Origin of the sequence: Paenibacillus dakarensis (assembly GCF_001373415.1) — a bacterium.
GTDB lineage: Bacteria > Bacillota > Bacilli > Paenibacillales > Paenibacillaceae > Paenibacillus_AQ > Paenibacillus_AQ dakarensis.
Genome location: NZ_CDSE01000044.1, coordinates 57,672 through 115,342, shown reverse-complemented (window position 1 = coordinate 115,342; position 57,671 = coordinate 57,672). Strand labels below are relative to the sequence as shown.

At 45.6% G+C, this 57,671-nt stretch carries 56 protein-coding genes (2 of these 56 cut by a window edge); 12 read left to right on the top strand and 44 right to left on the bottom strand.

The genetic code is table 11. The features are described 5' to 3' along the window. A protein-coding gene (locus BN1234_RS12890) for a GNAT family N-acetyltransferase (protein WP_054957073.1) crosses the window boundary here: on the bottom strand, positions 1-293 show its start. It extends 616 nt beyond the left edge of the window; 293 of the gene's 909 nt are visible here — the first part of the coding sequence; its start codon is at positions 291-293; its stop codon lies off the left edge, out of view. A gap of 141 nt (positions 294-434) precedes the next feature. Beyond that, a complete protein-coding gene (nrdR, locus tag BN1234_RS12885) occupies positions 435-911 on the bottom strand; it encodes a transcriptional regulator NrdR (RefSeq protein WP_054957072.1) in 477 nt (158 codons plus the stop codon). A gap of 138 nt (positions 912-1,049) precedes the next feature. Between nrdR and BN1234_RS12880 the strand changes: the two genes are divergently transcribed. Next, entirely contained in the window at positions 1,050-1,274 is a 225-nt protein-coding gene (locus tag BN1234_RS12880) for an alpha/beta-type small acid-soluble spore protein (protein WP_054957071.1), read from the top strand. A gap of 183 nt (positions 1,275-1,457) precedes the next feature. Here BN1234_RS12880 and BN1234_RS12875 read toward each other — a convergent pair whose 3' ends face one another. The 25 genes from BN1234_RS12875 to BN1234_RS12750 all read right to left on the bottom strand — a co-directional run bounded on the left by BN1234_RS12875 (position 1,458) and on the right by BN1234_RS12750 (position 30,736). Next, entirely contained in the window at positions 1,458-2,021 is a 564-nt protein-coding gene (locus BN1234_RS12875; protein ID WP_054957080.1) for a lytic transglycosylase domain-containing protein, read from the bottom strand. Between the two features lie 5 nt (positions 2,022-2,026). Continuing rightward, complete coding sequence (coaE, locus tag BN1234_RS12870; RefSeq protein ID WP_054957070.1) at positions 2,027-2,620, bottom strand: dephospho-CoA kinase; 594 nt, start codon at positions 2,618-2,620, stop codon at positions 2,027-2,029. Positions 2,621-2,632: 12 nt separating this feature from the next. After that, positions 2,633-3,337 carry a sporulation membrane protein YtaF gene (ytaF, locus tag BN1234_RS12865; protein WP_054957069.1) on the bottom strand — a complete coding sequence of 235 codons (705 nt, stop codon included), beginning with the start codon at positions 3,335-3,337 and terminating at the stop codon, positions 2,633-2,635. Positions 3,338-3,434: 97 nt separating this feature from the next. After that, positions 3,435-4,271 (bottom strand): DNA-formamidopyrimidine glycosylase, encoded by an 837-nt coding sequence (gene mutM / locus BN1234_RS12860; RefSeq protein ID WP_054957068.1) that lies wholly within the window; start codon positions 4,269-4,271, stop codon positions 3,435-3,437. 82 nt (positions 4,272-4,353) lie between these two features. Beyond that, complete coding sequence (gene polA / locus BN1234_RS12855) at positions 4,354-7,011, bottom strand: DNA polymerase I (RefSeq protein WP_054957067.1); 2,658 nt, start codon at positions 7,009-7,011, stop codon at positions 4,354-4,356. Between the two features lie 186 nt (positions 7,012-7,197). Then, positions 7,198-7,857 carry a phosphate signaling complex protein PhoU gene (phoU, locus tag BN1234_RS12850; protein WP_054957066.1) on the bottom strand — a complete coding sequence of 220 codons (660 nt, stop codon included), beginning with the start codon at positions 7,855-7,857 and terminating at the stop codon, positions 7,198-7,200. A gap of 34 nt (positions 7,858-7,891) precedes the next feature. Further along, positions 7,892-8,647 (bottom strand): phosphate ABC transporter ATP-binding protein PstB, encoded by a 756-nt coding sequence (gene pstB / locus BN1234_RS12845; RefSeq protein ID WP_054957065.1) that lies wholly within the window; start codon positions 8,645-8,647, stop codon positions 7,892-7,894. A 62-nt stretch (positions 8,648-8,709) separates the two neighbouring features. Further along, entirely contained in the window at positions 8,710-9,585 is an 876-nt protein-coding gene (pstA, locus tag BN1234_RS12840) for a phosphate ABC transporter permease PstA (RefSeq protein WP_054957064.1), read from the bottom strand. Next, on the bottom strand, positions 9,586-10,518 hold the full coding sequence (gene pstC, locus BN1234_RS12835) for a phosphate ABC transporter permease subunit PstC (RefSeq protein ID WP_054957063.1): 933 nt from the start codon (positions 10,516-10,518) through the stop codon (positions 9,586-9,588). 44 nt (positions 10,519-10,562) lie between these two features. Next, the gene (locus BN1234_RS12830) at positions 10,563-11,465 is read right to left on the bottom strand and encodes a PstS family phosphate ABC transporter substrate-binding protein (protein WP_370733961.1); all 903 of its coding nucleotides are present in this window, start codon (positions 11,463-11,465) and stop codon (positions 10,563-10,565) included. Positions 11,466-11,683: 218 nt separating this feature from the next. After that, entirely contained in the window at positions 11,684-12,415 is a 732-nt protein-coding gene (locus tag BN1234_RS12825) for a response regulator transcription factor (RefSeq protein ID WP_054957061.1), read from the bottom strand. A gap of 105 nt (positions 12,416-12,520) precedes the next feature. After that, on the bottom strand, positions 12,521-14,308 hold the full coding sequence (pnpS, locus tag BN1234_RS12820; RefSeq protein ID WP_054957060.1) for a two-component system histidine kinase PnpS: 1,788 nt from the start codon (positions 14,306-14,308) through the stop codon (positions 12,521-12,523). 771 nt (positions 14,309-15,079) lie between these two features. Continuing rightward, complete coding sequence (locus BN1234_RS12810) at positions 15,080-16,645, bottom strand: fumarate hydratase (RefSeq protein ID WP_054957058.1); 1,566 nt, start codon at positions 16,643-16,645, stop codon at positions 15,080-15,082. A gap of 249 nt (positions 16,646-16,894) precedes the next feature. Next, entirely contained in the window at positions 16,895-17,761 is an 867-nt protein-coding gene (locus BN1234_RS12805) for an SDR family oxidoreductase (protein ID WP_054957057.1), read from the bottom strand. Positions 17,762-18,028: 267 nt separating this feature from the next. Further along, on the bottom strand, positions 18,029-18,448 hold the full coding sequence (locus tag BN1234_RS12800; protein WP_054957056.1) for a hypothetical protein: 420 nt from the start codon (positions 18,446-18,448) through the stop codon (positions 18,029-18,031). 182 nt (positions 18,449-18,630) lie between these two features. Continuing rightward, positions 18,631-19,923, bottom strand: coding sequence for an NADP-dependent isocitrate dehydrogenase (gene icd, locus BN1234_RS12795; RefSeq protein WP_054957055.1), 1,293 nt, complete (start codon positions 19,921-19,923; stop codon positions 18,631-18,633). Between the two features lie 144 nt (positions 19,924-20,067). Beyond that, the gene (citZ, locus tag BN1234_RS12790) at positions 20,068-21,180 is read right to left on the bottom strand and encodes a citrate synthase (RefSeq protein WP_054957054.1); all 1,113 of its coding nucleotides are present in this window, start codon (positions 21,178-21,180) and stop codon (positions 20,068-20,070) included. A 360-nt stretch (positions 21,181-21,540) separates the two neighbouring features. Beyond that, positions 21,541-21,933 (bottom strand): FxsA family protein, encoded by a 393-nt coding sequence (locus tag BN1234_RS12785; protein ID WP_054957053.1) that lies wholly within the window; start codon positions 21,931-21,933, stop codon positions 21,541-21,543. 4 nt (positions 21,934-21,937) lie between these two features. After that, on the bottom strand, positions 21,938-22,441 hold the full coding sequence (locus BN1234_RS12780; protein ID WP_054957052.1) for an acyl-CoA thioesterase: 504 nt from the start codon (positions 22,439-22,441) through the stop codon (positions 21,938-21,940). Between the two features lie 83 nt (positions 22,442-22,524). Then, entirely contained in the window at positions 22,525-23,952 is a 1,428-nt protein-coding gene (pyk, locus tag BN1234_RS12775; RefSeq protein WP_054957051.1) for a pyruvate kinase, read from the bottom strand. 129 nt (positions 23,953-24,081) lie between these two features. Next, the gene (locus BN1234_RS12770) at positions 24,082-25,065 is read right to left on the bottom strand and encodes an acetyl-CoA carboxylase carboxyltransferase subunit alpha (RefSeq protein WP_054957050.1); all 984 of its coding nucleotides are present in this window, start codon (positions 25,063-25,065) and stop codon (positions 24,082-24,084) included. Next, positions 25,065-25,958, bottom strand: coding sequence for an acetyl-CoA carboxylase, carboxyltransferase subunit beta (accD, locus tag BN1234_RS12765; protein ID WP_054957049.1), 894 nt, complete (start codon positions 25,956-25,958; stop codon positions 25,065-25,067). The genes BN1234_RS12770 and accD overlap by 1 nt, the downstream gene beginning before the upstream one ends. An 88-nt stretch (positions 25,959-26,046) precedes the next feature. After that, positions 26,047-26,235 carry a hypothetical protein gene (locus BN1234_RS12760; RefSeq protein WP_054957048.1) on the bottom strand — a complete coding sequence of 63 codons (189 nt, stop codon included), beginning with the start codon at positions 26,233-26,235 and terminating at the stop codon, positions 26,047-26,049. A 154-nt stretch (positions 26,236-26,389) separates the two neighbouring features. Continuing rightward, complete coding sequence (locus BN1234_RS12755; protein WP_054957047.1) at positions 26,390-26,884, bottom strand: phosphatidylglycerophosphatase A family protein; 495 nt, start codon at positions 26,882-26,884, stop codon at positions 26,390-26,392. Between the two features lie 162 nt (positions 26,885-27,046). After that, positions 27,047-30,736: a DNA polymerase III subunit alpha gene (locus BN1234_RS12750; RefSeq protein WP_054957046.1), complete on the bottom strand. Its 3,690-nt coding sequence runs from the start codon at positions 30,734-30,736 to the stop codon at positions 27,047-27,049. Positions 30,737-30,872: 136 nt separating this feature from the next. Between BN1234_RS12750 and BN1234_RS12745 the strand changes: the two genes are divergently transcribed. From BN1234_RS12745 to BN1234_RS12735, 3 genes are all read left to right on the top strand, one after another. Continuing rightward, positions 30,873-31,199, top strand: a complete 327-nt coding sequence (locus tag BN1234_RS12745; RefSeq protein ID WP_054957045.1) for a YtrH family sporulation protein — start codon at positions 30,873-30,875, stop codon at positions 31,197-31,199. A 3-nt stretch (positions 31,200-31,202) separates the two neighbouring features. Continuing rightward, positions 31,203-31,679, top strand: coding sequence for a sporulation membrane protein YtrI (locus BN1234_RS12740; RefSeq protein WP_054957044.1), 477 nt, complete (start codon positions 31,203-31,205; stop codon positions 31,677-31,679). 79 nt (positions 31,680-31,758) lie between these two features. After that, positions 31,759-32,067, top strand: coding sequence for a YtpI family protein (locus BN1234_RS12735; protein WP_054957043.1), 309 nt, complete (start codon positions 31,759-31,761; stop codon positions 32,065-32,067). A gap of 90 nt (positions 32,068-32,157) precedes the next feature. Here BN1234_RS12735 and BN1234_RS12730 read toward each other — a convergent pair whose 3' ends face one another. The 4 genes from BN1234_RS12730 to BN1234_RS12705 all read right to left on the bottom strand — a co-directional run bounded on the left by BN1234_RS12730 (position 32,158) and on the right by BN1234_RS12705 (position 36,179). After that, a complete protein-coding gene (locus BN1234_RS12730) occupies positions 32,158-33,492 on the bottom strand; it encodes a DRTGG domain-containing protein (RefSeq protein WP_054957042.1) in 1,335 nt (444 codons plus the stop codon). Between the two features lie 709 nt (positions 33,493-34,201). Beyond that, the gene (locus BN1234_RS12715) at positions 34,202-34,486 is read right to left on the bottom strand and encodes a hypothetical protein (RefSeq protein WP_054957039.1); all 285 of its coding nucleotides are present in this window, start codon (positions 34,484-34,486) and stop codon (positions 34,202-34,204) included. 132 nt (positions 34,487-34,618) lie between these two features. Further along, positions 34,619-34,966: a YlbF/YmcA family competence regulator gene (locus tag BN1234_RS12710; RefSeq protein ID WP_054957038.1), complete on the bottom strand. Its 348-nt coding sequence runs from the start codon at positions 34,964-34,966 to the stop codon at positions 34,619-34,621. Positions 34,967-35,012: 46 nt separating this feature from the next. Beyond that, entirely contained in the window at positions 35,013-36,179 is a 1,167-nt protein-coding gene (locus BN1234_RS12705) for a DUF445 domain-containing protein (RefSeq protein ID WP_054957037.1), read from the bottom strand. A 136-nt stretch (positions 36,180-36,315) separates the two neighbouring features. Here BN1234_RS12705 and BN1234_RS12700 point away from each other — a divergent pair, with 136 nt between their 5' ends. From BN1234_RS12700 to BN1234_RS12675, 6 genes are read left to right on the top strand one after another with little or no spacing between them, the layout of a single operon-like run. Next, complete coding sequence (locus BN1234_RS12700) at positions 36,316-37,683, top strand: YheC/YheD family endospore coat-associated protein (RefSeq protein ID WP_054957036.1); 1,368 nt, start codon at positions 36,316-36,318, stop codon at positions 37,681-37,683. A 13-nt stretch (positions 37,684-37,696) separates the two neighbouring features. Continuing rightward, positions 37,697-38,821, top strand: a complete 1,125-nt coding sequence (locus BN1234_RS12695) for a YheC/YheD family endospore coat-associated protein (RefSeq protein WP_054957035.1) — start codon at positions 37,697-37,699, stop codon at positions 38,819-38,821. Beyond that, positions 38,818-40,191, top strand: a complete 1,374-nt coding sequence (locus tag BN1234_RS12690; protein ID WP_054957034.1) for a YheC/YheD family endospore coat-associated protein — start codon at positions 38,818-38,820, stop codon at positions 40,189-40,191. The genes BN1234_RS12695 and BN1234_RS12690 overlap by 4 nt, the downstream gene beginning before the upstream one ends. Continuing rightward, positions 40,188-41,294 (top strand): YheC/YheD family endospore coat-associated protein, encoded by a 1,107-nt coding sequence (locus tag BN1234_RS12685; RefSeq protein WP_054957033.1) that lies wholly within the window; start codon positions 40,188-40,190, stop codon positions 41,292-41,294. The genes BN1234_RS12690 and BN1234_RS12685 overlap by 4 nt, the downstream gene beginning before the upstream one ends. Positions 41,295-41,325: 31 nt before the next feature. Continuing rightward, the gene (locus BN1234_RS12680; RefSeq protein ID WP_054957032.1) at positions 41,326-41,859 is read left to right on the top strand and encodes a hypothetical protein; all 534 of its coding nucleotides are present in this window, start codon (positions 41,326-41,328) and stop codon (positions 41,857-41,859) included. Continuing rightward, positions 41,841-42,953, top strand: a complete 1,113-nt coding sequence (locus tag BN1234_RS12675; protein WP_054957031.1) for a YheC/YheD family endospore coat-associated protein — start codon at positions 41,841-41,843, stop codon at positions 42,951-42,953. Before BN1234_RS12680 ends, BN1234_RS12675 begins: the two co-directional genes overlap by 19 nt. A gap of 165 nt (positions 42,954-43,118) precedes the next feature. Here BN1234_RS12675 and BN1234_RS12670 read toward each other — a convergent pair whose 3' ends face one another. After that, on the bottom strand, positions 43,119-43,808 hold the full coding sequence (locus BN1234_RS12670) for an HAD family hydrolase (RefSeq protein WP_054957030.1): 690 nt from the start codon (positions 43,806-43,808) through the stop codon (positions 43,119-43,121). Between the two features lie 199 nt (positions 43,809-44,007). Between BN1234_RS12670 and BN1234_RS12665 the strand changes: the two genes are divergently transcribed. Then, entirely contained in the window at positions 44,008-44,286 is a 279-nt protein-coding gene (locus tag BN1234_RS12665) for a hypothetical protein (protein WP_156337208.1), read from the top strand. Positions 44,287-44,436: 150 nt separating this feature from the next. Here BN1234_RS12665 and BN1234_RS12660 read toward each other — a convergent pair whose 3' ends face one another. The 10 genes from BN1234_RS12660 to BN1234_RS22510 all read right to left on the bottom strand — a co-directional run bounded on the left by BN1234_RS12660 (position 44,437) and on the right by BN1234_RS22510 (position 54,645). Further along, a complete protein-coding gene (locus BN1234_RS12660) occupies positions 44,437-45,006 on the bottom strand; it encodes a manganese catalase family protein (protein WP_054957028.1) in 570 nt (189 codons plus the stop codon). Between the two features lie 81 nt (positions 45,007-45,087). Further along, the gene (locus BN1234_RS12655; RefSeq protein WP_054957027.1) at positions 45,088-45,363 is read right to left on the bottom strand and encodes a spore coat protein CotJB; all 276 of its coding nucleotides are present in this window, start codon (positions 45,361-45,363) and stop codon (positions 45,088-45,090) included. A 3-nt stretch (positions 45,364-45,366) separates the two neighbouring features. Next, positions 45,367-45,588 (bottom strand): spore coat associated protein CotJA, encoded by a 222-nt coding sequence (locus BN1234_RS12650; RefSeq protein WP_054957026.1) that lies wholly within the window; start codon positions 45,586-45,588, stop codon positions 45,367-45,369. A 224-nt stretch (positions 45,589-45,812) separates the two neighbouring features. Further along, positions 45,813-47,153 carry a hemolysin family protein gene (locus BN1234_RS12645; RefSeq protein WP_054957025.1) on the bottom strand — a complete coding sequence of 447 codons (1,341 nt, stop codon included), beginning with the start codon at positions 47,151-47,153 and terminating at the stop codon, positions 45,813-45,815. A 24-nt stretch (positions 47,154-47,177) separates the two neighbouring features. Next, the gene (yfkAB, locus tag BN1234_RS12640; protein WP_054957024.1) at positions 47,178-48,314 is read right to left on the bottom strand and encodes a radical SAM/CxCxxxxC motif protein YfkAB; all 1,137 of its coding nucleotides are present in this window, start codon (positions 48,312-48,314) and stop codon (positions 47,178-47,180) included. A 174-nt stretch (positions 48,315-48,488) separates the two neighbouring features. Next, on the bottom strand, positions 48,489-50,717 hold the full coding sequence (locus BN1234_RS12635) for an MMPL family transporter (RefSeq protein WP_054957023.1): 2,229 nt from the start codon (positions 50,715-50,717) through the stop codon (positions 48,489-48,491). 28 nt (positions 50,718-50,745) lie between these two features. Continuing rightward, positions 50,746-51,837, bottom strand: coding sequence for an HD-GYP domain-containing protein (locus BN1234_RS12630; protein ID WP_054957022.1), 1,092 nt, complete (start codon positions 51,835-51,837; stop codon positions 50,746-50,748). Positions 51,838-51,945: 108 nt separating this feature from the next. After that, positions 51,946-52,773, bottom strand: a complete 828-nt coding sequence (locus BN1234_RS12625; protein WP_054957021.1) for an undecaprenyl-diphosphate phosphatase — start codon at positions 52,771-52,773, stop codon at positions 51,946-51,948. Between the two features lie 77 nt (positions 52,774-52,850). Beyond that, complete coding sequence (locus BN1234_RS12620; protein WP_054957020.1) at positions 52,851-54,290, bottom strand: bifunctional metallophosphatase/5'-nucleotidase; 1,440 nt, start codon at positions 54,288-54,290, stop codon at positions 52,851-52,853. A 190-nt stretch (positions 54,291-54,480) separates the two neighbouring features. Further along, positions 54,481-54,645, bottom strand: a complete 165-nt coding sequence (locus BN1234_RS22510) for a hypothetical protein (RefSeq protein WP_170308034.1) — start codon at positions 54,643-54,645, stop codon at positions 54,481-54,483. Between the two features lie 348 nt (positions 54,646-54,993). Here BN1234_RS22510 and BN1234_RS12615 point away from each other — a divergent pair, with 348 nt between their 5' ends. Beyond that, the gene (locus tag BN1234_RS12615; protein WP_054957019.1) at positions 54,994-56,040 is read left to right on the top strand and encodes an HD-GYP domain-containing protein; all 1,047 of its coding nucleotides are present in this window, start codon (positions 54,994-54,996) and stop codon (positions 56,038-56,040) included. 98 nt (positions 56,041-56,138) lie between these two features. On the opposite strand, the gene BN1234_RS12610 is transcribed toward BN1234_RS12615, so the two are convergent. Both BN1234_RS12610 and BN1234_RS12605 read right to left on the bottom strand, forming a co-directional pair. Then, on the bottom strand, positions 56,139-56,972 hold the full coding sequence (locus BN1234_RS12610) for a UbiA-like polyprenyltransferase (RefSeq protein WP_370733960.1): 834 nt from the start codon (positions 56,970-56,972) through the stop codon (positions 56,139-56,141). A gap of 43 nt (positions 56,973-57,015) precedes the next feature. Continuing rightward, positions 57,016-57,671 carry the end of an aspartate aminotransferase family protein gene (locus BN1234_RS12605; protein ID WP_245640166.1) on the bottom strand. Its footprint extends 664 nt past the window's final position, so 656 of the gene's 1,320 nt are visible here — the last part of the coding sequence; its start codon lies off the right edge, out of view; the stop codon is at positions 57,016-57,018.

The window sequence follows — 57,671 nt, the reverse complement described above, 5'->3', positions numbered from 1 at the left end:
ATGAGAGCCTTGCCCACACCTGATCGCCGATACTCCGCAATAACCCCCGTACCGCCATTACGGGCAATTTTTTTGCCGTCAATCATTTGAATCCCGTTTAACACGAACCCCACTGGCTGCCCGTCCATGAAAGCCAAGACTGAGAGCTCAGATGACAGCCTTCCATTCACAAGATGCTGTATAAACTGATCCACGTTCACCTTCAACGGGACATAGTAACCTTCAAATCCCTTATTAAATACCTCGGCAGCCTCCCTAAAAGTACATTCCGACAGACGCTTAATCGTTATCATCAGAGCATCCCTCCTATCTATAAACTAAGGCCAACTCATACTTCCCTCTAACTTATCTCACTTCACTTCCTCTAACAAGCATAAAAAAACAACGCAAAAAAAGCCCTCAAACCCATGAGGACTTCCTAATCTGGATAAGCCTTATTGATCCGTGTCAGACATATCGTCTTTAGACAACAGACCTTTCAGCTCTTTCATAAACATATTGATATCTTTAAAATGTCTGTAAACCGATGCGAAGCGAACATAAGCTACTTCATCGATCGTATACAATTGCTCCATTAACAGCTCGCCAATCTGACGGCTCTCAACCTCAGCAGCAGCTGTCTTGCGAAGAGCGCTCTCAACCTCTGAAACGATCATATCCAGCTGTTCTACAGAGACAGGCCGCTTCTCACAGGCACGCATTAAGCCTCGAAGTACTTTCTCACGGCTGAATTCCTCACGGCTGCCGTCCTTCTTAATAACCATCAGCGGAGTCTCCTCCACCATTTCAAAGGTCGTAAACCGGCGGCTGCACTGCTCGCATTCTCTACGGCGGCGAATAGACTTGTTCTCATTAGCAGGACGTGAATCGAGCACTTTCGTTCCAGCGTAACCGCAGTATGGGCATTTCATAAAACGTAATCACTTCCTTTATTATGGACTTTCTCTTCAGTTCCAAATTAATTTCCAAAAAATGTGGTAACGTTGGTTGTTATGAAGTTTGTTATTCCGAGACATAATATCTTTACCAACTCAAGGAGGTGAACAGATATGGGACAAAGCAACAACTCTAACAACCTGGTAGTGCCTCGTGCAAACGGTGCCTTGGAGCAAATGAAATACGAAGTTGCTCAAGAACTGGGCATCAGCATCCCTCAAGACGGTTACCAAGGTAACATGACAGCTTACGAGAACGGTTCGATCGGGGGATATATTACCAAACGTCTGGTAACCCTGGCCGAGCAGCAATTGGCTGGTCAATTCTCCGGTCAATAATTAATTCTTCATTCGAGACAGCGCTGGTCGGCTTGATTATTCAAGCCGGCCAGTGTTTTTTTACATACGCACTTACCTTTTAAAGATTTCAGTCAAGCAATCCTCTGGCCAAAATAATCTGATATCTATATATTGTACCATGGATCAACTGAGTTCGTATTTCCGGAAAACGGCTGGATTTTCTCAGAACTCATCGTATAAATCGGTATATTGATTATAATAATAAATGACCCTTTGTACATAATGACGGGTTTCTCCAACGGGAATATTCCTAACATTCTCGTAAGACCCATCCCAAAGCCCTTTTTTAATCCAGCTTCGGACATTTCCTGGTCCGGCATTATAAGCAGCAATCGCAGCGATTGGATTTCCATCCATTTGTTCATACAGCTTTTTGATATACCAGGTGCCGAGCTGGATATTGGCATCCGCTTCATGCTTGATACTATCCATCGTTACCGAAGGAAGCTTGGCCATTTCCATGGCCCAGCTTGCAGTCTCCGGCATAAGCTGCATGATGCCAAGCGCCCCCACCTTTGACTCTTTACCCGGTTTATAGTTTGTTTCAACCCGGATAATGGAAGCAACAAGAAAAGGATCTACCTCATAATAATTCGAATGCTTGCGGATCTGGTCTTTATAATAAATCGGATAAAGCCATGTCATCCAAATGTTGCTCAAGAACAGGACAGCTATAAATGAGATCAGCAGAGGAAGCAGTACACGTTTTTTTCGAAGCCATTTCAGGTTTATCATGGGACTAACCTGCTCCAGAGCTTGTCCACTTGTTCACTTGTCTCTTCCATGGTTCCACTATTATCAATGACCTCATCAGCCATGCTCTTCTTCTGCTCGATATCCATCTGGCTGTTCAACCGTGCCAATGCCTGCTCTTCTGTAATCTTATCGCGTTCCATTAAACGCTCAATCTGTTTCTCTCGTGGCACATACACGGCCACAACCTTCTCAAATAACGTCTGCAATTCTGACTCATACAGCAATGGAATATCCACAACAACCAGCCGATCCGGATATGCTGCTTCATACTCCGCCATCTGTCTTCGGATTTCCTGACGTATCGCAGGATGTGTGATCCCATTTAATGCAAGCCTTTCCTCAGGATCATTAAAAATAACTTCTCCAAGCTTCTTTCGATCCAATTGCCCATCGGCTTGAATGATATCTTGTCCAAAATGTGCGGCCACCGCCGCCAATACCGGATGACCCGGGAGCATCACCTCCCGGGCGATGATATCCGCATCAACGAGAAGCGCTCCCTTCCGGATTAGCATGGAGGACACGGTACTCTTGCCAGTTGCTATTCCTCCAGTTAAACCGATATTCATGATTTCACCTCATTACAGCTTCATTATGCCCATGAAAATTAATAGTATCGCCGGAAGGTATGAAATATACTTCATCCCTCCCCTTGATGCGAATCTGAACCCGACTTTCATCCCAAGTACAAGGAACACTCCGCTAAAAAGTGCAGCAAATAAGGAAGTCAGCCATGGTGATAAGCCCAGCATAGCAGCGCCTAGCCCTGCACCAAAAGCATCGAGTGATAACGCAATTCCAAGCCACATCGCTTCCCATGATGATATACTGCCGGAATCATCCATGTCTGCCCGCGACGGGCTTCGTAATATCTGTATTACAAGGCCAAGCTTACGTATTTCTAATGAAAACACAGCCATCTGCTGTCCAAAAACCGATCCTTGACCAGAGACTGTATGCTCGGCATTACTTATCTTTGTAAGGATTTGCTTTTCCTCACATAGAGGGTTACTTTTTGACCTGATCTGCTGAATAAATGACCAGCACCCCATCATAATAAGAATGATTGCCCCCATATAAGAAGCAATTGAAGGGGAAATAACCCGCTGCAGCAAGACCCCGGCCTGCATCGATATTCCGAGAACAAAACCCGAACATAACGAAATAATATATACCGACAAAAGCGGAATTTTGGTTTTCCGCAGCCCGTATGTAATGCCAGCCCCAAATCCATCCAGGCTAAGTGCCATAGCCAGCAGTGCAGGTGCATAAAAGAGACTAAGCACCCTTATCCCTCCTCCGGCCACAAGTCGTGCTTTTCACACGCCTTTGGCTAATTCTCCATGTAGTATATGGATTGAGGATGAGATGGGTGCATGCCTATTACTTACGCTTCATGGGCTGACAACGGGGACAGAAGTGAGTTCCGCGGCCGCCAACAACAGTCTTCATCACAGGTTGTCCGCAATTATAGCAAGGCTCGTCCTTCCTGCCATATATACGCAGACTATGCTGAAACATGCCCATTTCGCCTTGCCCGTTCACATAAGATTTTATGGATGACCCGCCTGCTTCCACCGCTTCTGTCAGTGTATCGATAATAGCCTGATACAGGGATTCTAGCTCCGTATCACTTAATGAGTTTGCGTTCCTTTCAGGATGAATTCCAGCCCGAAAGAGTGCCTCATCTACATATATATTACCGATTCCCACAACATATGCCTGATTTAGCAGGACAACTTTTATCTTCGTTTTCTTACTGCCTATAACCTGTTTAAACTCACCAAGCGTAAATGTCTCATCCAGCGGCTCGAAACCAAGCTTCGAAAGCGGAGGATGACTGAATTCTTCACCCGGAGCAAATAAATGCATCGTTCCGAATTGACGGACATCTTTATAACGGAGTTCTGTTCCATCATCAAAATGAAAAATGACATGCGTATGCTTCTCCACTGGTTCTTCAGAGGAATATAGTCCGTATCGCCCCTCCATTCGGAGGTGGGATACAAGCACCAGGCCGTCCATTTTGATCCTCAGAAACTTTCCCCGTCTTTCAACACCTTCTATAGTGTGGCCCTTCAGCATAAAAGCAAATGCTTCAATATCATCCGGACGCTGAATAATTCGCGGAAGATTTACTGTGACGTGATCTATATGTTTACCCTTTATCAGCTGATTCAATGTTCGTTTAACGGTTTCTACTTCCGGCAATTCCGGCATGATGTCTTCACCTCTATCCCATTATAACGGATGTGAAGCGTCAGCGGCATCCCGGTTTCTTGGAAAAACCGTTCCAGCCGCTTTATTTCGCTTCGTACCAGTTCTCTCCATAGCTTACTTCCGCTTTCAGTGGGACAGAAAGCTGGAGCGCCTTACTCATCACTTCAGGTACAAGAGTCTTCATTGTTTCCATTTCGTCTTCCGGCACCTCAAATACCAATTCGTCATGCACCTGAAGCAGCATACGGCTCTTCAGTTTACGCTCCTGCAGCGCCGCATCCATATGGACCATAGCCAATTTAATAACATCAGCTGCGGTACCCTGAATTGGTGTATTCATTGCCGTCCGTTCTGCAAATGACCGGAGATTAAAATTACTTGCATTAATCTCAGGCAAATAGCGTCTGCGTTCAAGAAGTGTTTTAACATATCCATCCCGCTTCGCCTGCTTCACGATCTCATCCATATAGCGGCGGACGCCTTGATACACTTCAAAATATTGATTGATAAATTTGGCTGCTTCTTTACGTGTAATATTCAAGTTTTGAGATAATCCATAGTCGCTGATTCCGTAAACAATACCGAAGTTAACAGCTTTAGCAGAACGGCGCATGTTCGAATCTACTTCGTCCTTGCTTACGCCGAATACGTCCATTGCCGTCTTCGTGTGAATATCCATATCGTGCAGGAAGGCTTCCTTCAAGCGATCATCATCGGATATATGCGCCAAGACCCGGAGTTCAATCTGTGAATAGTCAGCTGCGAGTATGGACCAGCCCGGCTCGGAAGGAACAAATACTTTCCGAAGCTTCCGCCCTTCTTCCAGTCTAATCGGAATATTTTGCAGATTCGGAAACTGACTGCTAAGCCGCCCTGTCGCCGCAATCGTCTGACGGAAATACGTATGTACTTTCCCCGTCACGGGCGAGATCTCCTTGAGCAATCCTTCTACATAGGTAGACTGCAGCTTGGCAATGGTTCGATAATTGAGAATATGCTGTACAATCTCATGATACGGCGCTAATTTCTCAAGCACTTCCGCATCTGTGGAATAACCTGTCTTGGTCTTCTTCACAACTGGAAGCTCAAGCTTTACAAATAAGATTTCCCCAAGCTGCTTTGGTGAATTCAAATTAAACTCGGTACCTGCAATATCGTATATTTTCTCCACAAGCGTCTTGATTTGCTCTTCGAACTCGCGCCCAAGCTGTTTCAAGTCCTCCACATTGACTGCCACACCCTGCTTCTCCATATCAGCGAGAATACGGGATAACGGCATTTCAAGATCATGAAACAGAGGAAGCATTTCATTGTCCTTCAGTTCTTGCTCCTGTAACGGTATGATTTGAGCGATCGCCTCGCATTTCCGGGCTAAATGCCGGCTTAATGTTTCTTCATCCGGAACTTTATATTTCGCTCCTTTTCCAAACACCTCATCATCCGATGTAAGGAAAGCCAGGCCATATTTTGCCGCTAATCCGCTGAGGGTCTGATTGGAATCGGTCGGGTCCAGCAAATATGCCGCAAGGTGAACGTCAAAGGACGCGCCGGCAAAAGCGATTCCCTGCCAGTGCAGTGCCAAATCGATCCGGTGAAGATCATATCCCCGTTTAGGCACACTGCTGTCTGCAAGCCAGCTCCGAATTGGTTCTGCAGCCTCTTCCTTAAGTAACTCAAACGGAATAAAATAGTGGACACCCTCCGCAGCAAGCACGATTCCAATTACGCTTGCATGATGCGGATTATCCCCATGCGTCTCCACATGCATAAATTGCACTTGTTCCAGAACCGAAGCTACCTTAGACAATAAGCTAGCATTTACAGTAACAACCTCAACCTCGACCTCGGACCGTTCCTGCTCTGAAGAGCCACTGCCTCCTGCATCAAGCTTCAGACGTTCCAGTAACGATTTGAACTCCAGCTTTGCGAGTGCAGGGCCGGCAGTTTCCTGATTCAATCCGTCAAACTGCATATCAGACCATGACTGTGTAAGCGGCACCTCACGGAAGATCGTTGCGAGCTTTTTACTTAGAATCGCCGATTCCGCATTATTCTCAATTTTCTCTTTCATCTTCCCTTTAAGCTCACCGGAACGCTCCAATACCTGCTCGACAGAACCGAATTCATGAAGCAGCTTGAGCGCTGTCTTCTCACCAACACCCGGCACGCCAGGAATGTTATCGGATGGATCACCCATCAAGCCTTTTAAATCGATAATTTGATCTGGTGTCAGGCCGTAGCGCTCCTGAATTTGCGGCGGGCCGTATGTCTCGATATCGGTTACCCCTTTGCGGACCATCGCAATTTCTACATGTTCAGAGGCCAATTGAAGCATATCCTTATCCCCTGAGACCACCATGACCCTGCGTCCTTCTTCCTCAGCAAGCCGGGTAATGGTACCGATGATATCATCCGCTTCATATCCGCTGATCTCAAACTGAGCTACCCCGAGTCCTTGCAGCAGCTCCTTCAAAAGCGGGAATTGTCCGGAAAGCTCCGGCGGTGTTTTCTCCCGCTTGCCTTTATAGTCTTGAAAATCCGCATGACGGAATGTTTCTTTCCCTGCATCAAACGCAACCATCATATGTGTAGGCTTATGCTCTTCAATTAATCGGAGCAGCATTGTTGTAAATCCATAGACTGCGTTAGTCTGCTGTCCACTGGCATTCGTTAGTGGCGGCATCGCAAAAAACGCACGATAAATAATGTTGTTTCCATCAATTACGATCAACTTGTCCATTAAGACACCTACCCCTTTATAACTTCCTTCCCACATGATAACATAGGTTCCACTGAAAACCGAAGTCGCGGGAGCAATCATTGTATATATATAGGATAAACCATATGACTTATCCCAAACGCTCTTATGAGCTCAACAAAAAACGCCGGCTTTTCGCCCGGCGCTATTTGTTATTCGATATTTTGTCTACTGATTAAGATCCGGTCTATGACCTGTTACCAGGTAAACCGTACTCTCCCCGATATTGGTTGCGTGATCCGCAATCCGTTCGATGTATCTCCCAACCATTACGAGCAGCATAGCTTGATTGGCAGCTTCCGGCTCACCTGTAAGGTACGAAAGCAGATCATGAAAAATAACACTGTACAGATGATCGACCTGGTCGTCATCACGTGCCATTTTGTAAGCTAAATCCGTGTTTTCCTCCAGATACGACTCAATAGCTTCTGTTATCATGCAATTAACAATTCCAGCCATCCGGGGAATATCTACAATCGGCTTGACCAGCTTCTGACCTTCCAACCGAAGAGTAACCTTTGCAACATCACGAGCCAAATCCCCCATCCGCTCAAGATCACTCGCAATTCGAAATGCTACCAAAATTCGGCGTAAATCCTTTGCCACAGGCTGCTGGGTTAGAATCAGACGGGAGCCGATATCCATGATCTGCTCTTCCATGGCATTCAGATCCGCATCAAGATGGACCACCTTCCGTGCCTTTTCCGCATCTAATGATTGAAGTGATTCCACCGCTGCTGTAAGGGCCTCCTCTGTATGCGTGCTCATATCCCGCAGCAGTGTCTTCAGCTCTTCAAGCTGTTGATCAAATTCAACTCTCCGTATCATGCATAACGCCTCCCACTCTGTAATTAAACTTACATCAACCAAATCGACCAGAAATGTAATCTTCTGTGCGCTTATCAGATGGTGTTGAGAATAACACATTTGTATCTGCTGATTCGATCACTTCACCATTCAGAAAGAATACGGTACGTCCTGATATACGCGCAGCCTGATGCATGTTGTGCGTAACCATGACAATCGTATATTTACTCTTTAATTCCTGAACTAATTCTTCAATTTTTGATGTTGAGATCGGATCTAACGCCGATGTAGCCTCATCCATCAAAAGAATGTCAGGCTGTACAGCAAGTGCGCGGGCAATACATAGGCGCTGCTGCTGACCACCGGATAAACTGAATGCTGACCGCTTCAAATAGTCTTTTACTTCCTCCCATAATGCCGCCTGCTTCAGGCTCTGCTCAACGATTCCATCCAGCTCTGATTTATTGCGAATACCATGCAGACGAGGCCCGTAAGCGATATTATCATAAATCGATTTAGGGAATGGATTCGGCTGCTGGAACACCATGCCTACTTGTTTGCGCAGTGCCTCGACATGGACTTCCTCACTGTAAATCTCCGTTCCTCCAATCTTTACACTACCCTCGATTCGGGTACCCGGAATCATGTCATTCATTCGGTTGAGTGTACGAAGCAGTGTGGACTTCCCGCAGCCTGATGGGCCGATAAATGCTGTAACTGTCTTCTCTGGGATATCAAGATCTACATTTTTAAGTGCATGATAGATTCCGTAATATAAGTTCAATTTCTCAATTTGAATAATGGCTTCCATAGAGTAATCATGTCTCCTTCTTGTGAACATTCACGATATGAATATAGCTGATTCGTCAAGTCCTAGGTGTTCTTCTGGTATTTGTTTCGCAGCCAGATGGCAATCAGATTCATCATGAACAGCATGATTAACAGCAGGATAATCCCTGAGGCAGCCAGATCATGGAAGTCCTGACTTGGTCTAGATACCCAGTTGAATATTTGAATCGGCATGACCGTAAATGAATCCAGCAGATTTTCCGGCAAAAAGGCAACATACGTCAGTGCCCCAATCATGATCAGTGGTGCCGTTTCCCCGATCGCACGGGACAAGGCCAGAATAACCCCGGTCATAATTCCAGGCATCGCGGATGGCAGAACAGACCTTGAAACCGTCTGCCATTTCGTAGCCCCAAGCGCATAGGAAGCATTTCTCCGGTTTTTAGGTACGGCGCGGAGTGCCTCCTGCGCTGAGACGATAATAATCGGAAGAACAAGAAGAGTCATGGTCAATACACCTGACAGCAGGCTTCGTCCCAGGCCCATCCCCCGTACAAAAATCGCGAGTCCAAGAATACCGTATATAATAGAAGGAACTCCTGCGAGTGTACTGATATTCAACTGAATCAGCCGCACCCAGCGGTTCTTCCCGGCATACTCTTCCAAAAATATCGCTGCCCCGACACCAAGAATAAATGACAATGGGGCCATGAGCAGGAGCAGGTAAATCGTACCTACAATTGGAGACTTCATCCCTGACCGGTCAGCAATGCGAGATGGATAATTCGTAAAAATCTCTGGCGATAATCGGTGAAGGCCATCCACCAGGATCGACACGATTAAAGCCATTAATGCTACTATACCGATGCTTGTGCATACAAGAAAAACCAGATGCAGGGTGCGGTCGCTGCGGCGTCTCCGTGTAATTCCCTTGGTTTCGCCCAGATTCATCGATTCCATTTAATATTCCTCCCTGAAGCGGCGAGAAACCCATTGCGCCAAGATGTTAAGTAAGAAGGTGATGACAAACAGCGTCAGACCTACGGCAAAAATTGTCCCGTATTCCACGGTTCCCCGCGGAACATCTCCACTGCTGACCTGAACGATGTATGACGTCATGGTCTGAATGCTATTCAGGGGATTAGCCGTTAAATGCGGTGTCGCTCCAGCAGCTACCGTCACAATCATTGTCTCCCCGATCGCGCGGGAGAAAGCGAGTACGAATGACGAAACGACACCCGACATTGCCGCCGGCAATACGATTTTTAGCGCTACCTCGAACCGGGTGGCACCCAGGGCGTAGGCTCCGTGCCGCAGACTTTTCGGAACGGCTCGCATGGCATCTTCACTCAGGGAAGAAATCATAGGAAGCACCATGATACCTACAACAATTCCCGCACTTAATGCATTAAAGATACCCATTTCGGGAAAAATCTTTTGGAGAAACGGTGTGACCGTCTCCAGCGCAAAATAACCGTACACAATGGTTGGTACACCGGCGAGAATCTCCAGAACTGGTTTCACAACTCCCCGAACCCGGGCAGGCGCGTACTCATTCAAATAAATAGCAGACGCCAAGCCGATAGGCACTGCGAATAAAATCGCAATGCCTGTAATCAGCAATGTGCCGCCCAGCAGGGGCAGCACGCCGAATTCTTTCGGGGAGAGAATAGGACTCCATACAGTTCCCGTCAAGAAGGACCAGACTGGCACCTCTTTGAAGAAAATGACGGATTCCTGCAGAAGTGTGTAAACTATACCGATCGTGGTGAAGACCGAAAGCAGAGCGCAAAATCCCAGGAAAATCGGTATGATTTTTTCGGATATCCGCGTTTTGCTTTTGCGAAACGTCATCTTCCCGGCACTTTCCGCTACGGATGATGTGTTATTCATTCTCCTCTTCCCTTTCTATATCATCTACTAGGAAGGCCCTTTGATTATTGAGCCAATTTATCTTTTTCCTTCTGATACTCTTCCTCTGGAAGGGCAACGAATCCAACCTCACTTGCAAGCGAACCGGCATTGCTCAGGTAGAAGTCTACGAAAGCTTTTACTTCAGGACTCTCCAGCTTTTTATTGTTTACATAGATGAACAAAGGACGGGACAATGGAGAATAGCTGTTGTCTTTAATCGTATCTGGACTTGGCGTTACTGTAGCTGTTCCGTTATCGATCGGAACCAGCTTGAGCTTGTCTTGATTCTCTTCATAGAACGAAAAGCCGAAGTAACCGATCGATTGTTTATCTCCAGCTACACCCTGCACAATTGCATTCGTATCTGCACTGAATGTAATTTGACTATCATTACGGCTCACTTGCGCTTCACCGTTAATGACCTCTGTAAAATAGTCAAATGTGCCGTGGTCAGTTCCTGGAGAATAAATTTTAATCTCTTTAGCAGGCCAACCGGCACGTACATCAGCCCATGTCTTGACTGTACTGTCCGGCCCATATATTTTTTTCAGCTCTTCAATCGTCAGTTTGTCAATAAAATCATTATCAGGATTTACAACAACAGCAAGTCCGTCATAGGCTACCTTCACTTCATGGTACTCTACGCCCTTTGCCTTCGCTTCTTCTGCTTCCTTGTCTTTAATTGGACGGGATGCGTTGACAATAGCAATCTCACCAGCCAAGAAACGTTTAAAGCCTCCTCCGGTTCCACCTGTTCCGATTGGAACGCGGACCTCTTTATTCTCGGCTCCGAACTCTTCAGCCATCGCTTCCGTCATCGGATGGACTGTACTTGAACCGTCAATTTCGATTGTTCCCGAAAGGACCGAACTGTCGTTGTTCTTCTTATCTCCGCCGCCGCAAGCTGCAAGCACAGTGCTTAGCATCATGATGAACACGAGAATGACTGCTGTTTTACGACCCCTTTTACTAAACAAACCTATCCACTCCTTAAGATCTTGGTCTCTTAATCTTTTCACCTTACAAAATTGATCTTAACCCTGAAATGTAATAGCAGTTTTAGGGAATTGTAAACTCTGTGTAAAATCTCTACAGAACACAAGGGTTCATAGTTTCTTAGTTTCAATAAAAAAAGCACTCATCATTAAATCAAATGATGAGTGCCCTTTTTAGGATTCACGACCAGTTTATAGCCTACACCCCGGATCGAATCAATACATACGGATTCCGGGTCCAGCTCAAGCTTCTTGCGGAGCGAACTAACATGAACATCGACCGTACGCTGTCCGCCAATGTAGTCGAATCCCCATACTACATTCATAAGATCATCCCGGGTGAACACGACACCTGGCTTCCTTGCCAAGTAAAGCAGCACTTCAAATTCCTTCGGCCGGAGATTAATATTCTGCCCGCTGAGCCGAACTTCATATTTATCAGGATATATTTCTAGTTGGCCTAGGATAATGACATTACCAGGCTTCTCGTTTTCTTTTACATCCTCTACATGACCAGAAGCTCTACGCATGACAGCCGCAACTCTGGCTAATAATTCTGATACACCGAAAGGCTTCGTGATATAATCATCGGCACCCATTTTAAGTCCCTGCACAACTTCCTCTTCTGCATTTTTTGCTGTTAATATAATAATCGGTGTCGTTATTCCTTGCTGCCTTAGTTTCTCCAAGATCGTAAATCCGTTCATACCCGGAAGCATAACATCCAGTAAGATCAGGTCAAAAGATTCTTCGCATGCACGGTCATACCCAGCCGTCCCGTGCTCCTCGACCGTGACATCATAGCCTTCCTGTACCAAATTGTATGACAGAAGCCGTGACAATGTAGGTTCATCCTCAATAACAAGCAAACGCCCAGACATGTTTAATCCCGCCCCTAAATCTATATATTTGTATAGATACTTGTACATTATATCAACAGAATGTTATCTCTATGTTAAATGTGTAATCGTCCCCTTATCGTCCCCTTAATCATTTTCCTGTAAGAGTGGAATCTCGATGATGAAAGAGCTTCCCATTCCAAGCTCACTCTCCACTCGGATTGAGCCATGATGAAGATCAACAAGATGCTTTACAATGGAGAGGCCAAGGCCCGTCCCGCCTGAGCTTCGGGATCTTGATTTATTCACCCGGTAGAACCGTTCAAAGATTCGGGGAAGGTCCTTTTTCGGGATGCCAATCCCTGAATCTTTCACAATAAACTCAACGGCTTCGCCATGATCAATCATATGAATTTCTCTGACGGTCAGTTGAACCCGTCCGCCTTCCTGGGTGTAGTTAATAGCGTTAGAGAGCAGGTTCGTAAATATTTGTCTTAGCTTATCCTCATCGCCTTCCATGAACAACTCTTCAGGTACCTGTATTTGCAATCCAATCTTCTTATGATCAGCTGCAGGCTGCATTAGCTCCATTAAAGATTCGAAGAAAGTCGACAGGTGAATGGGGGAATACTCCATTGCAATCCGCTTTGATTCGATTTTGGACAGCTCCAATATATCCCGGATTAACCGGTTTAACCTTTCCGACTCATCATAAATAATCTGGAGGAATGATCTTGATGTCTTCTCATCCTGCACCCCACCCAGCAGAGTCTCCGCAAAACCCTTCACAGCAGCGAGAGGTGTCTTCAATTCATGGGACACATTCGCAACAAATTCGCTGCGCATGCGCTCCAATCTCCGAATATCGGTTACATCCTGAAGCAGAAACAACATTCCACGGTATGCCCCGTCATCCTGAACCATTGCCACCCCGTCTAATCTCACGATAGATTCTACCGGAAAATACAAGCTGCGTTCTTCATGAATTTGATTTCGATGCTCCAATCCTTGCTCGATCAGCTTGGTCAACTCATAATGCTGACGCAGTTCCCGGTAGGATTTCCCTATAACATGATCTGCCTTGATTCCCAGCATCTCTTCAGCTGCCCGGTTAATCAACACAATGTTACCGTCATAACTAAGCAATAGAATACCGCCGGTCATATTGTTAAGTACGCTCTGCAGCAGATCTTCGTTATCCCGTATGGTCTTTAGCTGAGTTTGCAGGCTGTCTGCCATAGCATTAATTGCAAGCGACAGCTGACCTATCTCATCCTTACGGTTAAGCTGGACACGAGCGTCATAATCCCGTTTCGTAATTCTGCGGGCTACGCTTGTTATCTTTTCTAAAGGTGAAGTCATGCTTGCAGCCACTCTGTAGCTGACAAATGCAGCAATCACAAACAGGATGATTAATCCGCCTCCCATTACGGTCCACCCCTGCCGGACACCCTGATCTACTGTTTTTAAACTCATAGAAAGACGAATAAACCCGTCAAAACCATCTTCCTTTACCGGAAGTGCCACATAGATCATATCTTCACCAATTGTGCTGCTGTACCGGATAATGCTGCCCATTCCTTCAGCCTTTGCTTGAATGATCTCTTCCCGGGATAAATGATTATCCATCCGTGAAGGATCACTTTCTGAATCACCTATCACGACTCCATCTTTTGATATAAATGTGAGTCTTGCATCTGCCAATGTACGAAGCTGTTTGGATTTATCTGTATAGTACGAAACCGCTTCTTCTCCGGTGAGTTCCGGGAAATCCATCATTGCCTGAATCAGATTGATTTCACGCCTCATATTTTCTTCCTGCAAATCGATGTGGGAATCCTTGAACACATTTGCCATGGCCATTCCTGCCCCAAGCATCGATAGTCCAATAAGTATCATCATCATGAGTGTAAGTCGATACCGAATCGGTCTCATCTATCTCTTCCTTTGCGGATGTAATATTTATTTCGTAGTAAAACTTGAGGATGGTTATATTTTTGCTGTTGTGTTCCAATTTCCTGAAATGGTCTTTTCAGAGGTTGAAATTGGAACACAAAGCATACGCTTCCGATGCAGCTTTCCTTTGGAAAGCTTTTAGGCGAACGCTCCCGCTTCTGCGGAATCGCTTCGTCCCCTCCGCTGCTTCGTGCATGTCCATTTAAAACAACAAAACACCTAAAGAAAGCATCCATTAAAAATGGAAGCTCCGCCCTTCATGTATGAAAAGAACAGCTTCTTTTCACAATCACTATACCACGGCTCAACTTTTCTTGCCGATGGAATTAGGGAACGACATTCCATACATGCGTTCAATCCGCCTGGATGACGTATGAATCAAAATGGATTTCGGATGTTATGGATTATCGTGTAATCGATGATACACGAAGAATGGAGGGATTCATAAGATTTTTATAATGAAGGTAGCATCCAGCTAAAATTAAACAAGCTGATTCCTGTAAATTACAGGAACCAGCTTGTAAGCTAAGGGATTTATTGAACTATTGCTACAACGAAGAAGGCGGAATCATGCTCGAGAAGCGAAGCGCTCGCCTAAAAGCTTTCCACAGGATAGCTACTTCGAAAGCATAAGCTGTCACCAGATTTCAACAACGTTTATACAATTCAAAAGAAATCTGGGGACAACGGCGATCGGAAGAATGATCCGCATACGGAGTGATGCTCGAACTCGTGTGTGATTATGAAGTACTAAATAAATACCGGCTCCTTAAACATTTCAAGCTTCGCAGCTGAATCCTTGCTGACATCTGCATGCAGACTGTTGCCATGTGAATCCATGGTTACAATGGCAGCAAAACCATCTACCTCAAGATGCCACATCGCCTCAGGAATTCCGAATTCCATAAAATCAACACCGTTCACTTGTTTAATACATTCTGCATAATACTGTGCAGCACCGCCAATCGCATTCAGATATACTCCGCCATGCTCTTGAAGTGCCTGAAGAGTCTTTGGCCCCATACCGCCTTTACCAATAACCGCGCGGATGCCGAACTTCTTCAATATATCGCCTTGATAAGGCTCCTCGCGAATACTTGTTGTCGGGCCAGCTGCCTTTACATGCCAGCCTGCCTCATCCTTCAGCATCACGGGTCCGCAGTGGTAAATAACCGCGCCATTCAGATCCAGTGGTGCATCGTGATCCATTAAATATTTATGCAGCGCGTCTCTGCCTGTGTGCATTTCACCGCGTATGACAACCACATCCCCAACACGAAGACTGCGAATTTGTTCTTCACTAATCGGTGTTTGGAGAACAATCTCCTTATTTTCGCGCTGTGCTTCGATGCCCTGGGTCGACTCCGAAGTGGCAGCCGTGATTGCTTCTGTTCCTGCATCAGTCATTGAGATGCCGCTTCCGCTTTCATATAGCCATTCTTGAATTTCACCATTGGTAGCCTCGATCAGGACACCCTGACGGCGGAACGCCCAGCAGTTATAGGCTACTGAAACAAAAAAGCTAGCCGGAAGCCGATTCATCGCACCTACCTTACAGCCTAGAAGCGTCACTTCGCCTCCAAAACCCATCGTACCGATTCCCAGCTTATTCGCATTTTCGAGGATATAATCCTCCAGCTTCTGCAGATCCGGATTCGGATTCAAATCCTCAATATGCCGGAACAGCTGCTGTTTAGCGAGTTCATAGCCCGTTGTACGGTCTCCTCCAATTCCGACACCGATAAAGCCTGCGCTGCAGCCTTGACCTTGAGCCTGATAAACCGCATGCAAAATACATTTACGGATACCATCCAAATCCCTGCCCGCTTTGCCGAGTCCTTCGAGCTCCGCTGGTAAACTATACTGAATATTTTTATTCTCACAGCCGCCGCCTTTCAGAATAAGACGGACATCAATCATATCCTGCTCCCACTGCTCAAAGTGAATGACTGGCGTTCCAGGCCCCAGATTATCTCCGCTGTTCTTGCCTGTTAACGAATCCACCGAGTTAGGGCGGAGCTTGCCTTCTTCAGTCGCCCGAATGACCGCTTTGTAAATGTCTTTTTTCATTTCAATCTGATTGGCAAAGACAGGAGTATGTACAACAAAAGTAGGCATGCCCGTATCCTGGCATATCGGTGAAACCTGCGTTTCCGCCATTTCAATATTTTGTGCAATCGTGGCTAGCGCAAGTCCCGCACGAGTTGACGCATCCTCTGCTTCACGCCCGCGTCTAACCGCTCTGCGAACATCCCCCGGAAGATTCGTTGAGGTTTCTACGATAAGACGGTATACACTTTCTTCAAACTGCTTCATATTTGCTTCCTTACCCCTTTCTTTTGAGACCAGCCTGCTGGTTATGGTTATGCTGAAAATATATTTTTTTAGTCCTACCATATATCATACCAAAAAGTTTATGAAAGGGTTTACTTAAATTTTGAATTTACTCACGCAAAGACCCTGTCTTTCGCTCATTGCGGAAGGCAGGGTCTTCTGATGGGTAGGTCTCTCTCCAGTTCCTACTGTTTTTATTTTTATTTTATTTTTCTTCTATAATCTTAACCTTTAGCCGTTAATAACCTCTCCACCATTCACATGAATGATCTGTCCACTCACATAAGAGGAATCTGACGAAGCCAGATATACATAAGCTGGTGCCAATTCTTCCGGTTGGCCCGGGCGTTTCATCGGCTGGCTCGCACCAAATTTACTTACTTCTTCTGCCGGGAAAGTGGATGGAATTAATGGGGTCCAGATTGGTCCTGGTGCCACCCCATTCACTCTGATTCCTTTTTCCGCCAGATTCATGGAGAGTGAACGCGTAAAGGAAACAATTGCTCCCTTGGTTGACGAATAATCAATTAATTTTGGACTGCCTCTATATGCTGTAATGGAGGCGGTATTAATAATCGAACTTCCTTGACCCAGATGCGGCATAGCAGCTTGAGTCATAAAGAACATCCCCAGAATATTAGTCCGGAAGGTACGTTCCAGTTGTTCTTTAGTAATATCCTCAATCGAATTTTGTGGGTGCTGTTCTGCAGCATTGTTAACAAGAATGTCCAGCTTGCCCAGCTGATCTACTGTCTGTTTCACAGATTCTTTACAAAATGCATCATCCCCGATATCACCAGGAATAAGAATACATTTGCGGCCTTCTTGTTCTACCTGCTGCTTGGTCTCCTCCGCATCTTTATGCTCATTTAAATAAACGATAGCTACATCAGCGCCTTCTTTAGCGTAGTACACGGCAACTGCTCTGCCAATTCCGCTATCTCCACCTGTAATCAGCGCAACCTTACCTTCCAGTTTGCCTGCTGCTTGGTATTGACTGGATTCGAACTCCGGCCGCGGATTCATTTCCGTCTCTTTTCCTGGACGTTGATTTTGATGCTGTGGAGGTAGTGTCTGTTGTTGTTCATTTTGCGGCATACTGCATTTCTCCTTTCAGGTCCGTTATGTTCTGCATACTGCTTTTTCATGACTGTACTTCCCGTTTAGGATGCATTAGGCTCGTTTATAATACTCATAATCTCTTACGTTATGTTAATTACCACATTTCATCCCCGGTTAAACGAAGTTTCATCTTTTCCGTAAAGGGTCACCGGGAACCCAGCTAGCCTGATTATCTTATTCATAAAAATGCGCAAAAAAAAAGACCGCTCTATCACAGAGCAGTCTTGATTAATAAATAATTTCTTAGAACGCATAAACCATAAGATAGATCATTACCAGCAAAAGAATCGCGAGAATAATGCTGAACGTGCGAAGCTTAGCTGTCTCAGCAGCCACCTCACGTTTCTCACGAATACCGGCAAGTGCCCCTTTCAGCGGCTTGCCCATAATTCCCCCAATAGCAAACATAGCAAGCAGCAGTACCGTGATTATAATCATCCATGCCACCGAATATTCACCCTTGGACATCATATATCCACCTGTAATCAATTGAACCACCAAGCCATACTGAGCGAACCGGTTAGCTACACGAATAGCGTTAATACCGCCTTCTTGTGCACCTAATGACAGCTTTTGAATACCACCTACAATAAATGGCAATATTAAATAAAAACCAAGAGCTGCTGTACCAATCATATGTAGTAGTAAGAAAATGCCATACATCGTTTCATTCCTCCATCCTCTAGTATGATAATTGTTATATTCTTTTGCACTGTCCATATTATACTGGACAAACCAAATAAAGAAAAGCAATCCCGTCCCTCTTAGAGGGAACGGAATTGCTTTGTCATTCAATCGTCAAATCTTATGGTAAAGCATGGAGGCTATAAAGCTCTCCTGCTCTCCTACATGTTCTTGATAACTTCATCCGCAAACTCGGAGCATTTCACTTCAGTTGCGCCTTCCATCAAGCGGGCAAAGTCATAAGTAACCGTTTTGTTGTTGATTGCAGCTGCCATACCTTTGTAAATCCGGTCAGCCGCTTCATTCCAGCCAAGATGTTCAAGCAGCATTACGCCAGACAAGATTACAGAGCCTGGATTTACAACGTCTTTGTCAGCATATTTCGGTGCAGTTCCGTGAGTTGCTTCAAAGATCGCATGACCTGTTACATAGTTAATGTTAGCACCAGGAGCGATACCGATACCACCAACTTGTGCTGCGAGTGCATCAGACAGGTAGTCACCGTTCAGGTTCAGGGTAGCAATAACATCAAAATCCGTAGGGCGAGTCAATACTTGCTGCAGAGCGATATCAGCAATCGCATCCTTAACGATGATTTTGCCTGCTTCTTCAGCTGCTTTTTGAGCTGCATTAGCTGCATCAACGCCGTCTTTCTCCTTGATTACATCGTACTGTGCCCAAGTGAACACCTTATCGCCGAACTCTTGCTCAGCAACTTCATATCCCCAGTTTTTGAAGGCACCTTCTGTAAACTTCATGATGTTGCCTTTATGAACGAGCGTTACGCTCTTGCGGCCATGCTTGATGGCATATTCCACCGCAGCACGCACAAGACGCTTCGAGCCTTCCGAAGACACAGGCTTAATACCGATACCTGAAGTTTCAGGGAAGCGGATTTTATTGGCACCCATCTCATCCTGAAGGAATTTGATCACTTTCTTAACTTCCTCGGAACCTTCTTTGTACTCAATACCAGCATAAATGTCTTCTGTGTTCTCACGGAAGATGACCATGTCTACCAGCTCAGGACGTTTCACCGGAGAAGGAACGCCATTGAAGTAGCGAACAGGACGCAGGCAAGTATACAGATCAAGCTCCTGGCGCAATGCTACGTTCAAGGAGCGGATACCGCCACCGATCGGCGTAGTAAGAGGTCCTTTAATCGCTACAATATATTCGCGAATTGCTTCGAGTGTATCATTAGGAAGCCATTCTCCATATGTATTAAAAGCTTTCTCTCCTGCAAACACTTCATACCAAGCAATATGTTTGGAGCCATTGTAAGCTTTCTCTACAGCTGCATCAAGAACACGCTTGGATGCTCTCCAGATATCACGGCCTGTTCCGTCACCTTCAATAAATGGGATGATAGGGTTGTTAGGCACCTGCAGCTTTCCGTTATCAATTGTAATTTTCTCGCCTTCTGTAGGTAATGCAAATTTTTCGAGTTTCATAAGTATAAGTTCCTCCTTAAAAATATTTAATTTCTCTAATTTTCCCATATGAAAGACATAGGGAAAGGGCATTTAGAAAGCCACCGAGCCGGCATATGCCTCTCAAGCGTCTTCCCTGCCCTATTTTACATGATTGATAACCAATTAGCGAAGGTCGATCGGTATATACTTCTGATCTGTTAAACCAGTGTACTCTGCACGCGGACGAATAATTCGGTTGCCGTCGTACTGTTCAAGAATATGCGCTGTCCATCCGGATACCCGGCTCATGGCAAAAATAGGAGTAAACAGCTCATGTTCAATACCAAGCTGAGTATATACAGACGCTGAGTAGAAATCTACATTAGGCTTCAGGCCTTTCTGACCCGTAACAATGTTTTCAATCAGAACAGAAATGTCATATAGGGAAGTGTCACCCTTCATTTCTCCCAGCTCACGAGACATTTTCTGTAAATGCTTGGCACGAGGATCACCGTTTTTGTACACTCGATGCCCGAATCCCATGATTTTCTCACGATTGTTCAGCTTTTCCTGAATATAGGATTCTGCATTATCAATGGTGCCAATCTCGCTTAGCATCTTCATTACCGCTTCGTTCGCCCCTCCATGAAGCGGCCCTTTCAGAGCGCCAATAGCTGATGTAACCCCGGAGTAAATATCGGACAAGGTGGCAACGGTTACACGGGATGCAAACGTTGAAGCGTTCAGCTCATGATCTGCGTGAAGCACAAGGGCTTGGTCAAGAGCTTTAATGGAGGTCTCATCCGGCTGCTCGCCTCTAAGCATATAGAGGAAATTTTCAGCAATAGATACTCCGGCTTTTGGAGCGATCGGCTCTTTGCCTTGACGAATACGGGCATTCGCCGCAATGATTGTAGGCAGTTGAGCTTGCAGCTTAATCGCTTTCTTCTCATTTGCTTCAGGAGACATGTCGTCTGCAGCTTCATCATACAATCCGAGAGCAGATACAGCAGAACGAAGAGCAGCCATCGTATTTGCATCTTGCGGATACAGCTTCATTTGCTCTATCAGTTTATCCGGAATAGCTGCGAAATCGCTTAAATCTTGCTGCAGTGACTGTAACTCCTCTGCATTCGGAAGCCTTCCGAACCACAGCAAATAAGCCACTTCTTCAAAACTGGCATGTTCTGCGAGGTCGTCAATGTTATAGCCTCGATATGTAAGAACACCATCAACGATCGAGCTGATCGAGGAAGTTGTCGCTACAATGCCTTCCAAACCCTTGATAGCTGTCATGCATTATCTCTCCTTTATAATCGGAATAAACTGATCTCGGTACCATGAAACTATTTTCATGATATCGAATAATAAAGAGTAACAGTTGAAGAGGCCGATAGTCATGATATAGTCGTAAACCTTCTCATATCATACTGGAAATTGTCTGATATGTGAACAATGACTGAGTATTAATATCATTAAAAAGTTTTATCGGCTTCATAAACTATTTTTGAAATCACTTACAATTCCATTATAGACCATGATAAATGTCATTGTCGAATGATGAAATTTTAGATATATAATCGAGCCCCTAATTCCAAAAAAAACTGACCCTTTCAATTGAAAGGGTCAGTTGTGATAAATGAGAGCATGTGCCTGCTATCGCCGAAAAATTCTTATCTTTCCATTCTTCATATTTTTCTTCATCCATAGCATAATCAAATACCGGTAAAGTGGACGGGTCAGAGGAAAAATCATAGTAAACCCGACGATATCCGTCAGGAAACCTGGAATGATAAGTAATATTCCTCCTAAGAAAATACAGAGCCCTTCGGCCATTGATGATCCGGGTACCATCCCTGAATTCATTCTAAGCTTGGCATCCTCCATCGCCTTTCGTCCTTCAAATCTCATCATCGCAACACCGATTGCAGAGGTAAGCAGTGTCAGAAGCAATGTATTCATGCCACCGACCCGCTCCGCTACGATAGAGAATCCAAATATTTCAATGGCAGGCAGAAAAATTATGGCCGCCAGCATCCACTTCCACATAACTTTACTCCTTTCCTCCCAAAAGAGACGTCCTTAAAGCATCATACAACTTAGGGACGCATTTATCCAGTCTGGTGGGTCTCCAGTCCTTGTTCACCCATACATGGCGTGATGAACCGGTCACAAGCCTCTCACCGGATAAATTCCCTTCCTCTACTACTGCCGTTAAGGAATTTTGATCATCTCCGGTCAATCGGCGTACTTCATATTCGTAATAGATCCGTAGAGGCGAGAAATCAATCATACGGGTATATACAGTGACATGGTCATCATAATGTGCAGGTGCACCATACTGAATATTCAAATCAATAACAGGCAGCAGAACCCCTTCTTCTTCCATCTCTCTATACGTAAATCCCAGCTCACGAATCATTTCTGTTCGTCCGATTTCAAACCAATTTAAATAGTTGGCATGGTACACGACTCCCATCTGGTCTGTCTCTTGATATCGGACGCGAAATGAGGTCGTGTACCACTGCTTCGATAATTCAGATACTGTATTTGGCATTCGCTCACCCCATGTTATAGAAAAAGCAATGGACGATTGCTCGCCCATTGCTTTTCTTATCTATTGTTACCCGGATCAGTACATTAGCCCTGAGTAGGGATTTGACTTACTTTTACCAAGTTTGTCGAGCCGGATTTTCCAAGCGGTACTCCAGCTGTAATCACAACCAGATCGCCTTCTTTCACGATTCCGGACTTCTGACCACCTAGAAGGGCATATTCAAACATCTCATCCGTAGAGGAAGCAGACGCCCCTTTAACAGGAATTACACCCCAAGTCAATGCCAAACGTCTCAAGGTTCTGTCTTGAGTCGTAACAGCGACGATAGGAGCATTAGGACGGTATTTAGAAACCATACGTGCAGTGTGTCCAGATTCCGTGCAGGAGATGATTGCTTTCGCGTTAAGATCAAGTGCCGAGATCGCAACGGATTGGCTGATTGCTTCCGTAACACTTGTTTCTTGAGCAATACGCTGCTTCAAGAACAGGTCACGGTAGTTAAGAGCAGACTCTGCTTTTTCTGCAATGCGTGACATTGTCAGCACAGATTCAACCGGATACTTACCAGCAGCCGTTTCTCCGGAAAGCATAATTGCATCGGTACCATCAAAGATTGCGTTCGCCACGTCACTTGCCTCAGCACGAGTCGGACGAGGATTACGCTGCATGGAATCCAGCATTTGCGTAGCCGTGATAACCGGCTTTCCAGCAATATTACATTTTTCAATCATGCGTTTTTGAGCAAGAGGTACTTCTTCGGCTGGAATTTCCACACCCAAGTCACCACGTGCTACCATCAAGCCATCGGAAGCCTCAAGGATTTCATCAAGGTTGTCCACACCTTGTTGGTTCTCAATCTTTGAAATAATTTGAATATGATCCGCATTGTGTTTTTTCAACAGATCACGAATTTCTTGAACGTCACCAGCTTTACGAACGAAGGAAGCTGCGATAAAATCGATGCCTTGTTCGATTCCGAAAATGATATCGTTGGCGTCCTTTTCAGTAATACCCGGGAGAGAAATGTTCACGCCAGGTACGTTTACACCCTTCTTGCTCTTGATTGTTCCACCATTTACAATACGGCATCTAATCTCCGTACCTTGAACTTCTACCACAGTTAGACCGATCAAACCATCATCAATCAAAATCGTTGAACCAGCCTGAACATCTCCTGGCAGTTCTTGATAAGTAATGGAAATACGGTTCTTGTCACCAAGAATTTCTTCTGTGGTAAGGGTGATATACTCATCCTGCACAAGCTCGATTGGCTCTACTTCCAATTTCCCAGTACGAATTTCTGGCCCTTTCGTATCCAAAAGGATCGCCACCGTTTTGTTCAATTCCTCAGCAGCTTGGCGAATAATTTTGATACGGTTGCCATGTTCTTCGTAATCACCGTGGGAGAAATTCAAGCGAGCCACATTCATGCCAGCCATGATGAGCTTCTTAGTGTTTTCCAACGATTCACTGGAAGGACCGATAGTACATACAATTTTAGTTTTACGCATTTGGGTTTCCTCCATTATTCAAAAGGTTCTCTATATCTCTTTTCCAACAACTAAATTTACTATAAATTTTCTCATTTGTATAGGAATATTGTCACATTACCTTTTATGTTCCATGCACAATATCCTAAATCATACAATAGTATCGGGCTGAACAGATGCCGCAAATTCGAAACTGCCGATCTTGCGGAATTTCTGATATCGATCTTCTTTCAGCTCACAGGCATCCATAGATGACAGTTCCTTCAAATGGCGGACAAGAGCATCCTGAATGGCTGAAGCCGTTGTTTCATAATCCCGATGTGCACCACCTTTAGGTTCAGGAATAATCTCCTCGATGACTTCCATCTCAAGCAGATCCTGTGCGGTAATTTTCATCGCCTCTGCTGCCTGATCCGCCTTAGATGCATCTTTCCAAAGGATCGATGCGGCGCCATTAGGAGAAATAGCAGCATAAATTGCATGCTCCAGCATTAATACACGGTTGCCTACAGCCATCGCAAGAGCACCGCCGCTTCCGCCTTCGCCGATGACTACACACACAACTGGCACCTTAAGTGCAGACATTTCCCGGAGGTTACGGGCAATGGCCTCCGATTGACCTCTCTCTTCAGCAGTATTACCCGGATAAGCACCTTTCGTATCAATAAATGTAATAATGGGACGATTAAACTTCTCAGCTTGCTGCATGAGCCGCATAGCCTTTCGGAAACCCTCCGGGTGTGCACTTCCGAAGAACCGTGCAATATTATCCTTCGTATCTTTCCCGCGCTGCTGACCGAGGACTGTAACCGGAACTCCGTTCAACCTCGCCAAACCGCCAACCACCGCCAGATCATCACCATATAACCGATCTCCGTGAAGTTCTATAAAATCAGTAAAAACCAGCTGAATGAGATCAAGTGAGGTAGGTCTTTGCTGATGGCGAGCAAGATGCATTTTTTGTGATGGTGAGATGGAGGAATAGATTTCTTCTTCCAATTGACTATAGCGTTCTTCTAAACGAGCAATTTCATCCGTGAAATCGATTCCTTTTTCCTGGCCGAATTGCTTCAATTCATCAATCTTCTTGCGCATTTCTGCAAGAGGCATTTCAAAAGGAAGTTCGCCTGCCATCAAAATCCCCCTTTCGAAGTGTGCATTTCCAACAATTTTCCTAACATTGTACGCAGGTCCTTACGATGAACAACCATATCCAGCTGACCATGCGCCAAATTAAACTCGGCGGTTTGAAAGTCGTCCGGCAGCTTTTGACGAATCGTTTGCTCAATAACTATTCGTCCTGCAAACCCAAATACGGCTCCCGGTTCAGCAATGTTAATGTCGCCAAGTGTAGCGAAACTTGCTGATACACCGCCAGTCGTCGGATCAGTTATTACGGATATATACAATCCCCCGCGTTCATTAAAACGGGAAAGTGCCGCACTTGTTTTAGCCATTTGCATCAAGCTGAGAATACTCTCCTGCATCCGGGCTCCGCCTGAAGTGGAGAAAATGATAAGCGGTAATCTTTTGTCAGTAGCAAATTCAATCGCACGTGTTATTTTCTCCCCGACAACCGATCCCATACTACCTGTAAAGAAATCAAAACTCATCACCGCCACAACAACAGGCTGTCCGCAAATGGATCCCTCGCCTGTAATGACCGCATCCCTCAAACCTGATTTCATCTGGTGCTGCGCAAGCTTCGCAGCATAGCCCGGAAATTGAAGGGGATCGACGGAGATCATGTCGGCATCTAATTCCTCAAATCCAGTCTCGTCCAATGTAGCATTAATACGTTCCCATGCATTCAAACGCATGTGATGACCGCATTCAGGACAAACCTTTAAGTTCTTCTCCAGTTCCTTACTATATTGAATACTGCCGCATTTGCTGCATTTATTCATAAGTCCTTCCGGGATTTCCCGTTTTGGACGTTCACCTTCTAACGGCTGTCCTGCTTGTCCAAGACGTTCCGAAGGTATAGTGGCATATCTTCTTTTTTTCTGAAACAGATCTTTAAACACAGTTACACCTCTTCAGCCGCAAATTTGAATGGCCGTAAACTAACAAATCTAAAAACCCTTGAATAAGTATCGTTATGTATCCCTTAAGCTAGGGGTGCAAAATCGAATTTAACACTTCCTGAACTTCCTCAAGCTCTCCGGAGGGAACCAGGATCTCAAACTGTTGTTTGGAAAGATTCACAGGACGGCTTTGGACTAAAAATCCTTCAATTGTAAGCTTGGCTTTAATCATCTCCGCCACCTTAGCGGTTGGCGCAATATAGATTACCGTCCACATGCCTTTCAGTTCCCCCTAATCTTAGTGCTATAGGCATATCCTGAGCTGATATAATGGATAATGATAACACACTTCACTTTTTACCTCAACAAAAGAGGAGGGGGCTGAAATTGCATTTTTCCCATGTATTTAACAAGAGTTCTGGGCGATCTTTTTAATCGTTATCCGTCACATAACAGGTTGCGCCGGGATTATTATGAGCAATACGTGAAGAAGCTGCAGCAGCAATCCCTGCAACCAGATCGTCCAAAAAAACATGAATCCCCTTCTTATCCTCATTCAACTTCTCAATAACCCCTATCTTTTCTTTGTCCAAATAGCCGAAGCTCGTTAAACCGATCATGCCATAAATGCTTGTAACCCCAAGCGCCATCGTCTCATCTACACCATAAAGGGGCTCATCCTGTTCAATAATCGATTGAAGCGGCTCCGGCAGCAGTTTTTGTTCGGCAAGCTCATCAATAGCTATCCCTGTAAACAGCGTATACTGAACCTCCCGTTTACCGAGCACAGATCTCACACTCTCCTCACACTGCCCCATCGTCAAATCCGGATGATACTTTATCTGTAATTGGTACACAATTTCTGCAATAGAAGCGACACTCACACCCCGTTTGTTCAGCATAGCTTCAGCCAATGTCATTGACATAACAATCCCTCCCGCACTTTTACCGGAACGAACGCTGCAGCACCTAGAAAAAAGTGAAGCCTTCGGTTAACGTAATTCCGAAAGGTCGTTGTCCTGTAGTGTCCTATGTTTATGCGGGAGGGGAATGAAATGTTCATACATTTTCAAATCAAGAGAATACGATTATTTAACTTTAACTGTATCCTTTCCTAGCATTTGTTCCATATGTGCAAACAAGGCCGGGGATGGTTTAATACGGTAGGCGTCACTAAGTCCGAGCACTTTCTGGCTTCTTTCATAAAAAAGCACAGTTGGTACGGGCCCGGGATGTTCTTGCAGCAGCTCCTTTAGCTTGACCAAAAGCTGCGGATCCTCCGCTTCAGGCTTAATCTTTACAAAAACCCTCTGTTCATGCCTGCTCGAAACCGAGCGTGCTGCCGCCCTATTAGATGACTCCGGCACTCGAATCGTCTTCTTCGGGGCAGATGAGCCCTTTCTATCACCCCGATCATGAGCCGGAGCCGTCATGGATTCTTTTTCGATATGCTCTTGCTGCTTACTGCCGGGTACAGTTTCTTGACCGGAAGCCGCAGTAATCGGGGAAGCTGAAGCCGTACGGGATTTTGTTTTACGGACCAGTGGAGTCAGCTTGTCTTTCTCCAGTGGAGCCAGTTCTTCAGCAAGCAGCTTAAAACCTTCATCCTGCTGCTGAACCTTGGCCCGAAGGGCTAACAGAGCACCCTTTTCAATGAGATAAGCACTTCGCTTCCAAACTTCAGGGAATAAAACAACCTCACACCGTTCGATCTGATCTTCCCATTCCATGAAGGCCATGGCTTTCCCTTGTTTCGTAGTAATCGTCTTCAGCGATACTACCATACCGGCAACCGTCACCATTGTATCATCCGGAACTTCAGTCAAATCCATCAGCCGGTCAGTACCTGCGTTCTGCAGCAATGAATCATAATCATCCAGCGGATGCCCGGAAAGGTACATCCCTAACAATTCACGCTCCAGCTCCAGTTGTTGACCTGCAGAATACGGAGGAATATCCGGATATTCAATCTCCCAATTCGTTGTTTCTACAAAATCAAACAGCTGTATCTGCAAATCCTCCCGCTCTTTCCGCCATTTTACGGCAGCTTCCACCGTTTCATCCAGCATAGCAATCAACTGGGCCCGGTGTCCTGGAAGAGAGTCAAAAGCACCTGCCTGAATGAGTGATTCAATAACCCGCTTATTACATACTCTTAGGTCTACGCGCCGGCAGAAATCAAGCAAGCTTTCAAACGGCTTATCTTCCCTTGTCTGAACAATATTCTCAACAGCCTGAGTGCCGACATTTTTAATTGCCGCCAGTCCAAATCGAATTCCTCCGTTATACGCACTGTTCTCACTGTAGTCTTGTTCCCTTGCTGCCGGTTTGGTAACAGGTGTAAATAATGAAAAACTCTCATTCACATCCGGGGCCATCACATCAATATGCATCCGGTGGGATTCGAGCACATACTCCGCCACCTTACGGTGATTGCCCATTACGGCAGTCATCATGGATGCCATAAACTGTACTGGATAATGAGCCTTCAAATAGGCTGTTTGAAAAGCCAGCACTCCATAAGCGGCAGCATGAGCTCTCGGGAAACCATAATTCGCAAATCTTACAATCATGTCATATACCCGATTTGCTTCTTCCTCGGAATACCCCTCTTTTAGGCTTCCCGAGACGAAATGACTGCGTTCCCTGTCCAGTATCTCACGTTTCTTCTTCGACACAGCACGTCTTAACAAATCAGCTTCACCCAGTGAGAAGCCAGCCATGGCTGATGCAATCTGCATAATTTGCTCCTGGTATACAATGATGCCGTAGGTATCACCCAGAATCGGTATCAGGTCCGGATGCGGATACTCGGGCTCAATAACCTTATGCTTGGCCTGAATAAATTTCGGGATAAACTCCATTGGGCCCGGACGGTACAATGCCAGAACCGAAACGATATCCTCAAACGCTGAAGGTTTTAGATCCTTGAGCACACGGCGCATTCCTGCAGACTCGAGCTGAAATACCCCTGTTGTGTCCCCACGGCTTAACATTTGATACGTATCCGGATCATCATCTGGTACCTTAGCAAAATCAGGAGCTTCATCACCGATCCAGCGCATGGTTCTTTCAATAATCGACAACGTTCTAAGGCCAAGGAAGTCCATCTTAAGCAGTCCAATGCTCTCTAAATGCTCCATAGAATACTGGGTCAGTGCCGTCTTCTCACTGCCTTCCTGAAGCGGAACAGCATCGGTTAGCGGATCGCGGGAGATAACCACTCCTGCAGCATGAGTTGAAGCATGCCGCGGCATGCCTTCCACTTTCATCGCCATATCAAGCAGCTCCCGCACCTTCGGCTTCGCATCATACTGCTCTTTTAGACCCGGGCTTTCCTGCAGCGCTCTCGTAATGCTGATCCCCAGATGATTAGGAATAAGCTTGGCCGCTTTATCTACATCACCGAAGGGAACGTTCAGAGCACGGCCTACATCTCTGACCGCAGCCCTCGCAACCATCGTTCCGAAAGTAATAATCTGAGCCACATGCTCTCGTCCATACTTGCGAACGACATAATCGATTACTTCATCCCGCCGCTCGTCACTAAAATCAATATCAATATCCGGCATGGTAACACGCTCCGGATTCAAAAACCGCTCAAAGAGAAGATTATATTTCATCGGGTCCACGTTCGTTATTCGCAGCGTATAGGCTACAAGACTGCCTGCAGAAGATCCCCTTCCGGGACCAACGGCTATCCCCTGATGATGTGCGTAAGCGATAAAGTCCCACACGATCAGGAAATAATCGCTGAATCCCATACTCTCGATCGTACGCAGCTCATAGTCAAGCCGCTGTTCCAGCTCCGCCCTGCTATCGTTCGATAACCAACGCTCGGTATACTCATAACGTTCGCGAAGGCCGGCGCTGCACAATGCCCGCAAATATGATGCGGCATTCATCCCTTCAGGCAGTGGTCGATACTCCGGAAGAATCGATCTTCCGAACTCGAGTTCCAGATTACACTTCTCCGCTATAGCTGCCGTATTGTCCACGGCCTCCATGACATGAGGGAAGAGCCTCTTCATCTCGTCTTCACTTTTCAGATACAGCTGGCTCGTCGGAATCCGCAGCCTGTCTTCATCCTGAACCGTTTTCCCCGTGCCGATACAGATGAGCACATCCTGCACTTCACTATCGGATGAGGTTAAATAATGGACATCATTCGTTGCAACCAGAGGTATTCCTAGTTCTGAGCTTAACGAAATCAGCTGAGGATTAACCCGTTTTTGCTCAGGCAGCCCGTGATCCTGGAGTTCAAGATAATAATCCTCTCCAAAGATTTCTTTATAACGCAGTGCTGCTGCTCTGGCCTCTGCCGCTCTTCCGTGCAGCAAATGCTGGGGAACTTCCCCGCCAAGACATGCACTGAGACAGATGATGCCTTCATGATATTTGGCCAGCACTTCCATATCAATTCTGGGTTTATAATGATAGCCTTCCAGATGACCTATGGAACAGAGCTTCATCAAATTTCGGTAGCCTGCTTCATTCTTCGCGAGCAAAATCAAATGATAGATTGGTTGATCCTTGCGGCTTCCCCGCTCCTTCCGTGATCCTGCCGTAATGTATGCCTCGCATCCGATAATAGGCTTTATGCCGTAACTTAAGCATGATTTATAAAATGGAACGGCTCCATACATAACCCCGTGATCGGTGAGCGCCAGTGATTTCATTCCAAGCGCTGCTGCTTCCCGCACAAGATCTTCAATACGTGCCGCTCCGTCGAGCAAACTATATTCACTATGCACATGCAAATGAACGAAAGTACTCATATTTCGCCTTCCTTTCGCCGCTTAAATTCTTATTCACATTTTATCATAATGTGATGGGGCACGCCCATACAATGAATCAGAAAGCATCTGGACAGGCGGTCATCACCGTCTCCCGTCAAGAAAGGGGCCACGAAGGATGAGTGTTTTTTTATCTAAAGCCATTTTGGACTTTTTCATAGCCTTCGGAATTGTACTCGGGGGTGCCATGGTTGGAGGCGTTGGGGCCGTACTTTCCATGCAGCCGCCTACTGATACGATGGTTGAAATTGCAGGCCGCATAAAAATCTGGGCGCTTGCAGCAGCTGTTGGCGGCACCATTGATCCCATGCGTGTTATCGAAAGCAACATGCTTGGCGGAAATTTATCCCCCGCCATCAAACAGATCCTTTACCTCGTCTTTGCCTTCCTTGGGGCGCATATGGGCAGCGAGCTGGTCAAATGGGTCTGCTCAGACCGGAGCTAACTTATGAGAATCCCCCCTCATGGCCGTTTTCGCCCATTTTACCAAGCCGCTTCGATCTTTGTTCTGGGCATGATTGTCGGAAGTGTCGTCTACAATTCCCTGTATCATGCAGCTTACAATAAAATGTGGGAGAACAATCAAGATCTGCAGATTAAAATCAGCCAATATGAAGAAGATATCAAACACCTTAAAAAATACAGCAAACAGCCGACGGTCATTAAGGAAATCAAAATCCGCGCGGAGCAAACAGAAGAGCCGCTGGATTCATTAATTTTGAAGGAGATCATAAAGGGGATGGGAAAAGATCTTACAGCACTTCGGGGCCGAAGCATATTCGACATCGATACAGACAGCAAGCTCACCCGTTCTCTTCTGGAAGATAAGATATATACTGTCCGGGAAAAGGACTATAAAGTCAAAATCAGAACCATGCTTGTAATGGAAGGGGTTCTCCAGATTTGGGTCGATATCAGCGGTTAAATACACATGGAAATGATTTTCATGGTACAATACGGATATTATTTTAACCATGTCCCTGCTAAAGGAGTGCCGTTATTCCATGCTTGGTATTATCATCAAATATGTTCTGTTTGCAGTATTGGTCATTTCCGTTATCGCTGCTGCTCTGTACAGTATTCGCGCCCGCCGGAAGCCTGACCCGATTGATCGCGGAAGCTATCTTGCCTCCATGAATATTAGCATGGGTGTTATGCTCGTTGACTTAGCCTTCATCTCCATGCTGATGTTCAGCGGTTCGACCCCTGCGATCATCGTTGAAGCTGCTTTTATTGTACTCGGGTTATTTAATATTTTTGCCGGACTGCGAAGCAAAAGATTCTACACCCGTCAAAAGTCAGCTCGAGGCTAAAAAGAAAGCACATACTAAAAAGGGCTTTTCTCCGGCAGATCCATTGCTCCGGAAAAAGCCCTTTTGTTATACGGGTTCTCAATAATACGATTACCCTTGATCGATTGCCTGCAGAGTCATTACTGATTTTGCAATCAAGCTCGAATGGTGGCTGATCACAATTTCCATTTTGCAAGTACGCCGGCTCATCTCCAGCAGCTGCGGGGTCACCACAATTGGATCTTCGATTTGTACCGGACGGATGAAATATGTAGACAGATTGTCAAGTACAAAGTCTCCGCCAGTGAAGTCCTTGGCAGCTTTGAAAGCGGCTTGGCTCATCACGGTCGTAAGCACTCCTTGCGATATCGTTCCTAGCTCTGTCGCCATTTGCGGTGTTATGAATCCGTGAAAGAACAGCCTTCCTTCCTCATCCCGATCTTCGGCTATTCCATTCCATATCAGCTGATCAAAGGTTTCTCCAAGCTGAGGTTGATTGCGGGCATTCCTCAATGCTTCCAGCACCTCTTTACGGGTAACAGTAGCTACGAGCTTGCGGTTGCGGTCAACAATAGGAAGGAAGTCAATGCCTTCCCACATCATGATCTGGGCAGCTGATGCCAGGGATGTTTTCATGGTGGCTGTCACCGGATTGCGAATAATGGCCCGGTCGATAGACTGGCTGTCTGTAAGATCATCAACATCTTTTAAACCGATAATACCGATAACGCGGTTCCATTCATCCGTAACAGGAAAACGCTGCTCCCTGCTTTTGCTTGCCATTTCCTTCAATTCAAGTGCCGTTGCTGAACTTTTTAACGCGTGAATTCGTGGTTTTTCGGCTGCAATATCCTCAACAAGCATAATTTTCTTCTTAATTAACCGGTCAAAGATCGCCCGATTGATCATGGAAGCTACGGTAAACGTGTCATGACGCGATGAAATGATTGGAAGTCCCAGTCGGTCGGCCAGCTGCTTAACCTCACGGCTTGTCCCGAACCCGCCTGTAATAAGCACCCCTGCGCCTTGTTCAAGGGCCAAAGAGTGAGCGTCCTCCCGGTTGCCGACAATCATCAAGCCTCCGGCATCGATATAACGGATCATTGCCTCCACCTTCATGGCCCCGATCACATATTTATGCAAGCTTTTATTAAGCCCTTCCGCTCCACCGAGCACATGTCCTTCAACGATCTCCACAACATCAGCAAAGGTCAGCTGCTCGGATATATTCCTTGGTTTTCGCTCAATACGGACCGTTCCTATACGTTCCTTCGTTACGACAATTCCCAATCCTTCTGCTTCTTTTACAGCACGATAGGCCGTCCCTTCACTAACAGCAAGTTCTTTTGCAAGTCTGCGAACCGATATTTTCGTGCCTACTTTCAGGCTCTCAATATGCTGCACCAATTGCTCATGCTTTGTTATAGTCTCATCTCGAGCATCCAACTGTTCCACCTCCTTGCTCTATTCTGTATCACACTGTATCTATTATATCAGACCTGGACTGAAAAATTAAAATAGCAATAGCGGTAAATAGGTTGTGATCTTAGAATCTGAGGGCAGCCCCATTTTGCTGCTGGGATGCGCTACGGGTACGAATCATTCCTACCATCGCTGTTGTGTTCCAATTTCTTGAACTGGTTTCTAAGAGGTTGAAATTGGAACACAAAGGCGAGCGCTTCGCTTGTCCGGAATCGCTTCGTCCCCTCCGCTGCTTCGTGCATATCCATCTCAAAAAACACATCAACACAAAGAAATGTTTTTGAGTAGAATACAACAAGGATTGGCTTCATTTATACATTTAATATGCCAAAGATATTATCCAGATTGATAACTAGAAGCATGAGGAGCCAAATGAGATCCTTAGCATTGCCTAGGTGGACAGATCTTAAGCTATCGCTAAGATGGCTTGCAGCTACGCCTGCAATATTTGCGTCAAAAAGCACGGTGGTTGCTTCATAGCGAGGTATGATCTCCGTAGCGAACCACCGAATGATCGGGCCGAAGATGGAACTCAATTAGAAGCCTATCTTCAACCTTTTTGTATAAAGAAACAAGAAAAAAAAACTGTCCATCAGTAGAAAAAATCTACTTACGTGACAGTCCCCCTTAAGATACAGCGAAATGATAAAGCAACGGTTGTCATCCAGTGCAGTTACACGCCGCCCTCACGCCTCTGCTCCTCTGGCCATTTTAGCTGCCATTGGTTCATTTTTTGCTTCCGGATTTCATCAAGCGCCCTCTGCTTCGCATCATCCACACCAATCAGAATATGAAGATGAGATGCAATAACCAGCAAGGCAAATCCGGCCCACACAGCTCCAAACAACGAAACCCAAGAGAACCCACCGGCGAATGAAATGCTCGGGAGTGCGTATAACAGCATCCCAAGGGCAATCAGGAGATAAATGAAATGCTTAATCTTGTTCCTCTTCTTCATTCCTAATACAGCTCCTCTGCTTCTGAACTGGAATCTATATATCTACTCTATGAGGATCAAGTCCACATTATGATAGAAGAATCGAACAAGCTACAAAAAAAAGCCATGGCAATTGCCATGGCTTTTTTACCTCTATGATTGAGCCGGACCATACAAATGCTGAAGGCTGTCGGAAATGATCTTATTGACATCTTCAATAATAATGCTCAAACGGCGTTCCGCATCAAACAGGCGGCGGATGTTCAAGTTCAGGCTAAGCACCTCAAACAGCTTCTCCATCTTCTCCATCTCTTCCTGTGAAGGCATGTCTCCAGACATCATGCGCTGCTGCAGTTCCATCTGACGCTCACGGAAATTGTCAAGCATTTGCTTGCTTTCAGGGTCTGCCTCAATCAGCTTAATTGCAGATGTAATTTCCACTACTTCCTGACTTTCCTTCATTGCTTTTGCCAGTTCATTCGCCTTGTCGTAAATATTCATTGTTGTCCTCCTATTTGCGGCTTAGCCGCATCTTGTTTGATCTAACTTATCTCCACAGCAGTGTGATTATCGATTGGAAAAGACCGATAAATCCGCCGAGAAGCACCCCCAGCCAGGTAATGGCTCTAAACTCCTGACCGGATACACTGAGAATCACTTCTTCAAGCCGCTCGATCGGGAATTTACGAACCTGCTCCTGTACCAGATTTGGAAGATTAACAGCCTTCACTGCTGAAGGCAAAGCATCCTCGAGTACATGAAGCCCCTTGTCAACCCAACCTGGAAGCAGAGCTTCCACCTGAGGAAGTCTTGGCTTTATCATGTCTGCAAGACGAATGTCCTCCAGCTGTTCGATCCAAGATTCCCACGGTATGAATTGCTCCAATTTGCGAGTCATAAACAAAAGACCAGACTCGCCTGAAGCAGCCTGCAGCGCACTGCCAATCGATAATTCCCCATACTGCTCAAGCTTGCCGGAAACAACCGAAACAATCAACTGGCGGATTTTGTCTCCTTCCAGCTGGCTGATTAACATCGGTGTCATCTTCTCAACCAGCTTGTCCTCATCCACAAATATGGCTGCCATTGTACCGAGAAATCCTCCTGCTTTATCGAGCATGGCAGAAGCCATTTCTTTAAGCAAACGCTGGCCGTCTGAAGATAATAGCGTATCCCCAAGCTCCTTCAGTACTGCATCAGCGGCCATCCCGCTCCATTGCTGTCTCTTCTCCTCGGACCACCCGGGGATCAAGTCCTTAATCGGCTTGTCTTCCAGCCCGTAATCAGACCATGCGGCGGCAGCTTTGCTTGCAGTCACCGATTGAGCCTTCTGTACGACCCGCTTCTTAAGCAGCTGCCAATCCTCGGGACTCCAGAATTTCAGAGCGATGTCCCGTAAGGTCAATTCACTTTCTGTTAAAGAATTCAGCTTTTGGCTTACCGTCTCTTCAGCTCTCATTCGAAAAAGCGGTTTACGAATCATCTCCTGAAGGCCTTCCGTCGTCACCAGATAATCTGATACGACCTTGCCTAAAGATTCAGCGATCTCTTCCTTACGTTTTGGAATCAGTCCCGGCGTGAAAGGTAATCTACGGCCGCCAATCCGGATTTCTTCCCGCGGATGAAACAGCATTTTAATCGCAAAATGATTCGTAATGCCGCCGACAAAAGCGGCCACCGTAATATTCACCAGTATATACAGCCAATCCGGCATTGTTAAAGTCCTCCCTTTTTTCAAAATCCGTACAATCACCAAGGGATATATGTCCTCATATGATGAATTACATGCAATGTTCAGATGAAATCCAGTCTGTCCACCACATCAAGACGTTGTCGGAAGGAGATCCAAGATGTCCACAACCAAGATATCGATTCAACTGTTCCGCTCGGGCAAGATGCCAGATACCGATATCATGCTTGGCGAGAGGCTAATCAGACAACTGCGGATTCCAACAGAACAACCCATAAAGCTCGCGCTCGGTTCCTTCAAACAAGAGATACGGGTCATATCGGGGAAAAAATCAACTGTTCTTCGCATTAGCCCTTCCTTATCCAACAGCTTTGGACTTCTTCCTGGAGCAGTTCTGACTATGAGATTCAATGCCGCTGAAAGAACCCTGCGTCTAGGTCCCGTCATTGGCGTAATGATAAGTCGCTATCTACCGGAGGATCCAGGCAAGCCATTCGGATCGATCTCTTCATTTTGCATGGAGATGGTAAATGCCTGCAATAAACTAGGCGCATATGTATATTTTTTTACCCCTGATATGATCACTTCGAACCTGTCACTCATGGAAGCGGTAGTGTATGACAACGGGTGGAGAAAGAGCCTTGTGCCTGTTCCGGATGTCGTCAATAATCGGCTTCCAACTCGAAAATTGGAGAATAGTCCTAGCGTACAGCATTTTATGAAAGAAGTAAAATCCAAATGGAACACCCACATTTTTAACGAAAGATTTCTGGATAAGACAGAGGTTTTCGAAGCATTGGGAACGGACGAGAGATTAAATAAATACTTACCCGAATCCTATGAATTGAAAAGCTTTACTACGCTCAAAAAAATGTGCACAGCATATCCGGTCGTATTCCTGAAGCCTATTCGCGGCAGTCAGGGGAAAGGCATTATCCGAATCTCCCGTCAGGAGAACGGTATTTTCCACACACTTACAACCTCGCTTGAAGGGGTTAAGAAGAACAGCTACACCTCACTTGCGAAGTTATATAGCAGTTTATCCGGTAAAATGGCTGCGAATCGTTATCAAATTCAGCAGGGGCTCGACCTGGTTCGAGTCCAAAAACGCAATGTCGATTTTCGCGCGCTTGTTCACAAGAACAAAAAAGGAAAGTGGAGCATCACATCCATCGTGGCCAGAATTGCAGGGGGAAATCATTATGTATCTAATCTTGCAAGAGGAGGAACGCTCTCCTCGGTAAAGGATGCGCTGGCGATGAGCAGTATTCCACCTTCCTCGAAGCAAACGGCAGAAAAACGAATGGAACTTGCCGCTCTAAACATCGCTCGAGGAATCGAAGAATCCATTCCATCCCACTTCGGTGAGCTGGGAATCGATTTAGCCGTAGATGTCACCGGCCGTATCTGGCTGATTGAGATCAACTCCAAGCCTTCTAAAAGCGATGATGCTCCGCTGAGTGTTTTCAAGGTTCGCCCTTCTGCGATCCGCCTTGTTCAATACAGCCAATATTTAACCGGCTATTAAAAAAGGAGCTCTTATGCCCTCTGATTACATTGGAACCCTCGGAGTCATGGTATGCCGAAGACCGGGGACGCCTCCTTTTTCAGAAAAGGAATTTCTCCGCGAAATGAGCCTGGCATCTTCCCTTCTTGGCATTACCGTATTTGTATTTTTTCCCGACGAAAAGTCCGGCTCTATGAATCTTGATCATCATATTTCAGGATACATCTATAAACAAAACCGCTGGGTGAAAGAAACCTTTCCCCTCCCGGATCTTATCTATGATCGCTGTCTTTTTAAGAACGCTGAAGAGACTTATGCTGCCTCAGCCTTCCTTAGCAGACTTACCAAGGCCAAAGGATTAATGTGGTCAAGAGGATTACCGGGCAAAAAGCGAATTTACGATTTTCTCCAGCATGACCCGGAGCTCTCACCATATCTCCCGCATACTATCGCTTATGAAGGAAACGAATCACTTAGTAACGCTTTACACCGGTTTAATGGCGAATTGTTTATGAAGCCTAGCGGAGGTTCCCACGGAAGCCATACTCTCTACGTCAACTGCAGGAAAACCAATGAAGCCATCCTGCAAGGAAGAGACCGTTCAAACTCCATCTTTCACCAGACCATTCCGACAGCAGATTTAACAGCATGGATTAAAAGGTTCACCGGACACCGCCGCTTTATTATCCAGCAGCACCTTAAGCTAAGGGGGCAAGATGGGAAGCCTTTTGACACTAGAGTACTGGTTCAAAAAAATGCACAGGGGAGCTGGACTGTAACAGGCATGGCGGTTCGTCTGGGTCCGGCTGAAGGAATGACCTCCAATCTTCATGGCGGAGGCACGGCATTACCCGTCCCTTCCTTCCTGAAATCTGAATTTGGTAATCACAAGGCAGAGCAAATATTGAACTGCATCAACCATCTATGCGAGCGTATTCCACCACTGCTTGAGAGCGGATTTGGACGATTGGGCGAACTTGGTATCGATTTTGGAATAGACTGTTCCGGAAAAGTATGGCTGCTTGAAGTGAATTCAAAACCGGGGCGGCGCGCTTTCAAGCTAACAGGGGACATTCCGGCAGCAAAGCTGTCCGTAGAGAATCCCCTTCGTTATGCACGTTATTTATTGCTTCGACAACTTAGGAGGGTAAATACATGAGTTCGATTTTCAGTAATATTCATTTCTCGAATCAGCCCGAAAAAGTGGTATTTATGTCCGCCTCGCTCATGAACAGCCTGGGTTTAGCAAGCAGGAAACAAATCCAGCTGCGCTTGGGCAGAGACGCCATATCGGCCTCTTTGAAACCAATAGAACGTTCGGGAAAGCATATATACCTTAGCTCCGGGATCCGCAACCAAATTCCGGTGCCAAGACGCGGGCCAGCCTATGTTATCCTGCCCAAAGAAGGAGAATTGCGGATCGGACCCGTGGTCGGCATTCTTTCTGATGGACCCTCGAATTATTCCAGTCCATTCGGATCACGTACAGCCTACATTAAACAGCTCCTGCGTGAAGGTAACAAGAGAATGTTCGTGTACGCCTTTGCCCCTAAGGATATTAACTGGCAAAAAGAAACCGTCTATGGTTATATGCTCGGCTCAAACGGAGAATTCATCCGTAAGACGGTTCCGCTTCCCGATGTCGTGTACAACCGGCTGCCAAGCAGGCGCACAGACTTCTCCCCTTTCACGAATCAGCTTAGAGACCGTTTTATACGTCGAAACATTGTTTTTTTCAACTGGGCCTTCTTTAATAAATCTGAAATCAACAGCCAGCTCGAAAATGATATTCAAGCCGGGCGCTATGTGCCTGAAACCTATTCCAATCCGAGTCCCGAACGGATTAAGGATATGCTGGCACGCCACCGTTTCTTGTATTACAAACCATCCGGAGGGAGTCTTGGAAACGGGATATACCGCCTTACCTACCATCCGAAAAAAGGTTACTATGCAAGATTCCGGGGCTCCGGCGGAAATACACTCCTTAAGTTTCCTTCCTTCTCAAGCCTCATGCGAATGCTCCAGGCACGGCATGGTTCCAGCTTGAAGAACTATGTCATTCAGCAAGGTATCCGGTTAATTGAAATTGACGGATGCCCAATCGACTTTCGGTTCCATATGCATAAAGACGGCAAAAACCGCTGGGCTGCTGTTGGTATTGGAGCCAAGAAAGCCGGGAGGGGGAGTGTTACGACCCATATCAAGAATGGGGGGTCGCTGATGACTCCAGAACAGGCATTGAGCCGTGTGTTTGGCTCCAGGTCTCAAGCGGTGCTGGATAAGGCGAAACAAACGGCCGTGATGCTCGCAGAAGCGATAGAGAATCATAGCCCTCATACACTTGCTGAAATCGGCTTTGATATCGGAATCGATGAGGATGAGAAGATTTGGATGTTTGAGGCGAATTCCAAACCGGGCCGGTCAATCTTTGCCCACCCTTCCTTACGTGAGGAAGGTAAGGCATCGGTCGTTCATATTTTTGATCACTGTTTATATCTGAGCGGGTTCTACAGGGGGAATGACTCGTGATAAACCGCATTGAGGAGGATTCCAGGCCTGTTATTGCCATTCTTACGATGCATGACTCCACCCGGATGTTTCGGGGAAACCGGCAAAATTTCCAGGAGATCATTAAGACAGGCAGAGAAATGGGCTATCTGGTCTATGTGGTAACCGTCCGCGACCTGAAGCTTAATTCCCAGACAGTTAGAGGTTTCACTCCGGGAAGCGATCCACATTCCTGGGAGCAAAGAATGTTTCCTTTGCCCCGGGTCATCTACAATCGTATTCCACACCGTGAGGATGAATTAAAGCCTCAGGTATCCCGGAAGATCCGGGAATGCCTGAGGCATCCCCAGATCGATATTTATAATCCTTATTTCTTCAACAAACGGCAGTTATTCACCTGGCTGAGCAGCTCTAGCTTAACCCGGAAATGGGCTCCTTTAACCAAAAAGCTGAGAGGCATCTCTTCATTACGTGAAATGATTAAACACAGCTCTTATCTCTATCTAAAACCGGAGAATGGTAAAGCTGGCCAGGGAATTATGTGTCTGAGGCACCAAAAAAACAAATATCTCCCCTACCGGCTTCAAATTCAAAATGAAAAAAATAGCACAACTTATAAAGCTGCATCATTAAACAGACTCTGGGAGCGGATTTATAAAGAAACCGGAGGTAGCCCCTACATTATTCAACAAGGTATTGAGCTGACCTCTCTGTACGGCCGTGCGTTTGATCTTCGGCTTCTGGTACAGAAATCTGATCAGGGTACATGGGGAGTAACTGGAATTGGCGCGCGAATGGCGGGATCACATAGCATTACCACCCACGTCCCCCGCGGCGGAACGGTTGAGGATCCTGAGAAATTGCTAACAACCTTGTTAGGAGCTGATCAAGCCAAACTGATCTTAAACAAGGTTCGCAGCGCTGCAGTTCTTATTGCCAAACAGATTGAGCGCGGCTGCCATTATCCGTTAGGGGAAATGTCTATGGACCTTGGGCTCGATTCTTCGGGTGAGGTTTGGTTCTTTGAAGCAAATTCAAGACCCATGAAATTTGATGAACCTTCGATTCGCAAGCGATCCCTCGAGCGAATATTTCATTATTGTGAGTACCTGATCAATAAGTAATAAATCCACAAAGGAGATAAAGGAGGATCATATGGATATCTCTTCCATCTCGCCCGTTACGGAAACTGATTGGTTAAACATTCGTGAACAATGCTGTGATTTCATCAGTCGTTTTGGCAGCCGCATTAACCAAGAAGGACTCAGACGCCTGCAAAATATGCCATTTCATAAAATAAAGGAACCAAGCACTTCACTTATCGCAGCTACTGTACGTGGAGAGCATGGAAAAATGCCTGTTGGTATATGCATGGTCACGGGATATGGTGAATCCGACTGGTTATTTGCCATTCACCCTCTGTACCGAAATCAGGATATCGGTCCCTCTTTGATCCGCTCCCAGCTGTCCCGACTCGGGTACTTATGCTTTAAAGTTCCTGTTAACCATTATTCAAGTCTGCGCATGTGTTTTGATGCCGGTATGCATGCCGTAGCTTTAGAAAGCAGACCCTCATCCAGACCTGTGCTAATTATGTGCGCAGGCTCCCCCGGGTCTGCCAAAACCGGTAATAATTCGAAAACAGACTCTACACAAGAAGGTGAATCATCGTGTCTCAACCTGTCTTAGGCATTCTGACTTTATACTTGAACAATCGAAAAAGGCTTGAAGAAGCTCCTGTCTATGAACGTATGATTGCTGAAGGGCGCGAGCTGGGCCTCGATGTATTTGTGTTCACGCCTTCAGATGTAAACGCCTCTCAGGGATTGATTCATGCTTTGCAGTATAACCCATCTACCCACAGATGGACTCGGCGCTGGCGACCCTTCCCCGATATGATCTATGATCGATGCCGCATACAAAAAAGTGAGCGGTTTAACCAATTAATCCGCTTCCGCTCCCGCTACAGACATCTTCTATTCCTCAACAGACCTCTTCGAAATAAATGGACCGTTCACCAAACTTTATCTCAGCAGAAGCGTTTTCGACCTCACCTGCCAGAGACCCTTCTGGTACAAAATATGGGTGATATCACCCGCATGCTCGGCAAACATGGGACGGTTTTTCTCAAGCCAATTAATGGAACCGGCGGCCGTGGTATTTTACGAATCTCCAAAACAGCTCCATCCGGCTCTTATGAAGTCCGCGGCCGGGATACACACCGAAATATCATTACGCCAAGACGGATTACATCCGCCACACTCGGTCCTTACCTTTCTAACTGGGCTATTAAAAGAAAGTACCTGGTACAGGAGGGTATTCCTTTAGAGCTCCCTTGCGGCCGGGTTCATGATTACCGGATGCTTGTACAGAAGAATGGTAACGGGGAATGGGCGCAAACCGGCTGTGTCGGCCGGGTTGGTGCAACGAATAGCGTCACTTCTAATTTGCACGGGGGCGGAAAAGCCGCAGAGATGAATAAGCTTCTGGAAGACTGGATCCCTGATGCAGAGAAGCGGGAAAGGGCCCGGATAGATTCTGCCAAACTGGGCGTGGCTGTGGCAAGTTATCTGGAAGAACAATACGGAGCACTCTGTGAGCTTGCACTGGATCTGGCTATTGACAAGACTGGCAGAATCCTGCTCTTGGAGGTTAATCCTAAACCAGCTCGTGAGGTGTTTTCACAGGTTGGGGATCAGGAAGCTTACCGCGCCTCCCTTATCAGACCACTGGAATATGCATTATGGGTATATAATCAACGAAAACATTCAAAAAATGCCTGAGCAGAGCAGCATTCTGAAAGAGGATGCGGGAAATTTAGAGGTTCATTGTTACTAAAAAAAAAGGGGCTCCTGCAAAATCAAACTGCACTCTTCGTGACACTATGTTTCATCACTGAGATGCAGTTCACTTGCAGGGCTGCCCCCTTTCTTCATTCATTTATTTATTTAGTCTACAGATGCATCATACAGGTCAATCAGTTCATGGAAAGAATGAATGATTACATCCGAACCCTTAAGCTCCTGATCATCGCCAAATCCTGCATACTGACACCCGATAACGGCTTGTCCATTTTTCTTACCGGCTTCTACATCAGATGAACGGTCTCCCACCATCCATGCACGTTCTATTCCATGATTTTTTAGCAGAAGCGCTACGAGATCTACCTTCGTTTCCGTATTATGCTGACCTGCACTATAAAGATCCTCAAACAAAGGCATAATCTCGCGGGCCTCAGCAATTCCCTTTACGTAATGTTCAAGACCATTGCTGGCCACAAACAATCGAACACCTCTATGCTTTAATTCCTCAAGCGTCTCTTTAACGCCCGGATATAATATAGCCTTTGGATCACTCAATCCTTCCAGCTCATACTGCAGCAGCAGCTCATCAGCACGTTTATGGGCTTCTGGAGTTCCCTCCGGCAGAACAATCTTCCAAATATCCTCAAGCAGCATTCCAAGACATCCCAGCATCAATTCTTCCTTCGGTGTCTCACCCGTATGATGGCCTTCTGCCCGCAAAGTATCAAACAACTTATGATAGGCCGGCAGTAACAGTGTCTCGGTCTGAAACAAAGTACCGTCCATATCAAAGATCATCGCTTCCGGTTTGGTCAGCCTCTTATCTCTCTCCATCCTTCTGTCATTCCCTTCATTCCTCATAATGATTGTTAATATCTTCCCTCATCATAAAGGAAGGTGCTCAACTCCGCAAACGCTATCCGTCACACACCTATATTTAAATTTCAAAAGTTGAAAATATTTCACAACTTTTTCCTTATAGAAATTGTTTAATAGATAGAAACCATAGAACGCCGCAAGAGGAGAAGTGATCTTGATGAGAATGAAGCACACCAGGGTTCCGCTTAAGCTTCATGAACTGCGCAGCGATATTAAGACAGAGCTTGACAATTACACGGATGATGAGCAAGCCGCCATTCTGAATCGATTTCTGCAGCGTCTGAAGATGAAAAGACACACAGACACCCGCTTCGGGCATATAAAAGAAGCCTTCCAGCCCCCATATGTCTGGCTCCTTATTGCTGGAGGAATTGCCCTGCCGGTTATGCTTTATATCGTCTTCATCTGGTCGTCGCTGCAGCTTGAGGGGTAACAACCCTATGCGAACGTTCTGCTGCCAAATACGAATGTAAGAAATCCACCCGACATTTTACGGGTGGATTTCTTACATTCAGAACACTATTCTTTTTTTCATAATGCTGGAGGTTATTCTTCGTGCTCCTAGCCTCTAATTCCATTAAACTCAGAAAATCTTCTTCTTATCACGGTCATCCTTAATAATTTCAACCGCTTCACGGAACCGTATGGCATGAATGATCTCCCGCTCCCGCAGAAATTTCAGACTATCCTGTAAATCCACATCATCCGTCATATCAATCAGCCATTGGTATGTAGCTCTCGCTTTCTCTTCCGCAGCAATATCTTCATACAGATCTGCGAGAGGATCTCCCTTAGCTTGAATATAGGTCGCTGTAAACGGAACCCCACCAGCATTCTCATAGAAAAGGGCTTTATCATGATTCGCATAATGAGCACCTAGCCCCGCCTCTTTCAACTGTTCCACCGTAGCATCCTTAGTCAGCTTGTAGACCATCGTTGCTATCATCTCGAGGTGGGCAAATTCTTCAGTCCCTATGTCATTCAGTACTCCAATCACTTTATCAGGAATCGTATAACGCTGATTTAAATAACGAAGTGCTGCAGCCAATTCTCCATCGGCTCCCCCATATTGCTCGATCAGGAATTTAGCCATCATCGGATCACACTTGCTGACTCTTACGGGATACTGGAGCTTCTTCTCATAGATCCACACGGAATGAAACGCCTCCTTTATTATCCTGCTCGCAGCCGGGTATGCCTACTGTGATAAGATAACCCGGCTGCTTCCAATGAGTTATACCTGCCAAGGCCATGGACTCTGGTTCCACTCAAATGGATATCTGGAAAAAGAATGTCCGAAATTTTGCAAGGGACCATACAGTTCCTGGAAGTGCTTAGCCAGCACCATCCTCTCCTGCGCCAGCCTGTTGTACTGTTCTATGCTCTTCAGGTCATTCGGATGCGTGTTTAGAAACAGATTCAGTTCTACAAGCACAAAATCTATAGCCTGGAGCTGCTCCAAAAGTTCATAATAACGCGGGTCACCAGCTTGCGGTTTTCTTTCTTCCATGATCTACTCTCCCTTCTGGCTTCTTGAGAAATACGGACTGTAGAGAGCGGGCCACAAGGTTCCGTGCTTTAACGCTTCCGCCGGACTGAATTGCGGCAAATCGGTTGGTTGAAACACAATGTACTGATTCACAGGCACGACATATGTTCTATACGGCAGCGGTGGGCATGGATCAAATGGGCTGCGAAACGGGATGTATACGCGTTCCTCGGGATTTACATTCAATGTATTTCCTCCTTCATTCGGATTCCGTCCATACTCGAAATCTCAGGTACTTCGTAACTAACATATGTCATACGCCCAAAAAATGAACCCCGAAAACGCAAAATACCTTCTCTATGCAAAAAAGAACAGAAAAAAACAAACTATCACGCTAGGATAGTTTGTTTGGTTACTAAATCACTCTATTGTCGAATGAGATGATGAAATTTATGAATCAAATAGATTTTTTACTCCTGATTAGTAGTTGCCACTTCAGCCTTAGGCTGCTTTCTGTGAATAATAACACGGATAACACGCAATCGGCTCGCTTCCTCAACCTCGAAGACAACCCCGTCGAACTTAACTTTTTTGCCTTTTAGCGGGTTTCCTTCGAGTTCTTTAAATAACCAGCCGCCAATCGAGTCTACCCTCTGTTCCTCAATAGATATCCCAACCATGTCGTTTACATCCTCAATCAGCATTCGACCATCAACAGAAATATAGTCATCATTCATTTCAACTTCAGGGCGCTCGTCCTCGAATTCATCATATAAATCCCCTACAATTTCCTCGAGAATCTTCTCTGCCGTCAAAATACCAGCCGTTCCCCCGTATTCATCAACAACCAGTGCCATCTGTTCATGTCTGGTCTGCATTAAGCGAAGAACCTGACTAATCTCCATGGATTCCGGTACATCCATAATCGGTCTGACAAGAGAGGCCAGATTCTGCTGTTCTGCCGGAGTAGCCATAAGCAAGTCTGTGATATGAATAAACCCTATAATCCGGTCTTTATTCTCTGTAGCTACAGGATAGCGGGAATGCTTCGTTTCATTGATCAGCTTCAGATTTTCTGCTAAGGATTGATTTGTGTACAGGACATCAATATCCGTTCGGGGCAGCATGATCTCTCTTGCACGCAGATCTGAAAAATCGAACAGGTTGTCCATCAATTTCATCTCATTTTCATCAATCACACCGCTTTTAGCACTCTCATTCATTAATATACGTATTTCTTCTTCCGAGTGAGCTACATCCGATTCACTAGCAGGTTGAATTCCCATTAGCTTTAGAACACCGTTCGCCGAGGCATTCAGAACCCAAATAAACGGAAGGAAAATACGATAGAACCACAGCAGCGGTGCAGATAACAAAAGAGCCGTTCCTTCTGTACGCTGAATTGCTAGTGATTTAGGTGCCAGCTCCCCTAATACAATGTGCAGGAATGTAATGATACTAAAACCGATCGCAACCGAAATCGTTGTAATTAGTACTTCATCCGTCATTCCCATGTTATGCATAAGCGGCGTCACCAGGAGTTCTGAGATCGCAGGTTCCCCAATCCAACCTAACCCGAGAGAGGTTAGTGTGATACCGAGCTGGGTAGCAGACAGGTAAGCATCCAGCTTGCGATTTACCTTCAGTGCTACCCCAGCCATACGGTTTCCCTCACTGACCAATTGAGTTAAACGGGACTGCCGCATCTTTACAAGAGAAAATTCAGCGGCGACAAACACGCCGTTCAATAAAACGAGTAAAAAAACCAAGAGCAGGTTTAAAATCAGTTTCCCGACCTCAAACTCCTCCATCACCAAACGCCTTCTTTCCGGATTCTAGTTTGTAATAGCTTTTCGAGTTTTGAAATCAATTCCTTTATAATACATATCTGCCACCAGTAAATTTGGACCACAGCAGCCTGCAGCATCACAATGGCAATTTACAGTCTGGTTCAGCGGGTGACCCGTTGACCATGCATCAAAAATATTATCAAGTCCTTGATTTTTAATGTTTCCAAAAGGAGGAATATCAGCAAAATCCGTCACGTAAACGTCACCCGAGAATAAATTCACATTTACCCGATTTCGCCCATCCGGATCATTACGAACCGTTACATTAGGCTCCGTACGCAGACGTTTAATGAGCTCTCGGTCACTTTCATCACTGGTGCATGCGAAGAAAGGAAGTGTACCAAACAGCATCCACATCTCCGGATCACGCACATCTAATAGACGATGAATAGCTCTCTTCATATCCGTCAGGGATAATACCGGCAAGGAGGCAGCAAAATTGGAAGCGTACATCGGATGCACCTCATGACGTTTACAGCCCATTTGCCGGATTAACTCATGAATCCCTGCAAGCTTCTCATGTGTACGATAATTAATCATCGATTCCGCTGAGATAAACATCCCTGCCTTACTCAGCTTCTCAGAATTTAGCATCATCGTGTCGTATAGCCGGTATGCCGCCTCTTTCGAAACAGGATGCCCGCTGTTCACAAAACCCACCTCGTGAAAATCATCCCCATTCAAATAGTTGAACGAGATATGCATAACATCCAGGTAAGGCAGCATTTTCTCATATCTGCCAAGCTCAAGTGTCAGATTAGAGTTAATTTGGGTACGTATGCCCCGATCGTGTGCATACTTCAGTAAAGGAACGATTACGTTATCTACTGTTTTGCCCAAAAAAGCCGGTTCACCACCTGTGATGCTAATCGTTTGGAGATGCTCCACCTCATCCAACCGTTTCAGCATCATGTCCAGCGGCAGCATCGGTGCCTCTTTCATAACAAGCATATCGCCAACAGCGCAATGCTCACATCGCATATTACATAAATGGGTAACCGTCATCTCTACACTCGTAAGCACATGCCGTCCATGTTCACGTAAAGAAGTAATCGGATCCCAAGGATCATAACTCGGAGAGAGCTGTTTAACGGAATGATTGAAACTTGCTGTATTACTCATTGTTTTCCACCTTTATTTCTTTTATTAACCGTCTGTAACAAAAACAATCGATTTTATGTACACATCTCGAAATTTACCGGTGCAGCATAAAACAAATATTTGACCCATTCTAATATTATAGCATATCTATCACGATGAAATTTTTCAGTGACATCTCTGACCAGATGTTTAGTATCAACGGTTTGAATTCCGCTCCCTCTCCCGAAACATCCATTTTGGGCTCCACCAGTTCACTTCACCAAGCATTTTCATGAAAGCCGGAACCAGAAAAATACGAATGACAGTTGCATCCAGCAGAACGGCAGCGGTTAAACCCAAACCGATCGCTTTCATTACCTCATTGTCTGTAAAGATAAAGGCTCCCACAACAACTGCCAGAATAAGAGCAGCACTCGTAATCAGGCCACCTGTCTTTTCCAGTCCGTCGGCAGTACTCAGCTCATTATCTCGGCTCGCTTCGTAGCTTTCCATGATTCGTGAGAGAAGAATAACCTCATAATCCATAGAGATACCAAACACGACACAAAAGATCAGTATAGGCAAGAGGGCAAAGACTGAACCCGTAGTCGTTACTCCAAGCCACTCAGCGCCTATCCCCTCCTGAAATACCCATACTACAATCCCCAGCCCTCCACCAAGACTGAGCAGATTCATTAATCCCGCTTTTAGAGGCAGGACGACGGACCGGAAAGCAAACAAAAGTATGATATAAGTAGTAATAAACACAAATAGTAGTACATAAGGAAGCCCCTGCCGAATTTCATTGACTATATCCAGTTTATAAGCCGGATTTCCGGTTATATACGTCTTCATTCCAGGGGTATCCAGCTGGCGCAGCTGAACGATGAGCTCCTCCGTTATTGGATGAGAGTCTCCGTATTTAGGCACGATGGCAATAGCGGCCATCCGATCCTGTACCACATGATATTTTTCCAGCTGCTTGCGAACTTCGGTATTCGCCAAGTAGTCTGCCACTTGCTCTGCAGTACCCCTTGATACGCTTGTGTAGCTTTCAACGCGCTGCACACCTGGAAGCTTTCTTACTTCATCCATATAATTCTTAATGACTTCAACGCTTTGAACCGATTCGTAAGGAGCGGGCAGTTCAGCGGCTACCAATATTGAATTTAATTCACGTATATCGTACGCCTGCTTTAACAAATCATATCCATGACGGGAGTCATACGAAGGCGGCAGCACCTCTGCAGCAGGAATTTCCACTCTCATTGACCTGATTGGAAGCATGGCGATCAGAAGTATTGCAATGACCGAAAACGTTATAATGACAGGCCTAGCCATGACAAAGGTGGCAACTCTGTGCCACATTCCAGGAGACTGACGCTTAAAAAGCAGGCTGATCCGGGTTCCGAAGACAGGCAAGGAGTTAATTCGCGGACCAAGCATAGCTAATAGAGATGGAAGCAGCGTATTCGCGGCCAGAACTGAAATGGTGACTACTGCAATTCCGCCAATGCTGAATGATTTAAAGATTGGCAAATCAATAAATGCCATAGCCAAAAACCCGATCCAGACTGCTGCACCGGAGAAAACCACAGCTTTTCCTGCTGAAGCGCAAGATACAGCAACAGCACGCTCCGTGCTTCCTTTAGAAATTTCCTCCCTGAAACGACTGACGATAAACAGAGCATAATCAATCCCTACTGCCAGCCCAAGCATGGTAACTACATTAGGAAGGAAATTGCTGATCGAGCCATCAAGAATGGCTGCAAAATATAATATCCCCATCGTCACCGTAACACTAACAACACCCGCGATCAGTGGCAGTATGGCTGCTGTAAATGTACCAAAAACAAGCAGCAGGATCAGAAGCGCAAGCGGCAATCCGATGATCTCTGCCTGAAAAATATCATTCTTCACGGCTTTATTCATGTCCGCGAACACAGCAGCGTTGCCTGTAAGATAGGTATCTGCTCCAGTAATCGGGGGAATATCCTCCCTGATCTCATTAAAGTGCTTCAACACCTCGGATGTTTCCTCTTCAAGCATGACGCTCACTGAAATGATATGATCCTGCCCCAGCTGTCTAGAAGCAAAATTAATATACATATCACGAACATATGGCTTGTCCTGGAACGGAGCAAGCTCCTCAAGTATTCGCTTCTGCTGTTTGCCTGTCGTCAGATTTTCATCATTTCTGCTTACTATCACAATTTCAAGCGAACTCGTAGAAAGACCCAGACCTTCCTCAAGTTTATCAATACCGGTAAGATACGGACTGTCATCCGGCGAAAATCCGTTCTGGTGAAGCTGTGACGGCAGCAGTATCGCAAAAGGAATCATTATACAAAACAAAACAAACCATGCAGCAACCATGGCACGGCGGAAGCGGTAAATAAAACGTCCCCACCTGTAAAAAAGCTTTTCTTCGCCATGTTGTTTCACAGCTTGTCCTCCTTGGAAAAAAGCTACATTAATCTGATTCGGCCTGTCCAATTGCGGCAATCATAACCGCAAGTGATTCCGACATATCCACTTCGTAAGGAACACGGGCTTCCTGCCCGTCAGGTGTATATAATATACGAATTACAGGTCTGTGGGGCACACTGTCATTAATTTTAGAAACCACGCCGGTTTCTCCTGTAGAAAGACGGACCGTCATCCCCGTAGGGTAAATCGCGACCCGATCCCGAAATACGGCAAGAAAACGCTGTTCATACAGCGTGCCCGAACCGGCGTACAACACTTCTACAGCTTGATGCGGCAGCATTGCTGGCTTGTAAATCCGCCGTGTTGTCATCGCATCATAAGAATCTGCTATCGCGATCCACTTCGCATATTCATGGGTTTCAGGTCCCTTCAAGCCCCGTGGGTATCCTGATCCGTCAAGGCGTTCGTGGTGCTGGAGTGCACAGTGTGCAGAAAGGAGAGGTATATTCGGCTCATCCTTCAAAATTTTATAACCAATCAGGGTATGCGTTTGTACCTCTTTGAACTCTTCATCAGTCAGGCGTCCTGGCTTCTGGATGAGTTCAGGTGTCAAACGGGTTTTCCCGATATCATGCAATAGCGCTCCAATGCCGAGCGTTTTAACCTCATCCCGGCTGTAGCCGTAAGAGATTCCCAGCACCAACGAGTACAGGCATACATTCAAGGAATGCTGATATAAATTATAGTCATTCGTATTCATATCCGTAAGCAGAACCATAGACTCATTTACAGCTGAAATTTCATCCATTATGTTCTCCATCATTCCGGAGAAAGTTTTGCCCAAATGAAGAAAACTGCCTTTCAAGTTGGATTGCTTCTCTAAATTTTTGTATTCTGTTCGGATTGAACGGATAGCCTCAAGCTTCGTCTGTTCGGAGATGAGCTCCGGAATGGCGATATCCTCTGTCTTGGAATCCTTGATATAAATATAGCTGAAATCCAGCGCACCCAACCGCCGGATCAGGTAATCCGTCAGCTTCACGCCCTCGGCAAGCAGGATATTTCCTTCATTATTGTAAATATTTTTACCTAGAACCATTCCCGGTTGTAATAAAGATAAGTGGATAAGACGCAAACCTACACTTCCTCTGCACTCGAAATATGAATTGTTTCGCGCCATATGATCATTGAGCCCAAAGCTTTAAATGAACATTGTACGTTGTTCAGATCTATTACAGCCTGATTACCGCATAATAAACAGCCAGAATACAGCAGCTAACACAAATCGATAGATCGCGAAATGAGTCAGCCTGATTTTTTGAATCAGTTTCATAAATGCCAGGACAACGAAGTAAGCAACGATAAATGATATTATAAATCCTGCCACGAATACACCCAGCACGTCCGAAGTGAAATTTTGATACGATTCCAAAAGCTCATATCCGGTAGCGGCGCACATAATCGGTATCGCAATAAGGAATGAAAAATCTGCGGATGCCTTATAGCTCACTCCGCTCAGCATCCCTCCAGACATCGTTGAGCCTGAGCGAGAGAAGCCGGGCCACAGCACGGAAATAATCTGATACAGACCGATCAGCAGCGCCTGCTTGTACGTCATATCATCCAGTTCATGTGAGGTAATTCTGGACCTTTTTTTATTGTACCATTCCGCGAAAATCATAAATATGCCGCCTGTCACAAGCGCATACAGCACGGTCTGCGCACTAAATAAGCTTTTGATAAAATCCTTCGCAAAAAAAGCAACCACAAGCGCAGGTGCTATGCCTAAAAATACATGCAGCAGGTTAAGTCTCTTAACCTTTGCTCCCTGTCTCGATAACGGCTCACTATGGCTCCAGCCTAGCAAATTCAAAATTCGGCGCCAATAAACAATTGCGATCGCAAGAATTGCTCCAAGCTGTATAACAATCTCAAATGTCTTCATCATGGAAGTCTGATCGTTATATCCCATTACTTTGGCTGTTAAGATCATGTGTCCGGTCGATGATACCGGTATAAATTCTGTCAGCCCTTCCACGATCCCCAAAATAACTGCTGTTATAAAATCCACAGTCATCCCCCTCACCTATCAACTTTGTCCATCTATTTGTCCATCTATATGTATGCCGGGACAAATGAAGTTAGTCTTTAGATCAGCGGGACAAAGCGGTGAAGAAAACTTTGCTCAAGCGCACCAGGCCGAGACAGTTCTTGTCTGAGCAGGTCACGAAGGAATTCAGGCAGCATAAATACGATATCTTTGCCTTTAGCCAAAGATTCATAACCTACCTTGAAAGTGAACATATCTAATGTACCCACGCGGTATTCACGTTCTCTCTCAATTGGTATGCCCTGCACGGAGGCCTGAATAATTTTATGATAACTGCTGCCTTCATTATTATATAGGACTTCCATTCCATCAACAGCCAATCCTCCGAGAACCTTGCCGCGAAAGCCATAGCCGAAGATTTTTTTATCATAATATTCAGGAAGAAGACTTTCCTCGAGTGCTTGAAGAATATCTGCTCCACTCAGCTTTATCACGCAAGGGTTAATCGGTGAAGGACATAGGGAATGTATCATCCCTGCACTAATCTCTCCATCAGGAAGGGAACCGAGTAATTGGCCAGAATTCACGATAGAAATATCACTGCTCGCATAATGGCGCACAGCTTGGGCAAGCAAGTTCGCAAAGGAAGATTCCTGATCATAATGAATTTCAAGCTTTCGGTCTGTTATCGCTACCGCTTCCTTTAAATGCTCTTCAGCCTGTTGACGGTGAATAAGCACTGCCCTTTCCACTTCCGGATCAAGCTCTTCCCCGCTTACAGGAATACAAGAGCCGCCTGTAACAGCATAACGTCCTTCATCAGGCTTCCATTCAACTATAACTTTGCCAACATAATTGCCGAACTTTCCAGCACCGCATACAGCTGTACCTTCAATGAATAAAGGCTCCTCTAACAGATGATGCGTATGTCCACCCAGAATAATGTCGATTCCAGGAATCCGCTCTGCTAATATTTTATCGGCAATAATGCCGAGGTGAGACATGACAATGAGTACATCTACCTGATCTCTAAGTAATTGCACCTGCTGAGCTATCGATGTTTCCGGGTCTCTGGAATTCCATCCTAAAAGGGTATAAAACTGACTAAAAGGAGCTGTTGCACCCGTAATTCCAATTTTAATACCATTCTTCTCAATAATGATGTGTTCCTTCATCCAAGCTGGAGGCTTCCCGCTATCCAATTCATAAAGATTACAGCACACCACCGGGCACAGCAGACCAGCATAAGCTGCTTCCAAAGCAGAAGGCGGAACGGTCAGGCCTTCATTGTTGCCTATCGTAATGGCATCATAACCAGTCAGGTTAATCACATCAACATTTGCCTGCCCCATCGTTCCTTCCGTTTCTACTGCCGCTCTGTCCATATGATCACCTATATCCAGAGCGAGTACAGCTTGTTCCCCAGCAGCCTTTCTTTCCCGGGAAATAACAGCCGCATTTGCACTCATCATTTCGAAATGACTATGGATATCATTGGTGTGCAGTATTATCAATTTATCATTCACCATCTGACTCATTGCGGCCCCCTTCGTTGTTATGATCATTTTTTTCCGGTCTTACAAGCATAACACTTTAACCAACATTATGGTATATTGAAGCCCGTAACCTGTGAACTCAAATTTTTGTTTCGTATTTAAATGTTCAAGAGGAGGGACAGCGTCCCTCCTCTTGTTGGTGCTGCCCATAATAATGCTCCGGATATAAGTCCTATTTATTTCTGGTTTTTCGGGCAGCAACATAAAAGGCAAGAAGGACCAGCGGTATTGCAATAAACCACGGAATATGGATTGTGCCGCCAATGATCATAGCCAGTGCCATCAATACAACAATGCCGATAATGATGTAAAGACAGCCCCTCCCGAACGTTTCCATATGCTCTCTCCTTTTTTAAAAAGTCAGCTTATATATACATACGAATTAAGAAGGTAAATTATCGCTATTTCGTTTTAGTGAAATATAATCGAAGGCTTTCCTCACCGCCTCATCATACCGTGACAGGAACCAAGCCGCTATGTCGTTAAGGTAATGCTGCATACAATCGCAAATTAGGAATATAAACCTAGGAAATAAGTATTAAAAATCGGTGGGATTTTCCCTTTAGGACTATTTAAATAACTTGTTTTAGCTAAAAGGTCATTGAAAATCCATTTTTTTCTTGTTAAGATGATTTTATGAATGTTCTGGTTAGTTCATTTAATAACAGGTAAGAGGTGTAACGATTTGAGAGTACATGTCACTGACCTGATACCCGGAGATCTAACACAGCGAGAAGTCTTCAACAGCCATGGTGTCCATGTCTTGCAAAAAGGAACTGTTCTTCGTAATGAGGAAATAGCTAAGCTCATACAGCATGGCATCAATTACATTGAAATTGAGAAGCGTGAAATCCTCTTGTCTGCCGATCCATCATCAGAAACGTCAGAGTCTCTCAGCAGGGTTAAGCCGCAATTCGATCAAGCAATCGATGGCTTTGCTTCTGTCTTCTCCGAAGCATTTAAAACGGGTAAGTTCAACGAAAATGCTGTGCATGATTCCTTTCAGCCTGTTATCGGCTCGTTGTTAGAACAGAAGGATGTAGTATCCCTTCTACTCCTCCTAAATGGAAGGGACGATTATACATACAAGCATTCGATGCAGGTTGGTATGCTCTCTTATTACCTTGCTACATGGTTGGGCTACTCCGCTAAGGAATGCTATGAGATTGGAAAAGCGGGATACCTGCACGATATCGGCAAAAGCAGAATTCCTGATAAAATCCTCAACAAGCCTGAAAAGCTGACTGCCGAAGAGTTTGAATTAATTAAACTTCATACCACTTACGGTTATGAGATTATTCGGGAGTCTATCGATGATGAAATAACTGCTCTTGTTGCACTCCAGCACCATGAACGAGATGATGGAAGCGGTTACCCTAATCGTCGCCAAGAATCCGAGATACATCCCTACTCTCATATAGCAGCGGTGGCCGATGTCTATAGTGCAATGACAACCAATCGGGCTTACCAATCCAAGCAGCAGCTGCTGCATGTTTTGAGAGAGCTGTACAGTCTCAGCTTCGGCAAATTAAACGCCAAACCGACTCATGCTTTTATCCAGCATCTGCTTCCTAATTTCATTGGAAAAAAAGTTGTTTTAACGACAGGTGAATCGGGCACCATCATTATGAATAATCATTCTGATTATTTTCGTCCCTTGATTCAGACCACTGAGCGTTTCATCGATCTATCCAAAGAACGCGAATCTTCGATTCAAGAAATACTATTATAATCCTGTATATGCGAAACAGCCTCCTGATCAGATGAACTTCATCAGGAGGCTGTTTATTTCAATTAATATAATAGAGCGTTACATGATTGACTAAAAAGCTACAGAAAGTAATCAGCTAACGTACAGAATAGAATAACCATGCTAATCACTTGGTTTAAATTATATGATGCTACATTCATCCGCTTTCGGCTTGCCGGCTTGATAATATTATGCTCAATAGCAAGCAGGATAACAGAAATCAAAATCCCGAGCAGATATAACCAGCCCAGATCCTGAAGAAAGAATAAGAACAGCAGCAGAAAGACCATAATCGTATGAAGTCCGCGTGAAATCAGGAGTGCACCGTTCAAACCAAATGCCTGAGGAACACTCCATAGGCCCGTCTTGCGATCAAACTCAATATCCTGTGTTGCGTAAATGATATCGAAGCCACCGATCCACAGCATCACAATCGTACCAATTACAAACGGAGTAAAGGCAAACTCGCCCGTTACGGCAAACCAAGCTCCGATCGGTGCTGAAGCAATAGTGAATCCAAGGTACAGATGACAGAGCCATGTAAACCTTTTTGTATAGGAATAAGAGCAGATTAGTACAATGGCTACCGGCGATAACCACAGGCACAAGGGATTCAACATACCCGCTGCAAAGATGAATATAGCGAAGTTCACAACCACAAAGGCTACTACTTCTCGCTCACGAAGCAGCTTTTTCGGAAGGTGCCGATGCGCTGTGCGCGGATTAGCCGCATCGAACTTGCGATCCACAAGTCGATTAAAAGCGTTTGCTCCATTGCGTGCTGCGATAAGTGCAATGAGCGCCCATAATAATACATACGCAGACGGAATTCCCTCTGCTGCCCACACCAGCGAGATTAAGGCAAAGGGCAGCGAGAATAACGTATGTGAAAACATGACAAGCTCACCGAACATCCGAGTCTTGCTTGCAACCTTTCGAATCACTTCCACGTCTGCATCAGCCCCTCTCTGCTTCGATTACAGAAAGAACCTCGTCCAGCGCTTTCAGCATTGCATCTACGTCCCGTGACGGCATAATAATCGGCGGCTGAAAAGCAAGCACGTTACGATCAATTCCATTCTTACCTAGAATATAGCCCCGCTCTTTCATCATCTCCAGTACGGCATCGGTAAGCGCAGCACCTGTCTGTGTATCGTTTCCACGAAGCTCAGCACCGCACATGAATCCCTTACCTCGAACATCAATGATCGTGGAGTGTTTCTCCTGCAGCTGTCTTAGCCCCGTTAAAAGACGCCCGCCAATCAGCTCCGCACGTTCAACCAGGTTATTATTCTCAATATAATTGAGTACAGCCATTGCGGTCACTGCCGAAACCGGATTCCCCCCAAAGGTAGATGCCGATGGACGATTAAAGCTCGCTGCAATTTCATCTGTTGTGGCGAACGCGCCAATAGGAACCCCATTACCCAGCGCTTTTGCCATGGAGATAATATCAGGCACGACACCATAATGCTCCATAGCAAACATCTTACCCGTACGGCCAAATCCGGTCTGAATCTCATCGGCAATCAGCAATACCCCGTACTGATCAAGCAGCTGCTTAACTTCACGGAAATACCAATCCGGCGGGCAGATCATTCCACCGTTACCCT

What these genes read in the sequence shown, in the direction of transcription:
- coaE (WP_054957070.1), bottom strand. Translation starts at nt 2,620, where the DNA reads ATGAATATCGGTTTAACTGGAGGAATAGCAACTGGCAAGAGTACCGTG.
- polA (WP_054957067.1), bottom strand. Translation starts at nt 7,011, where the DNA reads ATGGACAAGTTGATCGTAATTGATGGAAACAACATTATTTATCGTGCG.
- citZ (WP_054957054.1), bottom strand. Translation starts at nt 21,180, where the DNA reads ATGACAGCTATCAAGGGTTTGGAAGGCATTGTAGCGACAACTTCCTCG.
- BN1234_RS12750 (WP_054957046.1), bottom strand. Translation starts at nt 30,736, where the DNA reads ATGAGTACTTTCGTTCATTTGCATGTGCATAGTGAATATAGTTTGCTC.
- BN1234_RS12680 (WP_054957032.1), top strand. Translation starts at nt 41,326, where the DNA reads ATGGATATCTCTTCCATCTCGCCCGTTACGGAAACTGATTGGTTAAAC.
- BN1234_RS12770 (WP_054957050.1), bottom strand. Translation starts at nt 25,065, where the DNA reads ATGGCAGGCGAACTTCCTTTTGAAATGCCTCTTGCAGAAATGCGCAAG.
- icd (WP_054957055.1), bottom strand. Translation starts at nt 19,923, where the DNA reads ATGAAACTCGAAAAATTTGCATTACCTACAGAAGGCGAGAAAATTACA.
- BN1234_RS12670 (WP_054957030.1), bottom strand. Translation starts at nt 43,808, where the DNA reads ATGGAGAGAGATAAGAGGCTGACCAAACCGGAAGCGATGATCTTTGAT.
- BN1234_RS12785 (WP_054957053.1), bottom strand. Translation starts at nt 21,933, where the DNA reads ATGTGGAAGTGGATGCTGGCGGCCATAATTTTTCTGCCTGCCATTGAA.
- BN1234_RS12800 (WP_054957056.1), bottom strand. Translation starts at nt 18,448, where the DNA reads ATGTATGGCATTTTCTTACTACTACATATGATTGGTACAGCAGCTCTT.
- pstA (WP_054957064.1), bottom strand. Translation starts at nt 9,585, where the DNA reads ATGGAATCGATGAATCTGGGCGAAACCAAGGGAATTACACGGAGACGC.
- pstC (WP_054957063.1), bottom strand. Translation starts at nt 10,518, where the DNA reads ATGAATAACACATCATCCGTAGCGGAAAGTGCCGGGAAGATGACGTTT.
- BN1234_RS12700 (WP_054957036.1), top strand. Translation starts at nt 36,316, where the DNA reads ATGTCCACAACCAAGATATCGATTCAACTGTTCCGCTCGGGCAAGATG.
- pyk (WP_054957051.1), bottom strand. Translation starts at nt 23,952, where the DNA reads ATGCGTAAAACTAAAATTGTATGTACTATCGGTCCTTCCAGTGAATCG.
- BN1234_RS12825 (WP_054957061.1), bottom strand. Translation starts at nt 12,415, where the DNA reads ATGTCTGGGCGTTTGCTTGTTATTGAGGATGAACCTACATTGTCACGG.
- phoU (WP_054957066.1), bottom strand. Translation starts at nt 7,857, where the DNA reads ATGATACGGAGAGTTGAATTTGATCAACAGCTTGAAGAGCTGAAGACA.
- BN1234_RS12735 (WP_054957043.1), top strand. Translation starts at nt 31,759, where the DNA reads ATGCTTGGTATTATCATCAAATATGTTCTGTTTGCAGTATTGGTCATT.
- pnpS (WP_054957060.1), bottom strand. Translation starts at nt 14,308, where the DNA reads ATGAGACCGATTCGGTATCGACTTACACTCATGATGATGATACTTATT.
- BN1234_RS12830 (WP_370733961.1), bottom strand. Translation starts at nt 11,465, where the DNA reads ATGCTAAGCACTGTGCTTGCAGCTTGCGGCGGCGGAGATAAGAAGAAC.
- BN1234_RS12620 (WP_054957020.1), bottom strand. Translation starts at nt 54,290, where the DNA reads ATGAGTCAGATGGTGAATGATAAATTGATAATACTGCACACCAATGAT.
- BN1234_RS12760 (WP_054957048.1), bottom strand. Translation starts at nt 26,235, where the DNA reads ATGTGGACGGTAATCTATATTGCGCCAACCGCTAAGGTGGCGGAGATG.
- BN1234_RS12740 (WP_054957044.1), top strand. Translation starts at nt 31,203, where the DNA reads ATGAGAATCCCCCCTCATGGCCGTTTTCGCCCATTTTACCAAGCCGCT.
- pstB (WP_054957065.1), bottom strand. Translation starts at nt 8,647, where the DNA reads ATGGAAGCCATTATTCAAATTGAGAAATTGAACTTATATTACGGAATC.
- BN1234_RS12745 (WP_054957045.1), top strand. Translation starts at nt 30,873, where the DNA reads ATGAGTGTTTTTTTATCTAAAGCCATTTTGGACTTTTTCATAGCCTTC.
- BN1234_RS12810 (WP_054957058.1), bottom strand. Translation starts at nt 16,645, where the DNA reads ATGAAGCAGTTTGAAGAAAGTGTATACCGTCTTATCGTAGAAACCTCA.
- nrdR (WP_054957072.1), bottom strand. Translation starts at nt 911, where the DNA reads ATGAAATGCCCATACTGCGGTTACGCTGGAACGAAAGTGCTCGATTCA.
- BN1234_RS22510 (WP_170308034.1), bottom strand. Translation starts at nt 54,645, where the DNA reads ATGGAAACGTTCGGGAGGGGCTGTCTTTACATCATTATCGGCATTGTT.
- BN1234_RS12610 (WP_370733960.1), bottom strand. Translation starts at nt 56,972, where the DNA reads ATGTTCGGTGAGCTTGTCATGTTTTCACATACGTTATTCTCGCTGCCC.
- BN1234_RS12755 (WP_054957047.1), bottom strand. Translation starts at nt 26,884, where the DNA reads ATGTCAATGACATTGGCTGAAGCTATGCTGAACAAACGGGGTGTGAGT.
- BN1234_RS12880 (WP_054957071.1), top strand. Translation starts at nt 1,050, where the DNA reads ATGGGACAAAGCAACAACTCTAACAACCTGGTAGTGCCTCGTGCAAAC.
- BN1234_RS12710 (WP_054957038.1), bottom strand. Translation starts at nt 34,966, where the DNA reads ATGAATATTTACGACAAGGCGAATGAACTGGCAAAAGCAATGAAGGAA.
- BN1234_RS12645 (WP_054957025.1), bottom strand. Translation starts at nt 47,153, where the DNA reads ATGGAGGAGTTTGAGGTCGGGAAACTGATTTTAAACCTGCTCTTGGTT.
- BN1234_RS12715 (WP_054957039.1), bottom strand. Translation starts at nt 34,486, where the DNA reads ATGAAGAAGAGGAACAAGATTAAGCATTTCATTTATCTCCTGATTGCC.
- mutM (WP_054957068.1), bottom strand. Translation starts at nt 4,271, where the DNA reads ATGCCGGAATTGCCGGAAGTAGAAACCGTTAAACGAACATTGAATCAG.
- BN1234_RS12705 (WP_054957037.1), bottom strand. Translation starts at nt 36,179, where the DNA reads ATGCCGGATTGGCTGTATATACTGGTGAATATTACGGTGGCCGCTTTT.
- BN1234_RS12655 (WP_054957027.1), bottom strand. Translation starts at nt 45,363, where the DNA reads ATGGAAGAAAGAAAACCGCAAGCTGGTGACCCGCGTTATTATGAACTT.
- BN1234_RS12690 (WP_054957034.1), top strand. Translation starts at nt 38,818, where the DNA reads ATGAGTTCGATTTTCAGTAATATTCATTTCTCGAATCAGCCCGAAAAA.
- BN1234_RS12695 (WP_054957035.1), top strand. Translation starts at nt 37,697, where the DNA reads ATGCCCTCTGATTACATTGGAACCCTCGGAGTCATGGTATGCCGAAGA.
- yfkAB (WP_054957024.1), bottom strand. Translation starts at nt 48,314, where the DNA reads ATGAGTAATACAGCAAGTTTCAATCATTCCGTTAAACAGCTCTCTCCG.
- BN1234_RS12780 (WP_054957052.1), bottom strand. Translation starts at nt 22,441, where the DNA reads ATGCCAAATACAGTATCTGAATTATCGAAGCAGTGGTACACGACCTCA.
- BN1234_RS12805 (WP_054957057.1), bottom strand. Translation starts at nt 17,761, where the DNA reads ATGCCGCAAAATGAACAACAACAGACACTACCTCCACAGCATCAAAAT.